The following is a 44,251-nucleotide window of genomic DNA, read 5'->3' as shown; positions in this document are numbered from 1 at the left end:
TCGACTTCTTCATTGCGTAGAACTCCCTTTGCTGGAAATTCTACTTCTGATCCCACCTACTGGACGGGAGGATTACCGATCGACCACGCCGTCTGGAACAACCTGCCGAAAGGACTCAACGAACGCGTGCAGGCGCTATTCGCGGCGAGCCGCAATCTCGCGCAGGCAGCTCCTGCGTTACCGGCCGCGCTCGCGGAGGATGCCGATACGCGTTACAAGAACACGTTCAGTTGCGTGCGCCGCGGCGTGCCGCTTGCGCCCGCGTACGATCCGCGAACGGACTTGCCGCCAGTGCATCTGCTGACGGGCACGATCGTCGGCACGGAGGACGAAGAAGTGTTCTGCGACGAGGACGGCCGCGTGCGCGTGCGGATTCACGGCCTCGATCCGGCGGACCACGCGCACGCGCAGGTCACGGGCACCACCGACAATGCGGGCGATAGCGCGCCGATTCGCGTCGCGACGAGTCTCGCGGGAACGAATTTTGGGGCATCGTTTCTGCCGCGCGTCGGCATGGAAGTCCTTCTCGGTTGTGTCGGCGGCGATCCGGACCGGTTGGTGATCATCGGGGTGCTGAGCAACGGCGCGCATCCGCCGGCGACGTTCAGCCACACGGGCCGGCTGCCGGGCAACCGTTACCTGTCCGGCATCAAGACGAAGGAAATCAAGGGGCAGCGGTACAACCAGCTGCGCCTCGACGACACATCGAATAGCAGGAAGGACACGCTAACTATCGCAAGCCGGATGCGGGCGCCAGCCGACATCGTGATCACTTCACGCATTCCTGCAGGGACGCCTCGGCGCGCTGGCGCCAGCAGCCCGCGAATCCGCACACGTCGATTGCGGACCTCTACCTGAGGGTCGGCCAGGATTCGCATATTTTCGAATCCCGGCCGACCCTCAACTTCCTCCGGAGGCGTTCGCGGCACGCAATCGCGATCGGCCTCGGGCTCATTCTGGATTCCGCCGGCCCAACAAGCGCCCATTTGCTGAGCCCGCTATGACGGCCACGCGGCCCTCGTGCTGGCGACGACTCCGTTTCGCTTGTGGCGAATCGTTGATCGAACGGTATGAGTCGCGCAGCACGAGCGACTGCGACGCGAGGCAACATCGTTGTCAGCCAAATCGTGACGACTGTATTTCGCTCTACGTACTTTGTGCGACTTCGTCAACGGACATCAAATAGCAGCGCGGAGATTGGCCGGTGACCCGGCGGAACGAGCGCGACAGCTGAGTGTTGCTTTGGAAGCCGACTTCGATCGCGATGTCCAGCAGCCGCATATTTCCCCGGCGCATCAGCCGTTTAGCTTTCTCGACTCTCCTTTCCGTGATGTATTTGCACGGCGGCACGCCGAAATGATGCTTGAACGTACGGGAAAAATGGTACACGCTTAGCCCGACCACGCCAGCCAGGTCCCTCAAAGTGATCGACGAATTCAGATTTTCGTCGATGTGATGGGTCAGTCTGCGGTGCTGCGCGCTGGAGAATCTCTTGCCGCTCGCGTTGTCTTCGGTCGATTGAAGCCGGAGCATCTCGGACAGCAGCGCGACTGCCATGTGATCGTGAAAGTACGGCCATCTGTGGCGATTGGTCGATGTGTCCACGACGTGTCGCATGAGCTTGAGCAACACCTCGCCGGTGACGTTCATCGCCGGCTTGAGCATCGATGACGCACTGTCCATGAAGCCCGTTTCGCGAGCATCCACGGCAAATATGAAATAGCTGACCTTCCCACCGGAGCCGCCCTTGCAACTGAGCGTGTGCAGCGGCGGCAAGTAGTCGAGCCCGACGTCGAGCCGGCGTGGCCCTGCGACGCGCCGTCCGTCGATCCACGTGCTGCCCGTAGACACGGCGTGTCGGTCGTATAGGAAAAACAGGTGGCGATTGCTTTCGATCTCGACCTGGTATGTCTCGGACAATACTTCGCACCGATACATGCCGCATACGTCGGTCTGCATGAGCGGAGTCACTCTCGCATGATCGCGGTCCTGATAGTGAAGCCATGTGGGCGCATCGGCTGAGACGGGAAAGTTGTCGCGGGTAGTGACGGAATGCATGGGTGGCCTCAAGTTTCTTATGCTTGCAACAAACGGAGTCACGGGTGAAAGCTCGAGCGAAAAGGGGCGCTTTGCGTGATGCTCGACGTGTTCCGCAAGGAAGCGCTTGAACAGAGCCGGGAGGCGCCGGATGGAGTGCGGGCGGAATGTGTGATGTTGTTGCACATGATCCAATGCTATGCGGCCGGATTCGAAGGCGGTGGGCGAGCGGAGGCGCTTCCCGCGGACTCGCGCGAACTCGCTGTGACGTGGGCGAAGCGAATGCTTGATTTAAGAAATCGCTGTGCGCATCTTTCTGGCTCCTTGATTGGGAAAGCGAAGAATCACTTTTCATTCGCTAACAGACGGGAATCAATGGCGCATATCGCCGAACGGCTTCCGATAGCCGTTTTGCATTTTCCTGTTGGTTCGCGACCCTCAGCGCCATGTGACTTATATAAACAAAAAACGTTCAAATCGGAATCAGAGTTGAATAAATTGGATGGTCGTCTCACGAGATAAAAATGACTTTTGCCGATTGCATTATCTTATTCCGAATGCAACATGGATGCGATGAAGCCGTGCGCATGCATTGATGGGAAATGCCCCAATTTCGATAGACTTTGCGCCATGTCGGCATGCGCCCTCGTGCAATCGCCACAAGGGCAGGCAATGTTGCTCTCTCGCCGATTTCCCGGTTCGTCCATCGATCAGCCCGAGCGTGCGTTCCGTTCGTCTTGCAGCGCACGGGGCTGGTGCGCTGGCAGCGTAGGGAGGCGCGAGGCAGCTGCGGGATTTCGATACGCTGGACGACGCAGCGTCGCTGAATCGTGGGCACCACGAGTGGCCGGAAATGCCATCGCTAAACGAAAGGCGGTATATGCTAAACGGGAAATAATTCACCTGAACATCGAAAATAATTTTCGATTTGTTTCTAATCATCGTCAATTGATGATCAATTAGATGTTGGTTATGCGCATGTTTCCAAGGAATCGGGACGGATAGAAAGCAATTTTGATCAAATTTCCGCAATGGTGATGGGGACGAGGAAGCGCGGATATAGACAATGTGAGCGCATATCCGAGCGTTGATAAAGAGTTGCTCAAGCGGTCAAGCACGGAGGCGATGTTTATATCAAAAGCGAGGTCAAGTCGGAGCCGCTCGCATTATGTTCGTACGCGTGACGGCACATGTCTTTTCCCGCAGCGCACGCATCGAGACTCACGTACCGCGGCCATTCCTGGCAAGAGGCCTTCGCCGACAGCCCGGTCATTCACGAGGGGGCGTCCGGCAATCTGTCGATGCTCGGCACGTGACATGTCCGATTTCGGGCGACAGCAGCTCGCAGTCGACGTGATCGTGAATGTTCTTGCGCAGCCGGATATCGATGTAGATGTGACAAGGAGATACTCGATGATTTCCGATGTGAGCCGGCAAGTTTGCAGTGTCAGCCGAGAACTACCGACGGGCGGATGCGTGATCGGGCGCCAGCGCATGAAGCCCGATGATTCCAGCGCGCGCCGCGCTGAGCGAAGAGGATGGCGCGCGCTTCATCCTCCGCGCGCGGCGGCATGCGGCCCCCTTCGGCGCGTCTGCACCGCCAGCCGAAATAGGAAAGCGACGTCATGAGCACCTCTCGTATCGGCGCATCGCCCCCGCCTCCCGTCGACGACAAGGCTCGGAACGGTCGCTCTTCCACGTATTCCGGCGCCGAGTCGATCGCCGGGCAATTGATGTCGCGTGCCGAAGCGGCCCCCGATTTTCCTGCGTTCGCTTCCGTCGGCTCATCGGAAGACGTTTGTTTGACCAATGCGTGTCTATGCGAACGCGCATCCGCGATTGCTTTCCGCCTGGCGCGCATCGCGTCGGTCGGCGATCGCGTGATGCTGGCTTTTCGGAATCCTCTCGATTTCATTCCCGCCTTCTTCGGCTGTTGCCTGGCCGGCACGATTCCTGTTCCCGTGGCGCCTCGGCATGGCCGCGACACGATGCTTGCGATCGCACAGGATTGCGGCGCGGCTATCGCGTTGACCGCTGAGGAGCGTGAGGCGCTGCCGGGTATTCAGTGGATGCGCACGGACGACGGTGAACGTCGCGCGCCGTTCCTGAGCGTGGTCACCGACGACCATCCCGCCCTGTTGCAATACACGTCCGGCTCGACGCGAACGCCGCAGGGCGTCGCCGTGACGCACTCGGGGCTGCGCGCGACGATCAGGGACCTCGACAGCGCCGCGCTGCACGACCCCGACAGCGTCATGGTCAGTTGGTTGCCGTATTTCCACGACATGGGCCTCGTCTACGGCATTCTCACGCCGTTGTACTGCGGCTTCACCGCGTATCTAATGCCGCCGGAAAAATTCATCGCACAACCGATGTCATGGCTGCGGGCGATCGCGACCGTGCGCGGCACGCACACGGCGGCGCCCAATTTCGCGTACGCGTTGTGCGCGGACCGAGCGGCCGATCTCGCGCCCGAAACCGATCTTTCTTCGTTGCGCTTCGCGCTCAACGGAGCCGAACCGATTCGTTGCGAGACGGTACGCCGCTTCGAGGCGGCGTTCGCGCCGTTCGGCTTGCGGCCATCGGTGGTGACCCCCGGTTACGGGCTGGCCGAAGCGACCCTGAAGGTGGCGTCGGGACGCCGTGGCGAGGGGATGCGCAGCGCGCGTTTCGAGCGCGATGCGCTGGCGCTCGGCCGCGTCGTCCCGCATCGGGACGGTGTCGAACTCGCATCGTGCGGCACCAGCCTGATCGACACGCGTGTGAGAATCGTCGATCCGCAAACGTGCCGGCCGTGTGCGCCGGATGTCATCGGCGAAATCTGGGTGAGCGGGCGAACCGTCGCCGGGAGCTACTGGCGTCGTCCTCAAGAAACGCAGCGGATCTTTCGCGCGCGACTCGACGACGGCGAAGGTCCGTGGCTGCGGACCGGCGATCTCGGCTTCGTGCACGACGGCTCGCTGTTCGTCGCAGGCAGGCTGAAGGATCTGATCATCGTCGGCGGCCGGAATTTTTATTGCCATGATATTGAGGACTCCATATCTGGATGCCACCCCGCCATCCGGATGGGGCGGGTATTCGCCGCGGCGATCGAAGGCGCGGACGGCGAAGGGATATTGGTCGGCGCCGAGGTGCGCAGCGGCTGCGACGAGACGGCGGCCCGCGCGATCATTCCGGTGATCCGCTCGGCGTTGATGAACGAACACGGCGTCGCGCCGGCGCGCATCGTGTTGCTGCGGCGGGGGAACATCCTTCGTACGTCGAGCGGCAAGACCCGCCGGGCGGCGACGCGCGACGCGCTTGCGCGCGGCGACTTGCAGATCGTTGCCGATGACGGTGGCGGCATGGCCGGCGACGCTATCTTGGCCGAGATCGCGCGATTTGTGCCGGGGGCTGCGGCGCAGCCGGCCAGCCGGCTCATCGACCTCGGACTCGATTCGCTGTCGGCCGCGCGGCTGGCCGCGTCGGTGCGCGCGCGCCACGGTGTGGACCTGACGTTCGCGACGCTGTTCGCCGCTTCGGCCGATAGTCTGAGGCGCGAAATCAGCGACGGGCACAGCGCGCAGACTGCGGCCCCCGCGGCGCCGAGGCACTACGAGGCTGACCAGCCGTTCGAGTTGTCCGAGATGCAGCAGGCCTATTGGATCGGCCAGCAAAGTGGCGTGCCGCTCGGTAGTGTCCAACCGCATATTCGCGTCGATTTCGAAGTCGACCACGCCCGCGTGCCCGATCTGAGCCGGCGGCTGGCGCAGCTTGTCGAACGCCACCCCGCGCTGCGGATGGCGGTGCGCGGCGACGGGCGCGCGGTCTTCGAGGCGCACGCCTACGATCCGGTCCTGCCTCAGCAGGACCTGCGCGATCTGGAAGAGTCGACATTGGCCGAGCGCTTGTGCGCCGTGCGTGCGGAACTGGCCGACGGCAACGGACGCCCCGTCGCCGCATGCTTCAGCCGCATCACGGACACGATGTCCGTTCTGCATGTGCGCCTGGGGCTGCTCGCCGGCGACCTGCGCAGCTTTTTGCGGCTGGTGCGCGAACTGGCGCACGGCGCGTCTCGCGAGCCGTCTCCCGGCATCGTGCCGCCCGCGCCGCCGCCGTTGCCCGATGAACGCCGCGAAGCGTGGCTGCGCCGCGTCGAGTCGATTGCGCCCGCGCCGGAGTTGCCGGCGGCGATGGCGCTCGCCGACGTCGTCGACCCACGTTTTGTCAATCTTCGCCGGGAATTGCCGGAGCCGCTGTCCGCGGCGCTGACGGCGCGCGCGCAGGCGCTGGGCGTCACGCTCGCTTCGTTGTGCACCGCCGCGTTCGCCGACGTCGTGCGGTTGTGGTCGGCGGCGCCCGAGTTCACGCTCAACGTGACCTGCAATACCCGGGCGGCACAAGCCGGGGAAGCGATCGGCGACTACACCAGCAATACCTTGCTTTCCCTGCGCGAGCGTCACGCTTCGTTCGTCGAGCTTGCCCGGGCGGTGCAGCGGCAAGTCTGGGCTGACCTGGACGAGCCATGGTGCTCCGGCGTGGCGATCCTGCGCGAGCTCGGTCGCCGCAATGGCGCGCCGGTGCTGATGCCGGTGGTCCTGACGAGCCTGCTGTCGGGCGACCCGGCGGACGATCTGGCAGTGCTCGATGCGCTCGGGCGGGTGGTCGACATGGCCAATCCGACGCCGCAGGTCTCGCTGCATGCCATCCTCGGTCGGCGCGGCGAGCGTCTCGTCGTGATGTGGGAATACGTCACGCAGCTGTTTCCCGAACGGATGGTGGACGCGATGTTCGCCGCGTTCGTCGAGTCGCTTGCGACGATCGCGGCCGAGCCGTCGGCCGTCGAGCTGCCCGTGGTTGCGAAGCTTGCGCCGGACGAGGCCGCACGGCGTGCGGCGACCAATGCGACGGAGGTCGAGCGCGCGCCGCGTCGTCTGGAGGCGGCGTTCGTCAGGCAAGCGAATGCGCGCCCCGATGCCGTCGCCGTGAGGCAGGGCGGTGCGGCACTGACCTATGGCGCGCTGTTGCGCGACGCAGAAGACATCGGCAGCGCGCTGCAGCGGCTCGGCGTCGCGCGCGGCGATGTCGTGGCGGCCGTCGTCGAGCCGGGGCCGCGCGCGATTGCGGCGCTGCTCGGCATCGAATTGGCCGGCGCGGCCTATCTGCCGGTCGAGCCGTCCTGGCCGTCGGCGCGCATCGACGAGTTGCTGCGTGAGGCGGGCGCCCGTCACGCGGTCGTGACGACGGGCGACATCGATCTGCCGGTGCCGTCGCTGCGCCTCGACCGTCCGCTCGCGCGCGTCGCGCCCGCGCCGGTGGCGGATGCGGGCCCGGACGACGCTGCCTATGTGATCTTCACGTCCGGCTCGACGGGCCGCCCGAAGGGCGTGGTCATCACGCACGAAGCCGCGGCGAACACGATCGACGACATCAATGCGCGTTTCGCCGTCGGCCCGGCCGATCGGGCGCTCTGCGTATCGTCGCTTGCTTTCGACTTGTCGGTCTACGACATATTCGGACTGCTCGGGGCAGGCGGCACCGTGGTGTTCCCCGAGCGCGCGCGCGATCCTGATGCGATCTCGCAGGCGTTGCGCGATGCCGAGGTGACGATCTGGAATTCCGTGCCGGCCGTGCTCGAACTGTTGCTCGACGTGGCCGCGCCGCGCTCGCCGCACCTGCGGCTCGCGCTGCTGAGCGGCGACTGGGTCGCGCCGACGCTGCCCGAGCGGCTGCGCGACGCGTTCCCGAACGTCCAGCCGATCAGCCTCGGCGGTGCGACGGAAGCGTCGATCTGGTCGGTCGTCCACCCGATCGCGCCGGCCGACGCGGCGCTGGCTTCGATTCCGTACGGCAAGCCGCTGTCGAACCAGCAGTGCTTCGTGCGCGCGCCCGACGGGCGTGAGCGTCCCGACGGCGTCGCCGGCGAACTGCTGCTCGGCGGATGCGGCCTCGCGCTCGCCTACCTCGGCAACGAGGCGGAAACCGCCCGCCGTTTCTTCGTCGATGGGGATGGCAGACGGCTTTACCGGACGGGCGATCTCGCGCGCTGGCTGCCCAATGGGGAACTCGAGTTGCTGGGGCGGATGGACGGCCAGGTCAAGGTGCAGGGATACCGGATCGAGCTGGGCGAGATCGAGGCCGCCGCGATGCGCGCGGGCGGCATCTCGCGCGCGGTGGCGTCGGTGGTCCGGCGCAGCGGCGCGACGGTGATTCAGTTGCACGTGGTCGCGTTGCCGCAGCGGCGCGGCGACATTGTGTCGGCGGTGCGCGCCGAGCTGGTTTTGCATTTGCCCGCCTATATGCAGCCGCACCACGTCGCCGTGCTCGACGCGCTGCCGCTGACGGCGAACGGCAAGGTGGATCGCGCGCGGCTGGCCGCGCTGCCGGCCCCGGCCCCGGCGGCACGGGTCGCGGCCGCGGCGCGGCGCGACGCGTCGCTCGAAGCGACGATGCTCGATGCGTTCGCCGAGGTGGTCGGCGTCGACATCGATCCGCAACAAGGGTTCTTCGACGCCGGCGCGACCTCGATGCACATCGTGCGCTTGCGCGCGCTGCTGGCGTCGCGGGGCGTGGCGGTTGCGCCGCTCGTCGATTTCTTCTCGCTCGCCACGATTCGCGCGCTCGCCTCGCGCTCCGCCGCGAGCGGCGCAGACACGCTCGACACGAAGGACGTCGCCGGCGTGCGCGCCTACAGACAGCGCGCACGCGCACGCAAGGAGGCTATGTGACTGTTTACGAAACACCCGTGGATGCAGTGGCGATCGTCGGCGCAAGCTGTCGGCTGCCGGGCGCGACCACGCTGGAACAATTCTGGTCGCTGATCGCCGATGGCCGCATCGCGATCGAGCGCTTCACCACCGATGCGGCCCGCCGCGAGGGCGTGCCGGAGGAAGTGTTGGCGCAGCCCGGCTTCGTCGGGGCGGGCGGGGCGCTCGAAGGCGTCGACCTGTTCGACGCGGCGTACTTCGGCATTGCGCCGTCGCAGGCGGCGGCGATGGACCCGCAGCAGCGGATTTTCCTCGAATGCGTGCACGAGGCGCTCGAGCGCGCCGGCCACGGCGCGGTGCGCGGCCCTCGCGTCGGGATCTGGGCCGGGTCGGCCACCGTCGATTATCTGGTCGACCATGTGCGCGACCGGCTCGATCGCGCGTCGCCGAACCGCTTCCTGCAGCAATGGGTGGGCGTCGACAAGGACTATCTCGCGACGCAGGTCGCGTACCGGCTGGATTTCGGCGGGCCCGCGGTCACGCTGCAGACGGCCTGTTCGACTTCGCTCGTCGCGGTGGTCCATGCGCTGCATGGGCTGCTGAGTTTCCAGTGCGACTTCGCGGTGGCGGGCGGCGTCAGCATCGCGCTGCCGCAGCGGCAAGGGCATGTGTACGAGGAGGGCAGCATCCTGTCCGCCGACGGCGCGTGCCGGCCATTCACGACGGAAAGCAGCGGCACCGTCTTCGGCAACGGCGCGGGGGTCGTGGTCCTGAGGCGTCTGGAGGATGCGCTCGACGACGGCGACCCGATTCTGGCGGTGATTCGCGGTGGCGCGATCAACAACGACGGGGCGGCGAAGGTCGGCTTCACCGCGCCGGGCGGCCGGGGGCAAAGCGAGGTGATCCGTCACGCGCTGGCGTTGAGCGAAGTCGACGGCGCGTCGATCGGCTATGTCGAGACGCACGGCACGGGCACGGCGATCGGCGACGAGGTCGAGCTGGCGGCGCTGACCGCCGCGCTGGGCGATCGACGGCCCGGCGACGCGCGGTGCGCGCTTGGATCGCTCAAGGCGAACGTGGGGCATCTGAACGCGGCCGCGGGAGCGTGCGGCCTGATCAAGGCCGCGCTTGCAGTGGAGCACGCGCAGATTCCGGCGGCGGTGGGGGCCGAGCAGGCGATCGCGGCGCTGCGCGGCGAATCCGCGTTCTACCTGCCGACGAACACGGTGCCGTGGGACGCGCCGCTCAGGCGTGCGGGCGTCAGTTCGTTCGGCATCGGCGGCACCAATGCGCACGTGATCGTGGAGGCCGCGCCGCCGCGCGAACCCAGGACGCCGCAAACGGTGCCGCTGCTGTTGCTGTCGGCGCGCGGCGACGCTGCGCTGCGCGAACTGTGCGCGAATTATGCGACGTTTCTCGAAGGCAACCCGGACGTGCGGCTCGAGGACGTGTGCTTGACGGCGGCTATAGGCCGCCGCCATTGGGAACAGCGCGCGGCGTTTCGCGCCGAATCCCGCGAGCGGTTGATCGGTTCGCTGCGGGCATTCGCCGCGGGCGATTCCGGTGCCGACGTGATCAGCGCCGAAGTGCCGGCCCGCGTGCCGGAAGTGAGCTTCGCGTTTGGCGGCGCACGCGATCTCGACGCGGTCCTCGCCCGCGTGCGGGCGTGCGGCGTCGTGCCGGCGAGCGTGTGCGCGACGGGCGACGGCGTGTTCGCGGCGGCCTTCGCCGCCGGCGCGCTGAGTCTCGACGACGTACGGAACCGTCGCGCGGACAACGTCGCCGCGCCGGCGCTGCTGTGGATCAGCGCATCGTCGGGCTTGCCCATCGACAGCCCGGCGGCGGTGCGCGACGAACTGGCGTGCGCGAACGACGCCGCATACGATGCCGCGGCGGCGCTGGAGGCCGCGGGCGCCGCGCTGGTGCTGGAATTCGGCGACGTGGCATTGGGCGCGGGGGGCGCGGGCGTGGTGTCGCTCGATCCGGCGTCGCCGGAGGCGATCGCCCGCATGTGGACGGCCGGCGTGGCGCTCGACCTGACGCAACACTATCGCGACGGCAACCGGGTCATGCTGCCGACCTATCCGTTCCAGCGTCAGCGCTTCTGGATCGACCGCGCGCCACGCTTCGCCGAAAGCGGCGTGTCGCCGTTCCTCGGCCGGCGGACCGACGCGCCCGCGCTGGATGCGACGTTCTTCGACGCCGACTGGAGTGTGGCGACGCTGCCGTTTCTCCAGGATCACGTGATCTACGGAAAGATCGTCGTGTCGGGCGCGGCCCTCGCGGTGATGATCGCCGACGGCGTGCGGGAGCTCACCGGGGCGGATGCTTGCGTGTTGAGCGACCTGCGCTTTCCGGCGGCACTGGTGATTCCGGCGGGCGCGGCGCGGCGGGTGCAACTGCAACTGGTGCGGGACGGCGACGGTTTCGAGGCGGCCGTGCTCACGCCCGAGCCCTTCGAAACCCATGCGACGGCACGCGCCGAAGCGGGCGCGGATCAAGACGCCGCGCCATCGGCGCAGGTGCGCGGCGAAGCGATCTCCACCGATTTGCTGGATACGTGGCTGCGCGCTCGCAGCGTCGTCATGGGGCCGACATTCCGCCGGCTCTCGGAGATCGTCGTGAGCGACGGCGAGGCTGCCTGCGCGATGCGTGCCGATCCCGGCGACGCGGGCTGGTCGCTGCACCCCGGAATTCTCGACTCGGCGCTGCAACTGGTCGCGGCCGCCGCGCGGCCCGACGGAAGCAACGCGTTCGTGCCGACCCGCATCGCGCGGTTGACGATCCGGGGGCGCGCCGGCGCGCAGATGCGATGCTATGCAGCCGCCGACCGCGGTTACGCGAGCGTGTTCGACGGCAACGGCGCGCTCGTCGAGCTGACGGGCCTCGAATCGCGCGAGGTCAGCCGCAACGAACTGCTGCGGATCGAGCCGCTGCGCGACGGCTACGCGGTTCAATGGCGGGGCGTGACGGACGGTGCGCCATTCGCCTTGCCGGAGCCGATCGTCGTCGTGCGCGATGCGGGCGAGGTCGCATCGGGGCTCGCGTCGATCTTGCGCGACGAGGGCAAAGAGACGCTCGTCGTCGCGACGCCGGACGAGATCCCGTTCGAGCGGGCCGGCCTGATCGTCGATTGCCGGGGCATCGACGCGCGCTCGGCCGCGCCGGCCCCGGCGCTCTACGAGGGCGCCCTTGCGCTGTTCGCGGCGGCCGCCCGGCGCGACGAGCCCTGCCGTATCGCCGTCGTCCTGGCGCCGCAAGCGCCGGCGTCGGCACCGTTGCAGGCGCTGGCGCGAGCGGCCGCGATGGAAACCCCGCACCTGCGCACGCTCGCGCTGCATGCGGACGACGCCTGCGCGATTCGCCGCGGCCTCGACTGCTTCGATCGGGAAACCGAGGTGTCGATCCGCGGCGCGGAGGTCACGGCGCCGCGCCTCGACGAGCGCGCGCTGCCCCGGCGCGCCGAATACGCGCCGGCGGGCGACGGAACCTGGCTGATTACGGGCGGCCTGGGCGATCTCGGGCTGCAAGTCGCGGGCTGGCTCGCGGCACTCGGCGTGCGCTCGCTGATGCTCGTCGGCCGCCGGCCGCCCGGCGACGCAGCCGACGAGACGCTGGCCGTATTGCGGCGGGACGGCGTCGATGTGCAGGTAAGGCAGGCCGACCTGTCGCGGGAAGCGGACGTCGACGCGCTGCTGAACGACATCGGCGCGACGATGCCGCCGCTACGCGGAATCTGCCATCTCGCGGGCGTCGTCGAAGACCGGCTGGTGAGCGACGTCACGCCGGCGTCGCTCGCCGCGACCTTCGCCGGAAAAGCTCAGGGCGCGTGGCTGCTGCACGAGCGCACGCGCGGCCATGCGCTCGAACACTTCGTGCTCTTCTCGTCCGCGGCCGCCGCGTTCGGCGCGCCGGGGCAGGCGAGCTACGCGATGGCGAATGCGTACCTGGACGCGCTGGCCGCGCATCGCCGCGCTCAGGGCCTGCCTGCGCTGTCCCTCGCATGGGGGCCGTGGCAGGACGTCGGCATGCTGGCCCGCACGGCGGCGAGCGCCAAGCGCCGGCTGGCGCAACTGGGCATCGGGCAGATCGAAACCGAGTGCGGGCGCGCGACGTTCGAGATCGCGCTGGCCGCCGATTTGCCGCCGCATGTCGTGCTGTTGCCGATCGACTGGCAGCGGCTCATCGATCAATGGCCGCCGCACGTTCCCGCAAGCCGCTTCGACGGCATCGCCACCGCGCGGCCCGGCGCCGGGCTCACTTCGTCGGTCAGCGAATTGCTGGCGCTTCCGGCAGCCGATCGCCGGCATCGATTGTTCCGGCTGCTCGCCGAGGATGCGGCGGCCGTGACCGGCACGAGTCTCGCCGCACTCGATCCGGAACGCTCGCTGTTCGACTACGACTTGGATTCCCTGCTGATCACCGACCTGCGCGTGCGGCTCGAAAAGCGCTTCGGCCGCACGATCTCCACCACGGTCATCTTTTCGAACCCGACGATTGCCGCGCTTGCCGACTACCTGGCTCGGACGATCTTCGGCGCCGCGCTCGACGCTCCCGCCGCCGGAGCAGGCGCGGCTACGGCGGCGCCCGCGCCCGGCGACGCGCAACCGCAGGCGCCGGCGGAGCGGCTGTCGCAAGAGGAGATCGTCGAACTGCTGTCCGCAAAGTTGGACGAGCTTCGGGGGGCGGACTCGCGATGAATCCGATCGATCCCACTGCACTGATGCAGGACGCGCTGCTCGAAATCGAGCGCCTGCAACACAAACTCGGCAAGTTCGAGCAGCAGCTGCATGAGCCTATCGCGGTGATCGGGATGGGCTGCCGGTTCGCCGGCGCGAATTCGCCGGACGACCTCTGGCGACTGCTGCTGGACGGCACGGATGGCGTTCGCGAGGTGCCGCCCGATCGATGGGACGCCGAGCGATATTTCGACTCCGATCCGGATGCCGCCGGCCGCATCTACTGCCGGGCCGGCAGTTTTCTCGACGACATCGCCTCGTTCGACGCCGGCTTCTTCGGAATTTCCGCGCGCGAAGCGGTGATGCTCGATCCGCAGCAACGCATGCTGCTGGAGGTGGTGTGGGAAGCGATCGAGCGCGCCGGCATTCCGGCGTCCGCGCTGAAAGGCACGGCGACGGGGATGTTCGCCGGCGTGATGCATCAGGACTACGCGCACCGGTTCCGCCGCGCGGCCGACGTCGATCTCTACACCGCCGCGGGCAACGCGCCCAGCGTGCTCGCCGGTCGCGTATCGCACGTGCTCGGCCTGCACGGGCCGTCGCTCACGGTCGATACCGCGTGTTCGTCGTCGCTGGTCGCGGCGCATCTTGCCTGTCATGCGCTGCGCGTGCGCGAATGCGACATCGCCATCGTCGGCGGGGTGAACGTCGTGCTGTCGCCGCTGTCGACCGCTGCTGAGTGCCGGGCGCACATGCTGTCGCCGAGCGGGCGCTGCCGGTCGTTCGACGATGGCGCGGACGGCTTCGTACGCGGCGAGGGATGCGGCGTGGTGGTGCTGCAGCGGCTTGGCGACGCGCAGGCCGCGGGCCGCACGATCGATGCGTTGATCGCGGGTTCGGCCGTCAATCACGACGGCCGCAGCGCGGGCCTGACCGTGCCGAACGAGCACGCGCAGCGCGAACTGGTGCGCAGCGCATTGAGGGCCGCGCGCCTCGATGCGTCGCAGGTACGCTACGTCGAGGCGCACGGCACCGGCACCGCGCTCGGCGATCCGATCGAGGCGGCGGCGCTCGCGTCCGTATTCGCGGGCCGTGCGAAGGACGCGCGCGTGCTGCTCGGCTCGATCAAGAGCAACTTCGGGCATCTCGAAGGCGCGGCCGGCATCGCCGGACTGATCAAGGCGATCCTCGCGGTCCGCCACGGCGTCGTGCCCGCCACGCTGCACGTCACGCAACCGAACCGAGGCATCGACTGGGACAACTTGCCGCTGCGGCTCGCGCTCGGCAACGAGCGGATCGATCGGGACGCCGGGCCGTGCATCGCGGGCGTCAGCTCGTTCGGCTTCAGCGGCACCAACGCGCACGCGCTCGTCGTCGCGCCGCCGCGCGTCGAGCAGGCGGTTCAGCCGGACGACGGGCCCGGCGCGCAACAACTACTGACCGTGTCCGCCAAATCGGATGCGTCGCTGCGGGCGAACGCGGCGCGATACGCCGATCACCTGGCGGGCCTCGATGCGCGCGCGTTCGCGGCCGCCTGCCACGCGTCGCGCGTCGCACGCTCGCATTTCCCGCACCGGCTCGCGGCCGTCGCGGAAAGCGCGGACGACATGGCGCGCGAGCTGCACCGCTTCGCGCGCGGCGAGGACACGGCCGTCAGCGCCGGCGTGTGCGGCGCGATGCCGCTCGGACGCGAGTCGTCGCCGGACCTTGCCGGCGGCGCGAACGGTCTCGACCTGCTGCCGTCGCTCGCGCAGCGTTACGTGGCGGGCTTGCCGGTCGACTGGGCGGCGCTAGGCGGCGCTGGCCGCCACCTCGCGCCGTTGCCGACCTATGCGTTCGACCGCCAGCGCTACTGGGTCGACGAGCGCGCCGTCGGGGCGCCGTCGCAGCTCTTCCGGATCGCATGGCAACCGGCCTCGACGCCGGCGGGCGCGCGCCGCACGGGTGCGCGCGTCATTGCGGGCGACCCGGCGCTCTGCGCGGAAGTCGCGCGCGCGCTCGAAGCCTCGGGTGAACGCTGCTCGATCGTGGCCGCCGACGCCGATGCGATCCTGCAAGCCGGGCCCGCCGACCTTGGCATCGTGCTCGCGTTCGACAGCGCGGTGCATGACGGCGAGCCTGTCGAGGCCGTGGCGTGCCGCGGCGCGCTAGTCGGCGCGCTTGCGCGCCGCCTGGCGGCGGCGCCCGCGGCGGGGCCGGTGACGCTCGTCACGCGCGGCGCGGTTGCCACCGGGCCCGCGGAGGATGTCGATCCCGTCGCCGCCGCCATGAACGCCGCCGTTCGCGTGGCGCGGCGCGAGCAGGGCCGTGCATGGCGCGGCACGATCGATATCGACGGATCGGCGGCGTCGTTCGAGACGCTTGCCGCGCTGCTCGGCGACGAACCGGGCGACGAGCAGATGGCGGTACGCGGCGCGACCGCGCTCGTGCCGCGGCTGCGCCACGCCGGAGCGGGCGCGGCGGGCGGGGTTCCGGCGCTCGACGGAGACGCCGCCTACGTCGTGACCGGCGCCACCGGCGCGCTCGGTCTCGCGACCGCCCGCTGGCTCGCGGGTCGCGGCGCACGCCATCTGCTGCTGATCAGCCGGCGCGGCGAGGTCGGCGACGGCGTGCGGGCAACCTGCGAACGCCTGCGCGGCGACGGCGTCGACGTGCAGGCCGTCGCCTCGGATGTCGCGGACGAAGCATCGCTGCGCGGTGCGCTCGCGGCGGCCGCGCGGCCGATCCGCGGCGTCGTGCACTGCGCGGGCATCGTTCAGGACGCGCCGCTCGCCACGCTGGATGCCGCCGCATTCGCGAACGTGCTGCGCGCGAAGGTGGGCGGCGCGGCGCTGCTCGACCGCCTGACCGATGCACAGCCGCTCGACTTCTTCCTGCTCTATTCGTCCATCTCCGTCGTGGTCGGCCGCCACGGCCAGGCCGCGTACGCTGCCGCGAACGCGTATCTCGACGCGCTCGCGCAACGGCGCCGCGTGCGCGCGCGTCCCGCGCTGTCGATCGGCTGGGGACTATGGACGTCCGGCATGGGCACGGCCGATGCGAAGACGGCCGAGCGGATCCGCTCGAGCGGCCTCCATCCGCTCACCGAGGTCGAGGCGTTCGCGTCGCTGGAGCAGGCATTCGCGGGCGAGCCGCACGTGATCGTCGCGGCGATCGACATCGATCGAATCGCGGCGCAGCCGGATCTTCCGCGCGCGATCGAGGGCATCACCGGCCGCGCCCAGGCCCCGCGCGCACGCGCCTTCGACATCGAGCAACTGCGCGGCCGCCCGGCCGCCGCGCGCCGCGCGCTGATCGCCGGCTATCTCGACGCCGAATTGCGGGCGGTGCTGTCCAGTTCCTCGGCGTTCTCGCATCAGGCGTCGCTGATCGAGCTCGGCGTCGATTCGCTGACCGGCTCGGAGCTGCGCAATGCGATCGAGCGCTCGATGGGCGTATCGGTGTCGATTTCGAACCTGGTCGACGGTTCGTCGCTCGACGCCGTGATTGAAGCCGTGGCGGCGCAGATCGAGCGGCGACTCGTCACTGAACACAGCTCGACGACCGGAGCCGAGACGGAGGAAATCACGCTATGAATATCGTTCGGCTCATGGCCGATTTGGCCGATGCGGGGATCACGCTGCGCCGCCGCGACGACCGGCTCCACGTGGAGGGACCGCCGGGCGCGCTTGACGGCGCGCTTGTCTCGCGGCTGCGCGACGCGAAGGATGCGCTGCTGGCGATGCTCGACGACGACGCATCGCGCGCGCCCCCGCTGCCGCCGCCGTTGCCGGGCGAGGGCGGCGACGCGGGCGCGCTGTCGCCGGGACAGGCCCGCCTCGTTGCCGCGACGCGGCTCGGCGATCCGGCGATGTACAACGAGCAGATGGCGATCGAACTGGCGGACGCCGTCGACTCGCAGGCAATCGGCCGTGCGTTCGTCGCGCTCGCGCGCAGGCACGACATCCTGCGCACCGTGTTCGTCGGCGGCGAGCCGATGCAGCAGACCGTGCTGCCCGAGCCGGTGGTGCAGATCGAGCGGATGTCGGTCGACGGCGACGGTGCGTTGCGCGCGCGCGCCGCGGAGGTTGCCCGTCTGCCGTTCGCCGCCGGGCGGCCGTTGTGGCGCATCGACCTGTTCTCGACGCCCGAGCGGCCGCTCGTGCTCGTGCTGACGATTCATCACGCGATTTTCGACCGGTGGTCGATGAGCGTGCTGATCCGCGACTTCAGCGCGTATCTCGCCTCTCCGGACGAAAGTGATGCACCGGGGGGCCGGCTGAGCTACCGCGACTTCGCGGCCTGGCAGCGCCGCTGGATGGAGACGCCCGACTACGCCGCGCAACTGGACGCGTGGCTCGAGGCGCTGGCGGACCTCGATGAGGTGCCGGCGATTCGCGGCGACCGCCCGCGCGCCTCCGTTCCGAGCTGGCGCGGCGGCACCGAACGCGTCGAGATTCCAGCAGACTGCATCGAGGCGGCGGCGGCGTTCTCGCGCACGCGCAACACGACGTTGTTCACGACATTGTTCAGCATGTTCGCGCTGCTGCTGCATCGGTATACCGGCGATCCGCGCGTCGTGGCGCTCACGCCCGCGGCCAACCGGCCGTTCCAGGCGGCCGAGGACATCGCCGGCTATTTCGTCAATCTCATCGCGCTCGCGACGAGCGTGCGCGACGACGACAGTTTCAGCTCGCTGGTCGAGCGGATGCGTGAGGCGACGGCGCGCGCGTTCGCGCATCAGGGCGTGCCGCTCGACGCGATCGTCGACCGGTTGCGCGCGCGCGGCGGCCCGCAGCACGATCAGTTCGCGCAGACGGCGTTCGCATTCCAGAACGTACGTCTTCCGGCGGTGCGCACCGCGAGCGGCACCGCGACGCCGTTCGATCTCGACAGTCCGTTCGCGCGCTTCGACCTTTATCTGTCGATCGAGGGGGATGAGCGCGGGATGTTCGCGGTCTGGCAATACAACGCCGATCTGTTCGACGCGGAGACGGTTTGCCGGCTCGGCGCGCACTACGTCGCGTTGTTGCGCGCGGCGCTCGCGTCACCGGAGGCGAATGCGCATGCGCTGCCGATGCTGTCGAACGCGGAACGCGCGCAACTGCTGTTCGATTTCAATGCTACCCGGGCTGACTTCCCGCAAGACGCGCTGATTCACCAACTGTTCGAGGAACAGGTCGAGCTCAGCCCCGACGCTGTTGCGGTGGTGTTCGAGGATCAGTCGCTGAGCTATGGCGAATTGAATCGCCGCGCCAACCGGCTGGCGCATCACCTGATTGCGCTGGGGGTGGGGCCGGACGAGCGGGTGGCGATCTGCGTGGAGCGCAGCCAGGAGATGGTGGTGGGGTTGCTCGCCATCCTCAAGGCGGGGGGCGCCTACGTGCCGCTGGACCCGGCCTATCCGGCCGAGCGGCTGCGCTACATGCTGGACGATGCGGCGCCGGTGGCGTTGCTGACCCAGCGCGCGTTGATCAACGGCCTGGCCTCCAAACTGCCCACCGTGCTGCTTGACACCCAGGACCCGTCCATCGATGCGCAAATGGACAGCAATCCCGATGCGCAAGCGCTGGGACTGACTTCGCGCCATCTGGCCTATGTGATCTACACATCGGGTTCCACTGGGCAGCCTAAGGGAGTGGCGATCGCCCACTGCAATACTGTGAATTTTCTCACCTGGGCACAACGTACCTTCAGCCCGGATGAGTTGGCGCATACCCTTTTCGCGACATCGCTCAATTTTGATTTGGCGGTATACGAGTGTTTTGCGCCACTGCTTTCCGGCGGCACGGCTCACCTCGTCCCGGATGCGCTGTCTCTAGCCGCCGCAGGACAGCCTGTCAGCCTGATCAATACGGTGCCGTCGGCCATCGCGCACCTGATCGAGACAGGCACAATCCCCAGCGAGGCACGAACGGTCAATTTGGCTGGCGAGGCATTGAAACAAAGCGTAGTCGAGCGTTTGTTTGCCCGCACATCCGTACAGCATGTGTGCAATCTGTATGGCCCCTCCGAGACAACAACCTACTCGACCTGGATACGGATGAACCGGGCAGAGGGCTTTGCCAGTCATATCGGCCGGCCGATCGCCAACACCCGGATCTATATTCTGGACACGCACGGCCAGCCGGTGCCGATCGACGTGGCGGGCGAGATTCACATCGCCGGCGCCGGCGTTGCGCGGGGCTATCTGAATCGTCCCGAGCTGACCGCCGAACGCTTCCTGTCCGATCCGTTCTCGGCCGATCCGGATGCACGCATGTACAAGACCGGCGACCTTGGACGCTGGCTGCCCGACGGCAACATCGAGTATCTCGGTCGCATCGACTTCCAGGTCAAGGTCCGCGGTTTCCGCATCGAACTGGGCGAAATCGAAGCACGCCTCGCGCGATGCGACGGCGTGCGCGACGCGGTGGTGATCGCTCGCGAAGACACGCCGGGCGACAAACGCCTCGTCGCCTATGTGCTGCCGCAGTCCGGCGTCGCGCTCGTCCCCGGCGAATTGCGTCGGCAACTCGCCGGGCAACTGGCCGAGTACATGCTGCCCAGTGCCTTCGTGATACTGGATGCATTACCGCTCACGCCCAACGGCAAGCTCGACCGCGAGGCGCTGCCGGCGCCTGATTTGGCGGCGGTCGCGTCCCGTGGCTATGAAGCGCCGACGGGCGAAGTGGAAACGGCGCTGGCGCGGATCTGGCAGGACTTGCTGGGCCTGGAACAGGTCGGCCGCAACGACCATTTCTTCGAGCTCGGCGGCCATTCCATGCTGGTAGTCAGCATGATCGAGCGGCTGCGGAGCCTCGGCTGGTCGCTCGACGTGCGCAGCCTGTTCGTCGCGCCGGTGCTCGCTGATCTGGCTCGGGCCATCGACACCCGGCGCAGCGACGCGCCCGCTTTTGTGGTGCCGCCCAACCGCATCCCCGACGGTTGCGGTGCCATCACGCCGGCCATGCTGCCGCTGGTGGCACTTTCCCAGGCCGAGATCGACGCCGTCGTCGACGCGGTTCCCGGCGGGGCAGCCAATGTGCAGGACATCTATCCGCTGGCGCCGCTGCAGGAAGGCATCCTGTTTCATCATTTGCAGCAGACGCAAGGCGATGCCTATCTGTTGCGCAGCCTGCTGGCTTTCGATACCCGCGCGCGTCTCGACGCCTTTCTCGCGGCCTTGCAACAGGTCATCGATCGTCATGACATCCTGCGCACCGCCGCCTGCTGGAAGGACTTGGCGCAGCCGGTTCAGGTCGTTTGGCGTCAGGCGGCACTGCACGCCGAGATCTTCAGTCCCGCAGAGGAGGGCCATGTTCCCACCCAGCTGCTAAGGCATACCGATCCGCGCGCGCGCCGCCTCGACTTGAGCCGTGCGCCGCTGTTCGCGCTCGACATCGCTCACGATCCGGAGCGGGGCGAGTGGCTGCTGGCGCTGACCTTCCACCATCTGATCGCCGACCATCTGACGCTGGAACTCATCGTCGCCGAAATTACCGCGATTCTGCACGGGCAGGCCGAAGCCCTTCCGGCGGCGCTGCCTTACCGAAACTTCATCGCGCAAGTCTCGAGCGTGCCGGCGGATGTGCACGAGACCTACTTTCGCGAGGTGCTCGGCGACGTCGATGAGCCGACCGCTCCCTTCGGCGTGCTCGAGGCGCGAGACGACGGAAAGGATATAACCGAGGCCCATCTCGCGCTGGCCGACGACCTGGCTCGGGCGATCCGCAATCAGGCGCGGCGGTTGGGTATGAGTCCGGGCGTGCTGTTCCATGTCGGCTGGGCCCAGGTGCTGGTGCAGACCAGCGGCCGCGACGACGTGGTCTTCGGGTCGGTGCTGCTGGGTCGTCTGCGGGAATTGGCCGGCGCCGATCGGGTGATGGGGGTGCTTATCAATACCCTTCCGGTACGGATATGCCTGGCGGAGCGCAGCGTGCAGGAGGTGGTTCAGGCCGCCTATCACGGTTTGACGGGGCTGCTGGAACACGAGCAAGCGCCCCTGTCGCTGGTTCAGCGCTGCAGTGGGGTGGTGCCGCCGCTACCGCTGTTCAGCACCTTGCTCAATTATCGCCACAGTACCGCCGGCATAGCCGACGGGACCTGGGAGGGAATGCGCCAGCTTCACTCGGAGGAGCGCACCACCTATCCGGTGACGCTCTCGGTGGATGACCTGGGCGAGGGCTTTGGCTTGACCGCCCAGACGGTTGCGGGCATCGACCCGGCCCGGATGGCCGCCTACCTGGCGACTGCCATGCGTGGCCTGGTCGAGGCATTGGCCGCCGAACCGCAACGGCCGATCCTGAGCCTGTCCATTCTGTCGCGGGAGGAAGAACGGTGCCTGATTCACGATCTGAACGCCACGCCGCCGGAAGGCGACGGTTATCTGCTGCACGCCGGCATCGAGCGCCACGCCGCGCTCACGCCGCTCGCGCCCGCGGTCATCTGCGCCGAGGGCTGCATGCAGTATCGCGAACTGGCGGCAGAAACGCGCCGCGTCGCCGGCGCGGTCGTTGCGGCTGGTGCGCGGCGTGAACCGGTCGCGGTGCTGCTGCCGCGCTCGGTCGGCGCGATCGCCGCGTATTCCGGCGTGATGCGTGCAGGTTGCGCTTATGTGCCCATCGACCCGGCGACGCCGCCGGAGCGCATGCGCGACGTGCTCGCCACGCTCAACTACGTGCTGACGACGCGCGAACTCGCCGCGGCGCTTGACGGCATCGACGCGCGGGTGATCCTCGTCGACGAGGCCGCGCCCGCCGATGTCGCGCCTCCGACGGTCGCGCTCGGCGATCTCGCCTATGTCATGTTCACGTCCGGCTCAACCGGCAAGCCCAAAGGCGTGATGATCGACCATCGCTCCGCCTCGCTAACTATCGAGAGCATTCTCAGGCGTTACGCGATCGGCCCGGCCGACCGGCTGCTGTGCGTGTCGTCCGTGGGATTCGACCTGTCGGTGTTCGATTTCTTCGGCGCGTTCGCGGCGGGCGCCGCGGTCGTGCTGGCGCCGGAATCGTCGAACGTCGAGCCGCACGTCTGGCTCGACCTGATGGAGCGTGAGCGGGCGACGGTGTGGGAGTCCGTGCCGGCCGTGATGGAACTGCTGCTGCTCGAGTGCCGCAACAGCCGGCGAAAGCTGCCGCCTTCGCTGAAGCTCGTGATGATGAGCGGTGACCGCGTGCCCGTCAATCTGCCCGCGCGAATCAGAGAAGCCGCGACCTCCGAACTGCACGTGATCGCACTCGGCGGGGCGACCGAGGCGGCGATCTGGTCGTGTTACTACGACACGCGCCACCTTCCCCCCGACGCCTCCTTCGTGCCTTATGGGCGGCACCTCCCGGGGCAACGGCTGTACGTGCTGTCGTCGTCGCTGCGGCCTTTGCCGATCGGCGTGCCCGGCGATCTCTGGATCGCCGGCGCGGGCGTCGCGCGCGGCTATCTCGGCCAGCCGGACCTGACCGCCTATCGCTTCGTCGACGATCCGCACGTGCCGGGTGAGCGGATGTACCGCACCGGCGACCGCGCGCGGGTGCTCGCCGACGGCAACCTTGAATTCCTCGGGCGGATCGACGACCAGGTCAAGATCCGCGGCTTTCGCATCGAAATCGGCGAAATCGAGGCGGCGCTCGGCGCGGCGCCCGGCGTTGAGCGCGGCGTCGCGACGATTGTCGAGCACAATGGGCGCCAGACGATCGCGGCATATGTAGTGGCCCGCGCCGACGCCGTGCTGGACCATGCCGAGATTCGCGACGCGCTCGCGCGGCGCCTGCCGCCATACATGCTGCCTGCGTCGATCGTGTCGATCGACAGCGTGCCGTTGACCCGGAACGGAAAGATCGATCGACGCGCACTCATGCAGGTGCGTGCACAGACGTCGCCGGCGGAGGGGCCGCGAAACGCCGTCGAGAAAGCACTCGCGTCGATCTGGCAAGTGGTTCTGGGTCGCGAAGCCATCGACGTTCACGAAAATTTCTTCGACGCCGGCGGCGACTCGATGCTTGCCATTCGCATCGTGACCCGCGCACGGGAGCAGCGGATTCACATCATGCCCCGCGACGTGCTCCAGTTGCAGACGATTGCCAAGATCGCGGCCGCCGCGGGAGCGGCCTCCGATGTCGTCGAGCCGGACGGCGAAACCGCAGCTCCGTTACCGCCGATGGCTCGCTGGTTCTTCCTGCAGCAACCGCGGGAGCCTGACTGGTTTCACCAATCGGTCCTGTTGCAGGTGCCGGCGCAGACCGAAACCTCGGCCATTCGCGGCGCGCTGGAAACGCTGGTGACGATTCACGAGGCTTTGAGGACCGCTTACTTTCGCGAAGAGGGTGAATGGCGGCAGCGGGTGATCCAGCGGGTGAAGCCCGTCTTTGAAACCGTGAAGCTTGCCGTCGCCGAAGACGATGCGATTGACGAGGCCGCGGATCGGCTTCGGGCATCGATCCGCATCGAGCACGCCGCGTTGCTCAGCGCCGGGCTGCTCGAATTCCCGGACGATTCGCGGCGTCTACTGCTCATCGCGCATCATCTCGCCGTCGATGCGGTGTCCTGGCAGATCATCATTGACCAGATTGCTTCGCTTTGCGCGGGCAACGACCTTGGCGCCGTGCCGACGACGATGCGGCGCTGGACCCGGCGTCGCATCGACTGGGCGGCCGCGGCGCCCGCGGGCCTGATCGACGAATTGCTCGGCGGCGCGGCGTCGTCCGAGTCGCTGCCGCTCGACGGCACGGACGAAGCTGGCGACGTGGCGGCATCCGGCGAACAATCCTGCGCGCTGGACAGGGCGACCACGTCGCGGATCATCAGCGGCTTTGCCGCTGCCGAGGGCTATCGCATCGACGAGGTGACGGCAGCCGTTGTCGCCGGCGCGATCATGCGCTGGTCCGGACGGCACGAAGTCGTGATCGATCTGGAATCGCACGGACGCAACGGCTTCGCCGACGATCCGGAGGTTCCGTTCACCGTGGGCTGGTTCACGACCATCATGCCGACCGTGATTCGCGGCGGAACGTTCAAGGAAACGCTGCAGAGCGTGCGCGCGGCGATCCGGTCGAGCAGCGAGCACGGCGCCGATTATCAGGCGCTGCACTATCTGAAGGGGCGAGCCGACTGGTCGCCGCGCCCGCTGTTGTTCAACTTTCTGGGACGACTGGAGGCCAAGGCGGGGGAATGGCGACTGCTGCGCGCCGGAATCGGGAGCGACCGCGCGCCTTCGACACCACGCTCGCATCTGCTCGACATAGGGGCGGCCATCATCGACGGCTCACTGAACGTGAGTATCGAATACAACCCCCGTGCGCATCGCGACGACACCATCGCGAGCCTGCTCGACGACATCCGCACGACGCTAGACGAGTTGGGTTCCCGCACGGCGCTCGGCGATTCGTCGAGCATCGACGTGGAAGACGTTTACCCGCTCACGCCGATGCAGGAGGGGATGCTGTACCACGCGCTCGGCGGTGACGGGATGTATGTGGAGCAACTGACCTGCACGCTGGCCGGCGCCGTGAACGAGCAGGCGCTGAGGAGCGCCTGGAGCGACGTGGTCGCGTCGAACCCGGTGCTACGTACCTCGTTTCATTGGGAGGGCGTGGCGCAGCCGGTTCAGATCGTGCACACGTCGGTGTCGGTACCGTGGCAGCAGGAGTCGTGGCCGCGGGGGCTGGACCTGGACGCGTGGCTGCGTGCCGATCGAGAGCGGGGGCTGGATTTGCGCGCGGCGCCATGTCTGCGCTGCGCGCTTCTGAAAACGGACGAGGATCGATGGGAACTGGTGGTGACGTACAGCCACCTGTTGCTGGACGGCTGGTCGCTGTCGCTGCTGATCGGCGAGCTCGTGCGCGCGTATGCGGCGCGGGTGGCGGGCGATGTGGCGCAGCGGCCGCCTCGCAGCCCGTTCAGCGGCTATGTGGCGTGGTCTCGGTCGATCTGGGAGCAAGGCGCGGGCGAGGGATTCTGGCGGGCGGAACTGGGCGATTTCGAAGGCACGCGGGAGTTGGTGCTGCCGACGCCATTGCCGGATGGCGAAGACGGCGCGCCGGTCACGGTCGAAGTCGATCGCGGTGCGCTGGAAGCGCTGGAGAAGCGCGAGCGGGTGACGCTCGCGAGCGTGGTGGCCGGATGCTGGGCGGTGCTGCTGAGCCGCTACGGCGCAAGCGACGACGTGCTGTTCGGGATGACGAGCTCGGGGCGGCGGGCGGAAGTGAGCGGCAGCGAGTCGATGGTGGGGGTGCTGATCGAGACGCGGCCGGCGCGGATCAAGGTGGACGGGCAGGCGCCGCTCGGCGCGTGGCTGAGATCGGTGATGCAGGCGGAGGCGAGACGGGAAGAGGCGGGCGCGGTGTCGCTTGCGCAGATCGAGGGCTGGGGCGAGGCGGAACGCGGTACCCGGCTGTTCGATACGCTGGTGGTGGTGGAGAACTATCCGATGGCGAAGCCGAGCGATTTGCTCGGAGGCGGGATCGGCGTGGTGTCGGTGCGTGCGGTGGAGCGCACGAACTGGCCGCTAACGGTAGTGGCGGTGCCGGAAGGCGGGCGCTTGAAGCTGACGTTGCTGTACGACCCGGCGCGCTATGAGCGCGCGTCGATCGAGCAGGTGGCGGGGCATCTGGCGCGGTTGTTGAGCGCGGCGGCGCAAGCGGCGACGGTCGGCGACCTGGCGGCGGCGATGCTCGATGACACGGAGCGCGAGACGCTGCTGGTTCACTGGAGCGGAGGGGACCAGGTGCTGCCGCCGCCGTGCCGGACCATCGTCGAGCGGATCGACGAGCAGGCCCTTGCGCGGCCCCAAGCTACGGCGTTGCGGCTTGGCGATCGGCGGCTCAGTTATGCGGAACTGACGGCGCGGGGCCGACGGATGGCGGCTTGGCTGCAGGGTCAAGGCGTGGGCGTGGGAGGACGCGTCGCGATAGTCGGCGAGCGGACGATGGAGACGATCGCCGCGATGTACGGGATTCTGGCAAGCGGCGCCGCCTATGTGCCGCTGGACCCCGACTGGCCGGACGAACGCAAGGCGCTCGTGATCGAGGACGCGCAGCCGCTGATGGTCATCGGAGGCAGCGGGGCATGGTGCGGCGCGGTGCGGCAGGTCGAATTGGGGGAACTTGAAGTCACGCCTGACGCGGCGCTCACGCCATGTCAGGCGACGGTGGACGATCTGGCGTACGTGATCTATACGTCGGGATCGACCGGCCGGCCAAAGGGCGTGATGGTGCGGCACGGTGACGTGATGCATCTGGACGGTTTGCGCGAGCGGATGGAGCTGAGCGAAACCGATGTATGGACGGCGTTCCATTCCTACGCGTTCGACTACTCGATCCTGGAGATCTGGTATCCGCTGATGACGGGAGCGACGGTGGTGCCCGTGCCGTATTGGGTCACCCGTTCGCCGGAAGCGTTTCACGAATTGCTGCGCACGGAAGGCGCGACGATCGTGTGCCAGACGCCGGCGGCCTTCCAGCAGCTTGTGGCGGTGCCGCATCGAGGCGTGCGGCTGCGATGGGCGGTCGTGGGCGGCGAGACCTATCACGCCTCGCTGCCGGCCAGCGCCGATCCCGCCCAATACCCGCGCATCGCGAACGTGTACGGCATCACCGAGACAACGGTGATCACGACGTTCGAGCCGCTGGGGCGCGGCCAGCCGGTGACCATCGGACGGCCGTTTCCGGGCCAGAGAATCTATCTGCTGGACAGGCATGGGCGCCTCGTGCCGCCGGGCGCCGTGGGCGAGATTCACGTTGCGGGCGAAGGCATCGCGGCCGGCTATCTGGGCGCGCAAGCGCTGACGGCGCAGCGGTTCGTCGCGGATCCGTATCGGCCCGGCGAGCGGATGTACCGCTCGGGGGATCTGGGACGATTCCTGCCGGGCGGACGTATGGAGTCGCTGGGTCGGGCGGATCGACAGATCAAGATTCGCGGTTACCGGATCGAACTGGGCGAGATCGAGTGCGCGCTGTCTTCGCTGGAGGGAATCGGCGGCGCGGTGGCCGACGTTCGCGAGGGCGCAAGCGGCCGTCAGTTGGTGGCCTGGTATGCGGCGGCCGCCGACGTGGATGCGCAACGGGTTCGCACGGCACTCAAGCAGCGGCTGCCGGACAGCATGATGCCGTCGGCACTGATTCGGGTCGACGGATTTGCGCTGACGGCGAACGGCAAGATCGACCGGCGGGCGCTCCCCCGGGAGAGCGCGCCGACGGCACCGGCGCAGGGACCGCGCAACGCGCTTGAAGAAGCGCTCGCCGCGATCTGGTGCGAGGTGCTGGGCCGCGAGGCGATCGGTGTCGATGAAAACTTCTTCGACGCGGGTGGCGACTCGCTCGCGATCGTCCGGGCGCACGGTCTGATGAGCACTCGCCTGCCACGCGCCGAAAGTCTGCGCGTGGTCGATCTCTTCCAGCAACCCACGATCGCCGCGATCGCTTCGCAAATCGCCGCCGGCGAAACCCGCCAAGCCACCGCCGACGAACCGGACGAGCGCGCACTGCGCCGCCGTCGCCGGACCATGGAACGCCGTCAAAAGATCGAGAGGGAACACGAATGAGCACTCCGCACGTTGCAATCATCGGCATGGGTTGCAGGTTTCCGGGCGCGAGCTCGCCCGAGCAGTTCTGGAACAACCTGGTGCACGGCGTCGAGTCCGTCACGTTCTTCGGCCCCGTCACGCCAACCGACGCCGGATACGAGGTTCATGCCGCGGGCATCCTCGACGATGTCGCCGGGTTCGACGCGGCGCTGTTCGGGCTCAGCGCGCGGGAAGCCGAACGGATGGACCCTCAGCATCGCGTATGGCTCGAATGCGCGTGGGAGGCGGCCGAACGCGCCGGCTACGATCCGAGGCGGCTGCCGGGACGCACCGGCATATTTGCCGGCGCCGGCTTCAACGAATACCTGATTCGCAATCTCGTGCCGTCGGCGCTGCACGACGATCTGTCGTTGCTGCTCTCCAACGAGCCGTCGTTCCTGCCGTCGCGGCTTGCCTATCTGCTGGGTTGCACCGGCCCGGCCGTCTCGGTGTCGAGCGCCTGTTCGACATCGCTCGTCGCCGTACATCTGGCCGTTCAGGCGCTGCTCGCCGACGAATGCGACACGGCCATCGCCGGAGGGGTTCGCATCACCACGCCGCAACGCCGCCCCTACCGCCACGAGCCCGGCGGCATCGGCTCGCCGGACGGCCATTGCCGCGCATTCGACCGCGCGGCCAACGGCACCGTCGGCGGCAACGGCGCCGGCGCCGTGATGCTGCGCCGTCTGGACGACGCGCTGGCCGACGGCGACCCCGTCGCCGCGGTCATTCTCGGCAGCGCGGTTTCCAACGACGGCGCGCGCCGGGTCGGCTTCACCGCGCCCGGCGTCGACGGGCAACGTTGCGCGATTCGCGAAGCGCAAGTGCTGGCCGACGTGCCGCCCGATTCGATCGGCATGATCGAGGCGCACGGCACCGCGACGGCGCTGGGCGACCCGGTGGAATTCGAGGCGCTGGCCGCCGCGTTCCGGCAAGGTACGGCGCGACAGGGCTTCTGCGCGCTGGGCTCGGTCAAGACGAACATCGGCCATCTCGACGCGGCCGCCGGCATCGCAGGTCTGATCAAGACGGTGCTCGCGCTGCAGCATCGCGTGATTCCGCCATCGCTGCATTTTCACGAGCCCAATCCGCGCATCGACCTCGCGAACTCGCCGTTCTTCGTGAACGCCGCCGCACGCCCGTGGCCCGATGCCACTCGGCGTGCCGGCGTCAGCTCGTTCGGCATGGGCGGCACCAACGCGCACCTCGTGCTGGAGTCCGCCGCCGAGCCGCAGCCCGAAGCGACCGGCGGCGACGCCGGCGGCCCGTGGCCGCTCTTGCTGTCGGCGCGTTCCGAGGCGGCTGTGCGGCGGCTCGCGACGGATCTCGCGGATCATCTCGAGCGCGAGCGGCCGCCGCTCGCGGATGTCGCATACACGCTCGCGATGTCGCGCGGCGCGTTCGAATGGCGGATCGCCTGCGAGTGCGCGTCGCTCGAAGAGGCGATCGAGATCCTCAGAAGCGATCTCCCGGTGACGCGCGCCGCGGCCGGCGCGGCGGCCGTCGCCGCGCGCGGACGCCGGGTTGCGTTGCCGCCGACGCCATTCGAACATCAGCGCTACTGGATCGATCCGCCGTCGCCGCTCGCACGCGTCGCGGACCCGGTCGGCTGGCTGTATGCGCCACGCTTGCGCCAAAGCGCACCGCTCGAGCGGGCACTGATCGACACTCGGCGGCACTGGCTGGTGCTGCTCGACGAGCATGGCGTGGGCGCGCGCGTCGCGACGAGGCTGCGTGAGGCAGGCGCGCAGGTGGCGGAAATCGCGTATGCCGACGAGATGGACGCGCAAGCGATCGATGCCGTCGCCGCGGCGGCCGCAGATCGTCCTTCCTCCATCATCGCGCTGTGGAGCCTCGCCGCGAAACCCGCCCGCGACGACGATTCGATGCTGAAACGGCATTACATCCGCCCGGCGCAGCTCTTGCGCGCGTGGGCGGACCGCACGGGCGCCGACGTGGACGTCACCTTCGTCGCCGACGGCGCGCTGGCCGGTTTCGGCGCGCCGGCCGCGCCGGAAAAAGCGATGCTGCTCGGCCTCGCGCGCGCGCTGCCGGCCGAATATCCCGGCTGGCGCGCGCGGGTTGCGGATGTCGACGCCGCCGCGGCCGATCTCGTCGAATGCATCGTCGCCGAAGCGTGCGCGCGGTCGGCCGACGACGCGGCGATCCATCGGCACGGATCGCGCTGGGTCGAAGTCTTGGAACCCATCGGGGCTGCGACGACGCAGGCGATGGCGATCCGTCGCGACGGCGTCTACGTCGTCACGGGCGGCAACAGCGGCATGGGGCTCGCAATCGGCCGGCATCTGGTCGAGCGCGGTGCGCGCGTGGTCGCGTTGAGCCGGCGCGGCGGCCAATCGATTCCCGGGCTGACCGCGATCGCGGTCGACGTGAGCGACCTCGATGCGTTGCGGCGAGCAGTCGCGCAGATCCGCGCCGAGCATGGCCCCATCAACGGCGTCGTGCATAGTGCGGGGATGCCGCCGCATGCATTGCTGCGCACGGCGACCGATGCCGCGATGCGCGATGTGCTGGCGGGAAAATTTCTTGGCGCGCGCAATCTGCGGCAGGTGCTATGCGCCGATCCCCTCGATTTCGTCGTGCTGTGCTCGTCGCTGCGCGCGCATGTGCCGGCCGCGGGCGCAAGCGACTATATGGCTGCCAACCTCGCGCTGGAAGCGCTGGGTGCTTCGTGGGCGGCCGACGGTACACGCGTGCGTGCGATCGCGTGGGATACATGGAAAGAGATCGGCATGGCGACGGTGTCCGACGAACGCTTCGTGCCGGATGATCTGCGCACGGCGGGCCTGAGCGCCGACGAGGGTGTCAGGGTCCTCGAGATGGCGTCGGCTTGCGGATCGCCGCGCATCGCCGTCAGCACGCGCAAGCTGGACCCGCTGAAGGCCCGCGCCCGCGAAGCGTTTTCGCTGGCGCGTGCGGCCGACGCGCATCAGCCGGCCGCCGGCTCGCGGCATCCGAGGCCGGTGCTCGCGGTACCTTACGTACCGGCGCGAACCGCGCTCGAAGCCCGGCTCGCGACGATCTGGTCCGATGTGCTCGGCTTCGAGCCGATCGGCGTCATCGACGACTTTTTCGACCTCGGCGGCGATTCCGTTGCCACCTTGCAGATCGTCGCGCGCGCGAAGGAGCAGGGCATTCATCTCGATACGCATTTGGCGTTCGGCGCGCACACGATCGAAGAACTTGCCGCCGCCGGCGCCGGGCGGACGGCGCAGGCCGTGCCGCGAGAAACGCCGCTGCCGCTCTCGCCAACCCAGCAGTGGTTGTTCAATTGCGGATCGGGCGACATCAACCGCTTCGTTCAAGGCGTGGTCGTCAGCGTGCCGGCCGAGATCGATGCGACGGCGCTCGGCACCGCCATCGACGCCGCGATTGCGCACCACGCGGCGCTGGCGGCGCGCTTCGAGCAAACGGAAGCCGGCTGGAAGCAGGTGCTCGGCACGCCCGCGCCTGTTGTCGTCGCCGTTCATCGGCATTCGGGGCCGGCCGACGAGCAACTCGGTTTCGCACAGGGGATCGGCGCAACGTTGCAGTGCTCGCTCGACATCCGGACGTCGCCGTTGCTGCGCGCCGCGCTCGTATTGGGCCCGGCCGGCTCGATGCTGGTCCTCGTCGTCCATCATTTGCTGATCGATGCATTCAGTTGGCGAATGTTGCTGGGCGACCTCCACGGGCGCGTCGGCGCATCGGCGCCGGCGGCAGGCCAGCAACGGGCGGCGGCCGATGAGTCGTTCTTCCAATGGGCGATCGCACTCGAACGCGTCGCCGCGGCAGGGGAGCTCGACGACGATGCGGCGTTCTGGTCATCGCTCGATACGCCGCCGGATGCGTTTCCCGTCGCACGGCGCGATGGTGCGCGCCGCTCCCTGAATTCGACGCTCCCGGTCGAGCAGACGCTTGCGTTGAGCGCCACCCGTCGCCCGCTCGAAGCGCTTCTCGCGGTTGCCGTCGCGCGTGCGATCCGTTGCGCGGGCGAATCGGACCGGGTTCCGGTCGACATCGAGTCCTTCGGGCGCGGCTGGTCTCGCGTGCCATGCGACGTTTCAAGCGCGATCGGCTGGTTCACCGCAATTCATCCGCTCGTCGTGGACACATCGGCGGACATCGAGGCCGCCGCGACGCATGCCGCGGCGCTGTTGCCCGACGCCCGACGTCGCGCCGTCGCCTACACGGTGCTGCGCCAGGCCGCGCCGGAGCGCCTGCCCAAAGCGTTGCGAAGCGACGCGCCGGTATCGATCGCGTTCTTCCCTGCGGAATCAGCCGTGCCGGCGTGGCCGATCGCCGCAATCCTGTCCGCGCCGGAGCAAATGCCGGCGCCGCACGCGATCGCGCTCGCAGCGACGATCGAGGGCGGCGCGCTGCGCATCGTGTGGCACGGCCAGGACGAGCCATTCGACGGGGTGACGCTCGACACCATTGCCGCACGGGCCATGGACGAACTGCGGGCGCTGGCGACGGGAGGAAAGGCCAGGATGAGCACCATCCTGGCGCAGTTGGACATGTCGGAGGCAACCAATGATTGAACGGGTCGCAGCATTTCGGGACGTCGAAGCGGCGCTCGCGGAACCGGAGGCGGCACTGGCGGCAGGCGACTTCGCAGCGGTCGAGCGGTTGATGGCCGGGGTTCGCGCGGCCAACCGGGCGCGAGGCCTCTGGCTTCCGCAGGCGCCGCGCGCGGACGGCGGCATGGGGCTGAGCCTGCTCGAACTGGTCGAGGCCGGAGAAATCCTCGGCCGATCGCCGCTCGGTCACTATGCGGTCAACTATCAGGCGCCCGACACCGGCAACATCGAGGTGCTGTTCGAGTATGCGACGGCCGCGCAGAAAGCGCGCTGGCTCGCCCCATTGTTGCGCGGCGAGATCCGCAGTTGCTTCGCGGCGACGGAGCCGGACTCCGCCGGCTCGAATCCCGCGTCTCTCGAGTCGAAGGCGGTTTTCAAGAATGGAGCATGGTATCTGAGCGGCCGGAAGTGGTTCGCGTCCGGCGCCGATCAGGCGGCGTTCGCGATCGTGCTGGCCGTTACCGACGAGACGGCGCCATTGCATGCGCGCACCAGCACCTTCATCGTGCCAGCTGACGCGCCGGGCTACCGGCATGTTCGCAACCTGCGCGTGATGGGCGATGAAGGCTGCGGCTGGGCCAGTCACGGCGAACTCGAGCTGGACGACTGCCGGGTGGGCGAAGATGCGCTGCTGGGCAAGCCCGGCGAGGGGTTCATCGTATTGCAGGCGCGCCTGGCAACCGGGCGTCTGCATCATTGCGCGCGCTGGATCGGCGTGTGCGAGCGCGCGTTTGCGATCATGTGCCGGCGAGCGTGCCGCCGCGAACTGGCTGCGGGCGAACTGCTGTCGTCGCGTCAAACGGTGCAGAACTGGATCGCCGAGAGCCGCGCGTCGATCGATGCCGCGCGGCTCCTCGTCACCCAGGCGGCATCGCGTCTGCAAAGCCGGCACGAGCGCGCTCAGATCGACATCTCGATCGCGAAATTCTTCGTGGCAGGCGTGACGCAAACCGTCCTCGACCATGCGTTGCAGGTACAAGGCGCGCTCGGCGTCAGCGGCGACACGATTCTCAACGTGCTCTGGCGCCACGAGCGAGCGGGGCGCATTTATGACGGTCCCGACGAAGTCCACAAGGCGCTCGTGGCGCGCCATGCACTGGCCGCGTTTCGGGGGGAAGCCCGATGAGCGCCGAAATCGCGCAGCGTGCGATGGCGGCGCTCGGCCGCCCCGGCTGCCCCGCTCAGGCGACGCGCATCGGCGGCGGACGGGCCAGCGAGGTTTTTCTCGTGCAGACAGGCAATCGCGACGTGATTGCCTACCTGCTGCCTGCGGGAGCGCCGAGAGAAGCGCAGCGCCGATTCGGCGTCCTGGAGCGAATCGGCGAGCATTTTCCGCTGGCGCCGAAGCCGCTCGCGGTTGGCGGCGGGGCCGACGACGGCTCGACGTTGCTGCTGGTCGAACGGCTCGACGGCGTCTTGCCGGCCGCGTGCGGGCCGCTTTCGCCCGACATCGTGCGCCGCCTCGCCAAGAATTTCATCGCCGCGCTCGCCGCGTTGCATGCCGTCGAAATCGCGCCGGCCGAGCGGCCGCCCGATTATCTGCGCCGAAGCCTCGGCGAATGGCGACGGCGCTGGAACGAGGAAGAAGCCGCGGGCGCCGACGGCGACTTCAAGGCGGTCGCGCGGTGGCTGACGGAACGGCTTCCTGATGCATCGCCGGCGGCATTCCTGCACAACGACTTCAAACTGGACAATACCCTCGTCGATCCGGGCGATCCGGCGCGGGTGGTCGGGGTTGTGGATTGGGAGCTGGCCGCCATCGGCCATCCTCTCGCCGATCTCGGGATCGCGCTGGCCTACTGGATCGAGAGTCGCGATCCGCCGCTGCTGCGTCTCGATGCGCCGGGGCCGAGCTGCGCGCCGGGCGCTCCGACTCGCGAGGCACTCGTTGACCTGTACGCCGAGGCCGGCGGGCGCGAGGTGGCGCAACCGGCGTACTGGTATGCCTATGGCCTGCTGCGACTCGCCGTGGTCACGCAGCAGCTCGCGCTGCGCCACCGCCGCGACGGGCAGCGCGTGCCGCGCAGTCGGTTGATCGTGCGCTGGCTGCTGAGCCGCGCATCGGAAGTTTGCGGGAGCGCACGGCTATGAAGGCGAAAGTTCAGGACATTCACGCACTCGCGCCGTCGCAGCGCGGGATGCTGCTCGAAAGCGCGCACGGCGCGATCAAGGGCGGCTTGTTCATCGAGCAGACCGTGCTGTCGGTTCGCGGGCATCTCGATCGCAACCGTTTCCTCGCGGCCGTCGAGCGCACCGCCGAGACTCACGCGAGCCTGCGCTGTTGTTTCGCATGGGACGCCGAGCAGCCGGTGCAGGTGGTGTTCGAGCGGATTCAGCCCGAACTGGCGTGGGAGGACTGGCGAAACACTGACGACGCGGACGATCCGCAGGCGCTGACGGCCTGGCTGGACGAGGATCGCGCGCGAGGCGTCGCTGTCAACCGCGCGCCGCTGTGGCGCTTCGCCGTGATCCGGCTGCGTGATGACGCATACCGGGTCGTCTGGACTCACCACCATCTCATCACTGACGGCTGGTCGATCGCGGTGGTGCTTTCGGATCTGCTCACATGCTACGAGGGTGTTCGGCCAGTGCCGCCGGCGCGGCCGCTACGCGATTACGTCAACTGGATCGACGCGCAGGATGCGGCGGTCGCGGCCGCGTTCTGGCGTCAGCGCCTCAGCGCATTGCCCCGCCTGTCCCCGATGGCGCGGCGCGCGTCGGGCGACGGCTTCGCAGAGGTCACGGACATCGACGCGAGCGCGCTCCTCGACGTCGCGCGCTCCCACGGAGTCGCGTTCGCGATTACGGTGTTCGCCGCATGGGCGCTGATCCTGCGCGCGTTTCGCGCGACCGACGACGTGGTCTTCGGCGTCACCACTCACGGCCGTCCCGCGACGCTTGCGGGAGTTGAGCGCATCGTCGGGCCGTTCATCTCGACCTTTCCGCTGCATGTGCGGATGACCGATATGGCGACGGTCGGCGAGTTGCTGGACCGGATCGAGGCGATGCAGCGCGAGCAGCGCCCGTTCGAATATCTGTCGTCCGCCGAAGTGCATCGGGCCGCCGCCGTTGCCACGCGTCTTTACGATACCTTGGTGGTGGTCGAGCATCTGCCGCAGCAAGACGCGCCCGCCGATGCCGGTATATCCGTCGCGGCCGAGGCGGGCAGTGGGGCGCGCTCGCATCATCCGTTGCTGTTGCGCGTCTCGCCTGACGGTATCGCGCGCTTGCTGTACAACCGGCGCTTCATCGACGACGCAACGGCGGCCGGGCTGGCGTCGCTGTTGAGCGAAGCGGCGGCGCGACTGGCGGCGGACGATGGCCTGCCGCGCCTCGAAGATCCGGCAATCCCGCTCGCCGTCGCGCAGCCGGCCGCGTCGCGCGCGCCTGAAACCCCGGAAGAGCGGGTGGTCGTCGCGCTGGCGCGCGATCTGTTCGGCGGCCAGGCGGGGCTCGACGATAGCTTCTTCGATCTCGGCGGGCATTCGCTGCTCGCCGTCGACTTCCTGCATCGCATCGCGAACGCAACCGGGGTGCGCTTGCCCGTGACTCAGTTATTGCACGACGCTCGCCTGGGTGCGATCGCGCAGGCGCTCGCCGACAACCTCGCGGGCAACGCCGGCTCCTCCAGTGCACCACGGATTTTCTTCGTTCCCGGCAACCCCGGTTCGCCGTTGTACGCCGCTCGCCTCGCCGCGCATCTGGGCGGCCCGAACGGCTGGCGCCTGCACGGCCTTGAAGCGCCGGGACTCGACGGCGCGCAAGCGCCGCTGCCGAGCGTCGAAGCGCTCGCCGAGCACCATCTGGCCAGTCTGTCGGACGCCGACGATCCGGCCGTGCTGGTCGGCCATTCGTTCGGTGGGTGGGTGGCGTTCGAGATGGGGCTGCGCTTGCAGGCGAGCGGCCGGGCAGCGGTGGTGATCCTGCTCGACACGCTCGCCCCACATCGGCTGACTTCACGCGGGGATGTCGGCGATGCGGGTTTGCGAGCCGAAGTCGCGAGGCTCGCGTCTCGCGCCAACGACGCGGGCTTCGCTATCCATGTCACGCCCGCAGCTTTCGCGGTCTATGCCGCCGCGCGGCGCGCGACCTATGCGCCGTCCGCGCGGGCCGAGTTTCCGCTCGCGCTGTTTCGCGCCGCCCGCGCGCACCCCGAGGATGGCTGGGACAGAAGCGATTCCGCCTATGGCTGGACTGAGCTCTGCCGCAATGTCCATGTGGATTGCATCGACGGCGACCATCTGTCGATGATGGCCGAGCCCGCCGTCGAAGTTCTGGCCGAGCGGATCGGGCATTGGCTGCGTCAACGGGAAGGTTGACGCCCGCGGGCAGTGCGGCCCGGTGCCGCGCATCCGCTTTTCTCAAACGCGGTTTTCCCCTTGTCAAAGGATGAATCATTCATGAATACGGAACGTTCCTCGACGCGCTTCGATGTCGTCGTGATCGGTGGCAGCTATGCGGGACAATCGGCCGCCATGCAGCTTGCCCGTGCGCGTCGGCGTGTGCTCGTGGTGGATGCCGGCTTGCGCCGCAACCGCTTCTCCCCGGTCTCGCACGGCTTGATCGGGCAGGACGGGCGTCCGCCCGAAGAGATCGCGGCAAACGGCAAGGCGCAGCTTCTTGCGTATCCGAACGTGCAGTGGCTGGAAGACACCGTGATTCACGCTGAACGCACCGATGCCGGTTTTGTTTTTCGAAGTGCATTGGGGCAGCACTTCAACGCGAGCAGCGTGGTGCTCGCGTTCGGCGTGGTGGACGAGATTCCGGATTTGGAAGGCGCGGCCGAACGATGGGGGCGCAGTGTATACCACTGCCCGTACTGCCATGGCTACGAACTGGACCAGGGGCGCATCGGCGTGCTCGGGAACGGCTCGATTTCGCCTCTGCTGGCGCTGCTGATGCCGGACTGGGGCAAGACCGTGCTCCTGACCAACGGAACATTTGAGCCAAACGACGAGCAACGCGACGCGCTGGCCGAGCGAGGCGTCGCGATCGAGCCCGAACGGGTGACGCGCATCGTCGATACGGCGAGCGTCGAGCTCGCCGACGGACGGTGCATCGTGCTCGATGGCCTGTTCACCATGAATCGCACCCATCTGTCGAGTCCGGTCGCGGAACAATTGGGGTGTGCGATCGAAGACGGGCCGCTGGGGCCTTATATCCGTGCCGACGAATCCATGGAAACTTCCGTGCCGGGCGTGTTTGCATGCGGCGACGCCACGCAGCGAGGCGGCAGCGTGGCGCTCGCCGTGGGCAGCGGTGCGCTCGCGGGCATCGTCGCGCATCGAAAGCTGGTCATTCCCTGATGCGCAGGAGAATCCATTCGGACTACAACTTTTCGAGCAACCGATTTTTCTTCATCTACCGGGAACATGATCGTGAGTTGGCAAAACTGGTGCTTTTCCTGGCTATCGCGTAAAACGACCAAGTCCCTGACCAGAAAACCGGCGCTGTCCGCTCACGACATGCGAGCGCACAGCGCCAAATGGTCCAGCCGTGGCGTGAAACCTCCCCGGGGCTGGCGCGTACGCGAAATGACCGCACGGCCGCTATGCGGCGAATGGATCGAACCGGCGGATCCGGTTCGCCGCGACTCGCTTCGCCGCATCGTCATTTATTTGCATGGCGGAGGATATTGCTTTTGTTCTCCCCGCACGCATCGAACGATTGCCGGTGCGTTGGCCAAAGGGGCGGATGCGCGTACCTTTTCATTGGATTACCGGCTTGCTCCGGAACATCCGTTTCCCGCCGCGGTGGAGGATGCATTGGCCTCCTATCGGCAACTTCTCGCCGATGGCGCATCTTCAGACCGGATTGTCATCGGTGGGGATTCCTCCGGCGGGGGGCTCGCGCTTGCTCTGTTGCTGTCATTGCGCGATGCCGGCGATCCGTTGCCGGCTGGCGCAGTATTATTTTCTCCGTGGACGGATCTGGCCGCGACCGGCGCGTCCCTGAAGGCGAATGACGAAGCCGATGTCATGCTGAGCGCGGCCGCCGTAGCGAATTTTTCCCAGTACTATCTGGGCGGCACAGCTGCTGATCACCCTATTGCTTCACCTCTCTATGGCGAATATTCGGGTTTGCCGCCCTTGTTCGTCCAGGCGAGCGACACGGAGGTATTGCTGGACGACGCCGCACGGGTCGCGGAAAAGGCCCGCGTTGCCAACGTCGCGGTGGACTTCAAGGTCTGGCATCGGGTTCCGCACGCCTGGCCTACGCTGACGCCTTATCTGCCCGAAGCGAAGGCGGCCGTAAAAGAGGCAACCGACTTTATTCGGAGGGTGGTGCCGTGAGCTTCGAATTGACGGAGAAAGCCGGCGCCGGCCGCTGGATCGAGCCGTCATCGTCGGCCGGGAACGCCATGCAGCGGTTGTTCTGCATCCCTTATGCGGGCGGCGGCGCATCCGTGTTCCGCGGCTGGCAGGCACGGCTTGCGGCGACGGTTGACGTCCGTCCGCTGCATCCGCCTGGGCGAGGCCGCCGTTTCCGCGATGCGTTGCTATATCGGGTGGACCTGATCGCCGACGAGGTGACGGAGGCGATCGCGCCGCTACTCGACCGGCCCTATACCCTGTTCGGCCACAGTATGGGCGCCAGCGTGGCGTTCGAGGTGGCGTGGCGCATCCAGGCCCGCCGCCTGCGGGAGCCGAGGTGTTTGATCGTTTCCGGCCGCGGCGCTCCGCATCTGCCTACGAAGGGACGGCCGATCCACGATTTGCCGGACGATCAATTTCTCGACGAGGTGATACGCATGAACGGCACGCCGCCTGAAATTCTCGCTCATCCCGAAGTGATCACATTGCTACTCCCGATTCTTCGTGCCGATTTCAAGGCGGTGGAGACTTACCGGGCAAAACCGCATCCCCCTCTGAACTGCCGGATCGTTGCATTGGGAGGCAGTGGCGAACCAGGCAGCGCGGAGGCGGTGGAGTCGTGGCGCACTTACACTACCGGCGGCTTTCGCGGCGAGATCCTTCCCGGCGATCACTTTTTTATACATGGCAATGCTGAGCAACTGTTTTCGGTTCTCAGCGAGGAATTGACGGATGCGCTGCGTTGCGCCGCAACCCCGTTGGCAACACCGGTGCATCAGCCATTCACAGATTCATGTGACGTGCGGAAGTGATCGCACCAAGGCTCGGAACGCAACACCTCCAGATATACGCATCATGTTAATCACCTCCCGGTCGCAGTAGTCCAGCGCGAACGTTACGCGCAGCGGCATGCCGTCGTCGCACCGGAACTCAAAGCCATCGGAGCACCAGCGGGCGTTGCTGCGGTCCACAGCAACGCGGCCGTCATGGCGCCGCTTGTCTCGCCGCACGCCAGGGCGGCGCAGCAACAACTGGTACTCGCGCATAACCCGATACATGCGCTTGGCGTTGACGCATGGTGCGCCGGTCTGCTCTCGACTACGACGCAGCAGCGCCCAGATACGCCTATAGCCGTAGATCGGCAGGTGCGCTACATGCCCCCGAATTTCCTCGACCAACCCGGTATCGTCAGTCGGGCGGGCAGGGCGGCCATCGCGCCAGTCAGACGAACGCGCCTGCTTCACCACCACGGCAGAGCGCGCCACGCCGAGAACTTCGCAGACCGTCTTCATCGGTCGTCCCCTGGCAGCAAGGGCGAGCGCGCAATCAGGTTTTTTGAGCGGCCCCAGTCCACGGCTTCTTTCAGGATTTCGACCTCCAGCGTCCTCTTCCCGAGTAGCCGTTGCAGTTCCTTGATTTCCTTGATGGCGGCGGCCAGCTCAGATGCCGGCACAACGGCTTCGCCTGCCTTCACCGCCGCCGGACTGCCTTCCTGGTATTGCTTGCGCCAGCCGAACACCTGGTTGGCGTTGACGCCGTGTCGACGCGCCACGGCCGACACCGATGCTCCCGGCTCCAGTGTTTCCTGCACGATGGCGATTTTTTCCTGCGCCGTGCGCCGACGACGGCGCTCCGGCTCGGTCAGAATTTCGATGCTTTCCACGTCATGACTAGGCTTACTGATAGGCACAAGACTATCCGTTATTTTAAGAGAGTCCTCGTGTTCTCAGATACGTGGGGTCGCTCCACCGGTTACGTTCGTGGAGACGCGTGATTCTCTTTAAGAATCACACGACATTTATGTCGATATGTGATCGATTATTCGTGAATCCCGGGCGACCCGCTATTGCAACAGAGCGCTTTTTCGGCTGCCTCCAACACGTCCCACACGGACTACCATTTTGTAGCGACGGCGATGCGTAGCATCGTCACCACTGAACCGGTCCGACCGTTCCGTCGAACGCTGCCTCTAACAACGCGGTTTCGCGATCGTCGAGCGTCAGGTCGAGCGCCGCGAGCGCATCGGCCGCGTGATGCGGCTTCGACAACCCGACGATCGGCGCCGTGACGCCCGGCCGCCGCAGCGCCCAGGCGAGCGCGATCCGCGCAGGCGGCAGCCCGCGCGCCCGCGCTACTTGCCCGACCGCTTCGACGGTCGCCGCGACCGCGTCGCGGCCGTCGTACCACGACACCATCTGCCGGTCGGTCGCGGCGCGCGTCGTCCCGGCATCGCGCGAGCCGGCCAACAGCCCGCGGCCGAGCGGCGACCACGGCGTATACGCGATGCCTTCCTCGATGCACAGCGGCAGCATGTCGCGCTCGTCGTCGCGGCAGATCAGGCTGTACTGGCTCTGCATCGACGCGAACCGGGCGAGGCCGTGATGCCGCTGGAATGCGAGCATCTTCATGAACTGCCACGCGTGCATCGACGACGCGCCCAGATAGCGGACCTTGCCGCTCCTCACGATGTCATCGAGCGCCTCGAGCGTTTCGTCGATCGGCGTGTCCGGGTCGAAGCGGTGGACGACGTAGAGATCGACGTAATCGGTTCCGAGACGCTGCAACGACGCGTCGATGCTCGCGAACAGATGCTTGCGCGACAGCCCGCGCGCATTCGGGCCGTCGCCGGTCGGAAAGAACGCCTTGGTCGCGATCACCACGTCGTCGCGCACCGCGAAGTCGCGCAGCGCGCGCCCGAGAATGCGTTCGCTCTCGCCGTTCGAGTAGATATCCGCCGTATCGAAGAACATCACGCCCGCATCGAGCGCCGCGCGGATGAACGGGCGAGCCGCGTCCTCGGTCGCGACCCACGGCCGCCACGACGGATCGCCGTAGGTCATGCAGCCGAGGCACAGCTTCGATACCTTCAGCCCGGTGGTTCCCAGTCTCACGTATTCCATCGGTTCATCCTGTGTGGCGATAGCGGTCAGCGCATGCCGCCGATCGTGTAGCCGCCGTCGACGAGGATCGATTCGCCGGTCACGAAACGCGCTTCGTCGCTGCACAGCCAGACGGTCGCGTCGGCCACGTCCTCGGGGGTGCCGATCCGCCGCGCGGGCGTGAACGCGGCGAACGGTCGAAACATCTCGTCGTCGCCAAAGCGGCGCGCCATCGGCGTATCGATGATGCCGGGGTTCACGTTGTTGATCCGGATGCCGTGCGGGCCGCCTTCGAGCGCGACCGCGCGCACCAACGCATCGAGCGCGCCCTTGCTCGCTGAATAGGTCGACGAGCCGGCCAGCGCGCCCTTCGCGAGCCAGGACGACGTATTCACGATCGTGCCGCCGCCGTGCGCGAGCATCGCTTCCATCTCGTATTTGATCGACAGCCACGTGCCCTTGAGATTGGTGTCGATCACGTCGTCGAAGTCGGCTTCGGTCTGCTCCACGATCGGCGCGAACGTGCCTTCCGTGCCGGCGTTGTTGAATGCCGCGTGCAACGCGCCGTAGCGCTCGACCGTCGCGTCGACGAGTGCGCGCACGCCATTGGCCGAGGCGATATCGACGACGATCGCGAAGGCCTCGCCGCCGCGCTTGGCGATCGCGCGCACGGTGTCGTCGAGCGGGGCCGCGCGCCGCCCGGCGACGACGACGCGGGCGCCATCCCGCGCGAACGCGAGCGCGGCCGCCCGGCCGATGCCGGTGCCGCCGCCGGTGACGAGCGCGACGCGTCCGTCGAGCCGGGGCCGCGTCGGGGTAGAAGGGGTTGATAAGATGCGCGAATCGGACATGATGGGTGTTGCTCCACGTCAGGGTGAAACGGGCCGGCCGGCTGGCCGGCGCTCAGTCTTCGCCGGCCGGGATCGTCAGCGGCGCGCCGGGCGTGCCGGCATAGAACACGATTAGCTCGGCGGGCTCGTTGCCGGTCTCGCCGCGATGGGCGCCATCGACCATTTCCGGCACCACGTCGCCCGGGCCGAGCGCCAGCCGCTTGCCGTCGCTTCGGCGTACGGCGGTCAGGTGGCCCGACAGCACGTAGCCGATGTTGATCGACGGATGCGTATGCCAGGGCAGTACGGCGTGCGGCGGGAGGGTGTAGCGGACGACCGTCACTTCCGGCTGATGTATCGGGTATGCGCGATACGGCGAGCCGTCCCACGCGTGCGTGGTTTGCAATAGCACCGTTTCGGCGGCGCGGGGGCGGGCGTCGGACGCTTGCGCGAGCGCGGGCGACGACGTACCGGCAATGATCGACGCGGCCGCGGTGGCGGCCCGGAAAGCGACGGAAAACAAGCGCGGCTTCATGGCGTGCGGCCCGTTCGGGCGGATCGTTCAGGACAGCGTCATTGTGCGAAGCGGATCGGCATGCGAATAGCGCCGGTTTGGTTGAAACCGATTCAACTTGACCGACCGGCGTCTCGACGCCATTGATGGACACCCGGACGTTCCGGGTTCGACGGGAGTACCGAATGGATCGTTTGAAGGCGCTGACGGTATTCGTCCGCGTGGCGGTCGCGGGCGGGATCAGCGCGGGCGCCCGCGAGCTCGGCATGACGCCGCAGGCGGTCAGCAAGCAGGTCGCCGCGCTGGAAGCTTTGCTGAACGTGCGGTTGTTCCAGCGCTCGACGCACCGGATCGCGCTGACGGCCGAGGGCGAGCGCCTGCTCGCGCAATGTCGCGGCGCGGTTGGGGAACTGGAGACCGCGCTGCGCATGCTCGACGACGATCGCGCGCAAGCGGTCGGCACGATCCGCGTCGCGGCGCCTTACTCGCTGGCGCGGCGCTTTCTCGCGCCGTTGCTCGGCGAGTTTTGCGATCGGCAGCCGGGCGTCACCGCGGAGCTGATCGTCAGCGACGACATGGCCGATATCGTCGAGCAGCGCATCGACATCGCGGTGCGGACCGGCGATTTGCCCGACAGCGGGCTGGTTGCACGGCGGGTTGCCGATCTGCAACTGGTCGTCTGCGCGGCGCCGGCGTATCTGAGCCGCCACGGCGAGCCGCGCACGATCGATGCATTGCGCGAGCACCGCTGCACCGCGTTCCTGTATCCGCGCACGGGCAAGCCGTTTCCGTGGGAGTTCCTCGTCGACGGCCGCGTCGATACGCAACAGGTCCGCCCGTTCATCGCGACCAACGACATCGACGCGGAACTCGACATCGTGCTGAGCGGCGCCGCGATCGGCCAGTTCTTCGGTTATTCGGTCCACGCGCACGTGCGCGAGGGCCGGCTCGTGCCGCTGCTGACGAAGCATGCGACCTGCCGGTACGGGCTCTACCTGTGCATGCCGCAGCGAACGCATCTGCCGCGACGGAACCGGCTGTTGATGGATTTTCTAGCTACGCGACTAGCCGAACACCCGGAGCTTGCGCCGCTCCCATTGGGGAGCGAGTCGACATGATGCGCCTTGTCAAATCATCGTAAGCGCGAATTTAACCCCACCTAGAATCGAAAGCTGAACGAGCGCAGGCTTGCGTCCGCAACTACAACTTGCGGA

The 44,251-nt window shown here is 67.8% G+C and carries 17 protein-coding genes and 3 pseudogenes; 15 read left to right on the top strand and 5 right to left on the bottom strand.

From position 1 onward, the window contains the following. Nucleotides 1-78: 78 nt before the first annotated feature. Nucleotides 79-711, top strand: a pseudogene (locus WS91_RS19510) (phage baseplate assembly protein V); the annotation flags it as partial. Nucleotides 712-1,146: 435 nt separating this feature from the next. Here WS91_RS19510 and WS91_RS19505 read toward each other — a convergent pair. Further along, the gene (locus WS91_RS19505; protein ID WP_231752047.1) at nucleotides 1,147-2,058 is read right to left on the bottom strand and encodes a helix-turn-helix transcriptional regulator; all 912 of its coding nucleotides are present in this window, start codon (nucleotides 2,056-2,058) and stop codon (nucleotides 1,147-1,149) included. A 75-nt stretch (nucleotides 2,059-2,133) separates the two neighbouring features. Here WS91_RS19505 and WS91_RS33750 point away from each other — a divergent pair, with 75 nt between their 5' ends. From WS91_RS33750 to WS91_RS19445, 13 genes and pseudogenes are all read left to right on the top strand, one after another. Beyond that, nucleotides 2,134-2,559: a hypothetical protein gene (locus WS91_RS33750; RefSeq protein WP_152611641.1), complete on the top strand. Its 426-nt coding sequence runs from the start codon at nucleotides 2,134-2,136 to the stop codon at nucleotides 2,557-2,559. A gap of 1,103 nt (nucleotides 2,560-3,662) precedes the next feature. Next, nucleotides 3,663-8,744 (top strand): non-ribosomal peptide synthetase, encoded by a 5,082-nt coding sequence (locus WS91_RS19495; protein WP_231752046.1) that lies wholly within the window; start codon nucleotides 3,663-3,665, stop codon nucleotides 8,742-8,744. Further along, the gene (locus tag WS91_RS19490) at nucleotides 8,741-13,423 is read left to right on the top strand and encodes an SDR family NAD(P)-dependent oxidoreductase (RefSeq protein WP_231752045.1); all 4,683 of its coding nucleotides are present in this window, start codon (nucleotides 8,741-8,743) and stop codon (nucleotides 13,421-13,423) included. Before WS91_RS19495 ends, WS91_RS19490 begins: the two co-directional genes overlap by 4 nt. Then, the gene (locus tag WS91_RS19485) at nucleotides 13,420-16,977 is read left to right on the top strand and encodes a type I polyketide synthase (RefSeq protein ID WP_059670810.1); all 3,558 of its coding nucleotides are present in this window, start codon (nucleotides 13,420-13,422) and stop codon (nucleotides 16,975-16,977) included. Before WS91_RS19490 ends, WS91_RS19485 begins: the two co-directional genes overlap by 4 nt. After that, on the top strand, nucleotides 16,974-27,896 hold the full coding sequence (locus WS91_RS19480) for a non-ribosomal peptide synthetase (RefSeq protein ID WP_059670809.1): 10,923 nt from the start codon (nucleotides 16,974-16,976) through the stop codon (nucleotides 27,894-27,896). Before WS91_RS19485 ends, WS91_RS19480 begins: the two co-directional genes overlap by 4 nt. Then, nucleotides 27,893-29,647 (top strand): annotated as a pseudogene (locus tag WS91_RS37435) (type I polyketide synthase); the annotation flags it as partial. The gene WS91_RS19480 and the pseudogene WS91_RS37435, both read left to right, overlap by 4 nt. Nucleotides 29,648-30,148: 501 nt before the next feature. Next, a complete protein-coding gene (locus WS91_RS37430; RefSeq protein ID WP_231752049.1) occupies nucleotides 30,149-32,461 on the top strand; it encodes an SDR family NAD(P)-dependent oxidoreductase in 2,313 nt (770 codons plus the stop codon). After that, complete coding sequence (locus WS91_RS19470; RefSeq protein WP_038744881.1) at nucleotides 32,454-33,626, top strand: acyl-CoA dehydrogenase family protein; 1,173 nt, start codon at nucleotides 32,454-32,456, stop codon at nucleotides 33,624-33,626. Before WS91_RS37430 ends, WS91_RS19470 begins: the two co-directional genes overlap by 8 nt. Then, nucleotides 33,623-34,591 (top strand): phosphotransferase family protein, encoded by a 969-nt coding sequence (locus WS91_RS19465; protein WP_059670807.1) that lies wholly within the window; start codon nucleotides 33,623-33,625, stop codon nucleotides 34,589-34,591. The genes WS91_RS19470 and WS91_RS19465 overlap by 4 nt, the downstream gene beginning before the upstream one ends. Continuing rightward, on the top strand, nucleotides 34,588-36,819 hold the full coding sequence (locus tag WS91_RS19460; protein ID WP_038744883.1) for an alpha/beta fold hydrolase: 2,232 nt from the start codon (nucleotides 34,588-34,590) through the stop codon (nucleotides 36,817-36,819). Before WS91_RS19465 ends, WS91_RS19460 begins: the two co-directional genes overlap by 4 nt. Before the next feature lie 81 nt (nucleotides 36,820-36,900). Continuing rightward, complete coding sequence (locus tag WS91_RS19455) at nucleotides 36,901-37,806, top strand: NAD(P)/FAD-dependent oxidoreductase (RefSeq protein WP_059582805.1); 906 nt, start codon at nucleotides 36,901-36,903, stop codon at nucleotides 37,804-37,806. A 72-nt stretch (nucleotides 37,807-37,878) separates the two neighbouring features. After that, nucleotides 37,879-38,793, top strand: a complete 915-nt coding sequence (locus tag WS91_RS19450) for an alpha/beta hydrolase (protein ID WP_394364313.1) — start codon at nucleotides 37,879-37,881, stop codon at nucleotides 38,791-38,793. Next, on the top strand, nucleotides 38,790-39,626 hold the full coding sequence (locus WS91_RS19445) for a thioesterase II family protein (protein WP_038744886.1): 837 nt from the start codon (nucleotides 38,790-38,792) through the stop codon (nucleotides 39,624-39,626). The genes WS91_RS19450 and WS91_RS19445 overlap by 4 nt, the downstream gene beginning before the upstream one ends. Nucleotides 39,627-39,650: 24 nt before the next feature. Here the strand turns inward: WS91_RS19445 and WS91_RS33745 are convergent. The 4 genes and pseudogenes from WS91_RS33745 to WS91_RS19420 all read right to left on the bottom strand — a co-directional run. Next, nucleotides 39,651-40,504: pseudogene (locus WS91_RS33745) on the bottom strand (IS3 family transposase); the annotation flags it as partial. Nucleotides 40,505-40,742: 238 nt separating this feature from the next. After that, on the bottom strand, nucleotides 40,743-41,714 hold the full coding sequence (locus tag WS91_RS19430; RefSeq protein ID WP_038744887.1) for an aldo/keto reductase: 972 nt from the start codon (nucleotides 41,712-41,714) through the stop codon (nucleotides 40,743-40,745). A gap of 26 nt (nucleotides 41,715-41,740) precedes the next feature. Further along, on the bottom strand, nucleotides 41,741-42,544 hold the full coding sequence (locus tag WS91_RS19425; RefSeq protein ID WP_059670806.1) for an SDR family NAD(P)-dependent oxidoreductase: 804 nt from the start codon (nucleotides 42,542-42,544) through the stop codon (nucleotides 41,741-41,743). Between the two features lie 52 nt (nucleotides 42,545-42,596). Then, the gene (locus tag WS91_RS19420) at nucleotides 42,597-43,058 is read right to left on the bottom strand and encodes a cupin domain-containing protein (protein ID WP_038744888.1); all 462 of its coding nucleotides are present in this window, start codon (nucleotides 43,056-43,058) and stop codon (nucleotides 42,597-42,599) included. Nucleotides 43,059-43,222: 164 nt separating this feature from the next. Here WS91_RS19420 and WS91_RS19415 point away from each other — a divergent pair, with 164 nt between their 5' ends. After that, complete coding sequence (locus WS91_RS19415) at nucleotides 43,223-44,155, top strand: LysR family transcriptional regulator (RefSeq protein WP_038744889.1); 933 nt, start codon at nucleotides 43,223-43,225, stop codon at nucleotides 44,153-44,155. Nucleotides 44,156-44,251: the final 96 nt, after the last annotated feature.

It is taken from the genome of Burkholderia sp. MSMB1498 (assembly GCF_001526245.1).
Taxonomy (GTDB): Bacteria; Pseudomonadota; Gammaproteobacteria; order Burkholderiales; family Burkholderiaceae; genus Burkholderia; species Burkholderia savannae.
Note: the sequence above shows the minus strand (reverse complement) of the source record. Positions and strands in the feature narration are given on the sequence as shown.

Excerpts from the sequence above, each read along its gene's own strand:
- WS91_RS19505 (WP_231752047.1), bottom strand. The coding sequence starts at position 2,058 with ATGCATTCCGTCACTACCCGCGACAACTTTCCCGTCTCAGCCGATGCG.
- WS91_RS19495 (WP_231752046.1), top strand. The coding sequence starts at position 3,663 with ATGAGCACCTCTCGTATCGGCGCATCGCCCCCGCCTCCCGTCGACGAC.
- WS91_RS19485 (WP_059670810.1), top strand. The coding sequence starts at position 13,420 with ATGAATCCGATCGATCCCACTGCACTGATGCAGGACGCGCTGCTCGAA.
- WS91_RS19480 (WP_059670809.1), top strand. The coding sequence starts at position 16,974 with ATGAATATCGTTCGGCTCATGGCCGATTTGGCCGATGCGGGGATCACG.
- WS91_RS37430 (WP_231752049.1), top strand. The coding sequence starts at position 30,149 with ATGGCGATCCGTCGCGACGGCGTCTACGTCGTCACGGGCGGCAACAGC.
- WS91_RS19470 (WP_038744881.1), top strand. The coding sequence starts at position 32,454 with ATGATTGAACGGGTCGCAGCATTTCGGGACGTCGAAGCGGCGCTCGCG.
- WS91_RS19465 (WP_059670807.1), top strand. The coding sequence starts at position 33,623 with ATGAGCGCCGAAATCGCGCAGCGTGCGATGGCGGCGCTCGGCCGCCCC.
- WS91_RS19460 (WP_038744883.1), top strand. The coding sequence starts at position 34,588 with ATGAAGGCGAAAGTTCAGGACATTCACGCACTCGCGCCGTCGCAGCGC.
- WS91_RS19455 (WP_059582805.1), top strand. The coding sequence starts at position 36,901 with ATGAATACGGAACGTTCCTCGACGCGCTTCGATGTCGTCGTGATCGGT.
- WS91_RS19430 (WP_038744887.1), bottom strand. The coding sequence starts at position 41,714 with ATGGAATACGTGAGACTGGGAACCACCGGGCTGAAGGTATCGAAGCTG.
- WS91_RS19425 (WP_059670806.1), bottom strand. The coding sequence starts at position 42,544 with ATGTCCGATTCGCGCATCTTATCAACCCCTTCTACCCCGACGCGGCCC.
- WS91_RS19420 (WP_038744888.1), bottom strand. The coding sequence starts at position 43,058 with ATGAAGCCGCGCTTGTTTTCCGTCGCTTTCCGGGCCGCCACCGCGGCC.
- WS91_RS19415 (WP_038744889.1), top strand. The coding sequence starts at position 43,223 with ATGGATCGTTTGAAGGCGCTGACGGTATTCGTCCGCGTGGCGGTCGCG.